Origin of the sequence: Pseudomonas sp. ChxA (genome assembly GCF_030263855.1) — a bacterium.
Classification (GTDB): Bacteria; Pseudomonadota; Gammaproteobacteria; order Pseudomonadales; family Pseudomonadaceae; genus Aquipseudomonas; species Aquipseudomonas fluorescens_CB.
This window is the reverse complement of sequence record NZ_JARPMK010000005.1, coordinates 395,357-448,630: the sequence shown is the minus strand read 5'-3', so window position 1 is coordinate 448,630 and position 53,274 is coordinate 395,357. Positions and strand designations below refer to the sequence as shown.

The following is a 53,274-nucleotide window of genomic DNA, read 5'->3' as shown; positions in this document are numbered from 1 at the left end:
ACAACGACGGTTGCATAATTGCGCTCACTGATGAAGCAAAAGCGCTAGGACTTAGGATGGGTGACCCCTACTTTAAGATCAAAGACTTCTTGAGAGATAACGGAGTTGTAGCATTTTCTAGCAACTACGCTTTGTACGGCGACATCAGCTCAAGAGTTCAGCAAACCATTGAAAGTATGGTCCCGCGGGCGGAAGTTTACTCAATAGATAAGAATAAGTTGCATACTGTGGACGCCCAAACGTAGATCTTGTCCCCATGGACATTGACGCTTGCTCTTACAGAGATTCCACTTGCCTACCGTCGAACACATTCACTTCAGTCCGCATGACCTTTCTGTCAAAGACCGCCTGATTACCTACTCGCTGAATAGCTCCCGTGTAGTGATCGAAGGTCTACCACAAATATTCTGGGAAGACGGCTTGCCTTGGAGAGAAGCCAATCTCTGGGCTATGGAGAGAGTCACCAATGGTGAGGCACTCCTTAAGACCGTTTCTAGCAACCTGAATGGGCTGTTGAACTACGCGAAGTTTTTGGAGAGTCGCGGGCTTCAGTGGTTTGAGTTTCCGTCTCGAAAGGCTGATCGATGTCTTGTTCAGTACCGTGGGGCGCTTATCAAGGCTCGCGATGCTGGTCATATCAGTCCCGCTACGGCCTCCGAATACATGCGTAATTGCATCAGTTTCTACAGGTGGGTTAGGAGGCGTGGCCTTCTAAGCCCGTTATTGCCGCTGTGGAAAGACAAGCGCTATTTCATCAAATACTTTGACCAGGTCGGCTTCGAGCGGACGCTAGCTGGCACCACCACCGATCTTGGTATTCCAAACCGAAAACGCATTTGGGTCACTTTGGAAGGTGGGCTATTTCCAGTCTCTGCGGTTGATCGAGACACCATTCTTGATTTCGCAAAACAGAGCGCCTCACCCGAGCTTTACCTGATGTTGGCTTTAGGTTTCTTCACGGGTATGCGACTGGGAACGATCTGTGACCTTCGTATCGATACGTTGGAGCGTGCCCTACATGATCCGTCTGCTAAAGGTCTGCTTCTGCTATCCGTAGGGCCAGGTGCGTCCCCGCCCGTGCATACCAAATTTGGAGTAACTGGCCAGGTATGGATTCCCGAAGCTTTGTGTTCAGAAGTCTTGGAGTACGCCAAGGGTCTTCGCAGGTTGACTCGCGAGGCACTTGCTGCTGGCGAGCATCAAGACTTGGTGTTCTTGACACGTTTCGGAAACCCTTTTGGACGTCGCAACAGTGATCAATCTTCGGCCATAAACGTTGAGATGTCATCGCTTAGAAAATTAGGCATCGCGTCGGGCATCAAAACGCTCAGGAAGTTTCGCTTCCACCAATCCCGATGCACCTTTGGAACTGAGTTAGCTAGGCTCGCTTTAGCAAATTGCACTGATGTGGCGATAGTGATTGCTACTGTCAGCAATGCATTGCTTCACGGTCGAAATTCGGAGGCTACCACCTTCAAATACATCAAATTTGTGCAAGCCGCACCTGCTAAGCAGGCCATTGCGAACAGCTTCATGACTGCGTTTACAGGGATTTCTTCAATGCAGGGAGCAAGCGATGAATAATCTGACGTTTTCAGACCTGACGTTTCCAATGCTTGAGTACGCGAAAAATCAGACGCCCTGGGATATGGCACCACTTTTATACAACGGTGGTGCTAAGGAAACTCTGAAAAAGACTTTCTGATTTGGCAAAATACCGCGACCCCACCCACCGAGTTTCCCGATGAAGCAGATGACCTTCGCCGACGCCGAGTACGCTGGCAAGCGCAAGCAAACCCGCAAGGAGTTGTTCCTGATCGAGATGGATCGGGTGGTGCCGTGGAAGGGCTTGATTGCTTTGATCGAGCCACATTATCCGAAAGGTGAAGGTGGCCGTCCGGCCTACCCGTTGATGGCGATGCTGCGTGTGCATCTGCTGCAGAACTGGTTCGGCTACAGCGATCCAGCGATGGAGGAAGCGCTGTACGAAACCACGATCCTGCGCCAGTTTGCCGGGCTGAACCTGGAGCGCATCCCCGACGAAACCACCATTCTCAACTTCCGCCGCTTGCTGGAGAAACACGAGCTGGCGGCCGGCATCCTCGCTGTCATCAATGGCTATCTGGGCGACCGCGGCCTGTCGCTGCGCCAGGGCACCATCGTCGATGCAACGCTGATCAATGCGCCCAGTTCGACCAAGAACAAGGACGGCAAGCGCGACCCGGAAATGCACCAGACCAAGAAGGGAAACCAGTATTATTTTGGCATGAAGGCCCACATCGGCGCCGATGACGAATCGGGTCTGGTGCACAGCGTAGTGGGCACGGCGGCCAATGTGGCGGATGTCACCCAGGTGGACAAATTGCTGCATGGCGACGAAAACGTGGTCTGCGCCGATGCAGGCTACACCGGTGTCGAAAAGCGGCCCGAGCATGAAGGACGTGAAGTTATCTGGCAGGTGGCGGCACGCCGCAGCACCTACAAAAAACTCGATAAGCGCAGCGTGCTGTACAAAGCCAAGCGCAAGATTGAAAAGGCCAAGGCTCAGGTGCGCGCCAAGGTCGAGCATCCGTTCCGGGTAATCAAGCGCCAGTTCGGTTACACCAAGGTGCGCTTTCGCGGCTTGGCCAAAAACACGGCGCAACTGGTGACACTGTTCGCTCTGTCGAACCTGTGGATGGCGCGCCGACATTTACTGACGAATGCAGGAGAGGTGCGCCTGTAATGCGGGAAATGGCCACCGGAGTGGGGTCCGGGTGGCGAAAACGTAAGAAATACTCGTCGAATTGATTGTTTTTTGATCATTTGGCGAGTTTAAAAGTTGCGCTAGGTGGTATGCCGGGGAAATACATGGCTACTTCAGACCATCCCTAGAACGGCAGCGATCTTTTTGGCATCAGCTCCCTCAAGAGCATGTTTCCACACAGCGGCTGACGAACAGTCCAGGCCTTCACCAGGCATCACCGGAGAAAGGCGCGTGTGAAGTCGAATGTGAGCTTTCGGACCACACGCCACCGCCTGTTTCATTGGGCGTTGACCATGCAGCAAGCTCACCATGTCAATGCCCAGAGCACCGGCCAATAAAATGTATTTGAGCGGATGGTGGGAGGTTATTGGCGTACGAAGCAGCTTCATGACCCATGAGGCGGGTGTACCTGCACGAACTTCTCCGAGTATAGAAAATTCCCATTCTCGCGGGAGTGCAGCAAAAAAATCGGCCATGTGCTGCGCCAGCATGTGCAGGTGCAAGCGATGGTTATCAGAGGCAAGGTTAAGCTGCGTTGCCCTTTGTAAAAGCGTGTAGCGCACCGCCTCCGCCGACAAAGCACTGACTTCAGACTCGATGACCTGAAGTGATCGCAACGCTATTTCGTGAAGCGGCGGCATGCGCAGCAACGGGGTATCGAGAAGTACCGTGTGTGCTTGCACATTCTCATCACTCGGCAGATTGAGTTGTCGAGAGCTACGGCTGGACCAGCGAGGATCAAGGATCCTAAGTGACGTGCCGTGATGCGGACATACCAGCACGCCTGGAAGCATGTGGACCCTGTGCCAGTAAGCAACTCCCCGTTGGGCCTGATCTTGGGCGATACATTCTGGGCATAACCGCACTCGGGAGGCGAATCCAATACGGCTCGCGTTGACGCCCAGCTTCAACATCAAGCCCTTCCCATCGGCAGTCATCAGCGTCCGAGCGTGTTCTACCTGGCTCATACTCAAAAACGGCGCATAGTAGGGTAATAGCGTGTGACGCATGAGGACCTCGGCTATCGATAGCTCGGTACCGCTGGGTAGCGCGTCGACAAACTCCCCTAAATGACTTGGGAATGCCACATTTTGCGAAAATGCTGCCGCCGATTTCAGTCCGGCAAATGCTTCTTGGCAATTACGAACACCGCAAAGACGGGCATAGCGAGAAATCACGCTGTGCAGCGTCTCGTCGGGAAACGCGGCGGGGAAGAAATGGAGTTTAAGGTGCACTTCGCCACCTCCCGACTCACGCTTTGTGGTACATCGGTGAGAACTCAAACAGGTCCTCGTTGAGCCAGCCCGCAGCGCGCAGAGCATCGAGGGGAGCGTCATGTTCGCTTAGCGCTGTAGCCTCTGAGTTTTCCACTGCAGTAGCAATTGGCGATGGGTGGCCTTTCGCAAGAATGGTTGGAGATGGGTCTACCGGCTTCTCACGGGATACAACACTTCGAAGCAAGGCAAGGCGATCCTCTCGTGCCAAACCATCGAAGACCATCATTTCGCTCAGCTGATCCTCAATCGGCAGCAAATCGTCGAACTGTCGCATCCGCTTCGGATCTCGGCTACGCAGAGCTGAAAGGGCTGGCTTTAGAATCTGCATTTTTGAGTTGCTTACCTTCACCAGGACCTCGGCAGTCAAACACTCCGAGCCACTCTGGACCGCATAACGCTGACTCAATACCAGCAGCTTGACCAGGAAATCTGTGACGCCTTGAGTGTGCTCATACAGCGTGTCGAAAATCTCGTCGGTCAGCTCAGCAGTCTGTTTGCACCACTGATAGCTCCAGAGATTTTCGACTAACAACCGCCACTCCTCATCATCTTTCTCGAATCGTTTGAATTCCAGCGTACCGGCACCACAGACTCGGCGGGCAGTCCGCATGACTTCTGAGAACAGGCTAATCGTAGAGTTCGTGCCACTGAAAACGACCGGGATACCAATGTTGTTAACCAAGTGCAGAAAGAAATTCAGCATGCTCTCCTTACCACCGGTTTTCGCCAAGTGGAGGTTTTGCAGCTCGTCGATTAACAAGGCGCCGATGAAAAACGTGCTGGCCACCTGCTCCATCTGTTGCAGCGCATCATTGATGTTTCGATGCCTGTAGCGCTTGTGATAGTCCTTGTCTCCTAGAGCGTCACCAACTGCATAAAAAAACTGCTGGCAAAATCCAGCCAGCGATCCATCCCGAGGGCAGTCAAGCTTCAGCCAAGTGATTTGGGTATGAACAAACTGCTTTCCCTCATAACGCTCATGACGGATTGTCTGTGGATAAAGGCTCAAAATGGCGTGGAGTGCCGTCGACTTGCCAATGCCGCTCAGGCCGACGACGGTGAACGTTTCTGCAGTGGACTTGAACGCATCGTGGTAACGCTGAGCCCCCGATAAAGAATGCAAATGCCGGACGGTAGCGGGCGACATCGGGTTACGCCCAACATACCCTCGACGGATGAGCAGTGAAAACAGGGCCTCCAGTTCCAGGTGTAACAAAAACGGCTGCACCACGGTTCTCAACCGGTCGATACAGTGAATTCGAGTGGATCCTTCGAGGGTCAGCTCTTTCGGATCCACCGGCTGAGGAAAATTCGAGATCAGCTCAATAGCCGCCGCCTCCGACAATATCGGAGGCAAAGCTTCGATAAGCGGATTGCCCGCATACTCACTTATGTCCTGTTTGACGTAATTGGCAAACGTCTGCGCACCTTTCATTTTGCCTGTCCTGGCCGAATTCTTTTGAGCAAATCGATAACCTGCGCAGTTCGCTCGCCGGCATATGAGTCATGCGCTTTCGGTGTCAATTCAGATTGAAGTGAAGCTGGCTCCGCCCTGACGCCTTCAGGAACAACCGCATTTTCACGCTCACGGAGACGTTCTTCTGCGCGGTTCTCGCGGATGTTCCCAGTGGCCTCTGCCTTGGTGGGCGGAGCAGGTTCCAATTTTCGTTCTGCGAGCGCATGACTGATGATCTGGTGGACCTGATCGCTAAGCTGGACACGGCTTTCCAGCTCGGCTCGCCGGCGAGTAGGCGGTTTTTGGCGATAGGCTTCGAGCAGATCAAAAATCTCGTCCGAGCGGTAATTCGCGTAACCGGCATCCGATCGTCGAAGATCACAGCGGATAAACTGCTTGGCCTCTCCCTGGATCCAGATGTGCGCCGCAGAGTTCGGATCGAACCAACACTCTATTGACCAAACGCCCCCTTTGCGAGCCTTGGCAAACCAATCTTTCTCTATGGCCATATCACACACGTAGTGCATGCCGCGAAACATCACCCCGCCCTTTTGAACGGTCGCGCGCTCGCGCGGCAAGAGATGGAGGTAAACCAGCTCGTCGGGACGTTTGTTGGATTCGATCAGGTCGTTTTCGCAGGCCCAATTCCATATCCCGTTGGGCGTAGGTTCAACGCCGTCATTCATCATCGCCTGAGTCAGTCGGTCAGGCTGTCGATGGTGCCGGTTATAGTGGAGCACGCAATTGATGAGTATCTGGGTGAACTCTTTGAGGTTCAGCGTGGCATCGAGCCGGTAATCTCGCTCGCCTCGCTCTTTGTCTCGCGCAGCTACCCCGCCAGGTAGCCATCTGATACCCGTCAAATCATTCAAAATGCCAAACCGACTTTCTACCATAGGCTTCCAATCAGGCCGATAAGGCGGAGCAGTGCCCATCTCAATTCCCAAGCCTGACGATAGCCCCTCTGCTGCCAGTGACAACATCTCTCCCCTGTCGGCGTAAATCTGGTGGGGCAGGTGGTGACAATTCCAATCATCTGAATTGATTTCAACGCCGTTCTGAGCGCAGAACTCGACTTTGGAGGTAAACGCGTTGAACAGCGCTTGCCTCGCCCCGTTCCAACTGGGACCTTCCAATCCTACATAGAGGCCAACAATCATTCCGGAGAAACTATCCACAACGATATAAACTACGGGCCGGCCAATGAGCATCCGTCTAGAGTAGCTGTTGACCAAATAAATATCGGCAATAGTTGCGTCGATTTCGAACTGATGACACGGTCCACGCAGCCAATCGCGAACGGTACCTGAAAGCGGACGGCAGTCCTTTAACCACTTCCTCAACCCTTTACGGCCACGCTCGGTTTCAATTTCGTCGAAAAAAATCTGTCCCCAATATCTGAACTGCCTCAGGCTGGGCAGCTCTAAGCTAGGCAGCAAACGAAGCTCTTCTTCACTGTTTTTAGAGATGTCTCGAACCGAGTAGAATCTTCTCAACATTTCGTCATATGCGCTCGAAATAGAAGACTTTTTATCTTTTACATAAAGGGAATACCCAACTCGGATGCATCGTTTATCAACCGCACCGAGCATCTTGGAAGGCGCAGTAAGAACGCCTTGAAACTTAGGCTTTCGCCCTGGAGGCCTACTTGGATCATATTTTCTATCGGCAACACCTACCGCCGAGTAATTATTAAGCAATGAGTTTCGAACTTGACCATAAAACCAATATCGGTAAAGAAGCCGATAGATAGTTTTTCGCTGGATTCCGAGCTCTGACGCCCGTTTGCTAACAAGCCGGCCTAACTCCCCCCGTACAAATATTTGTCCTGGATATTCAGGATCTAGGGATGGTCTGAAGTAGCCATGTATTTCCCCGGCATACCACCTAGCGCAACTTTTAAACTCGCCAAATGATCAAAAAACAATCAATTCGACGAGTATTTCTTACGTTTTCGCCACCCGGACCCCACTCCGGTGGCCATTTCCCGCATTACAGGCGCACCTCTCCTGCATTCGTCAGTAAATGTCGGCGCGCCATCCACAGGTTCGACAGAGCGAACAGTGTCACCAGTTGCGCCGTGTTTTTGGCCAAGCCGCGAAAGCGCACCTTGGTGTAACCGAACTGGCGCTTGATTACCCGGAACGGATGCTCGACCTTGGCGCGCACCTGAGCCTTGGCCTTTTCAATCTTGCGCTTGGCTTTGTACAGCACGCTGCGCTTATCGAGTTTTTTGTAGGTGCTGCGGCGTGCCGCCACCTGCCAGATAACTTCACGTCCTTCATGCTCGGGCCGCTTTTCGACACCGGTGTAGCCTGCATCGGCGCAGACCACGTTTTCGTCGCCATGCAGCAATTTGTCCACCTGGGTGACATCCGCCACATTGGCCGCCGTGCCCACTACGCTGTGCACCAGACCCGATTCGTCATCGGCGCCGATGTGGGCCTTCATGCCAAAATAATACTGGTTTCCCTTCTTGGTCTGGTGCATTTCCGGGTCGCGCTTGCCGTCCTTGTTCTTGGTCGAACTGGGCGCATTGATCAGCGTTGCATCGACGATGGTGCCCTGGCGCAGCGACAGGCCGCGGTCGCCCAGATAGCCATTGATGACAGCGAGGATGCCGGCCGCCAGCTCGTGTTTCTCCAGCAAGCGGCGGAAGTTGAGAATGGTGGTTTCGTCGGGGATGCGCTCCAGGTTCAGCCCGGCAAACTGGCGCAGGATCGTGGTTTCGTACAGCGCTTCCTCCATCGCTGGATCGCTGTAGCCGAACCAGTTCTGCAGCAGATGCACACGCAGCATCGCCATCAACGGGTAGGCCGGACGGCCACCTTCACCTTTCGGATAATGTGGCTCGATCAAAGCAATCAAGCCCTTCCACGGCACCACCCGATCCATCTCGATCAGGAACAACTCCTTGCGGGTTTGCTTGCGCTTGCCAGCGTACTCGGCGTCGGCGAAGGTCATCTGCTTCATCGGGAAACTCGGTGGGTGGGGTCGCGGTATTTTGCCAAATCAGAAAGTCTTTTTCAGAGTTTCCCTAGCAGAGGGGCGATGACGGCCCACTTTTCGTCCCGGCCTTGCTTGGCTCTCTCATCCAACTGCTCCTCAAGCACAAGCATAAACTCGGGCGTGGTGATGGCTGCTGGTTTGGTGTGACCAGACGCTAGCGAGCGACGCAGCTCATCAAGACCAACAGCGTACGGCTGCCGGGGAGGGTCAGCTAGATCTATCACAACTGCTAAGTCATGCGTTTCATCCTGGTAAATGAGCCTGGCTATCGTAGAGATGACCGACAGATCGGTAACAGGCTCGAAAACGTCATTAACGAGAACAGTCATGACATTTTCTCCATCAACGATACTTGGGCAGGGATCTGGAAAACTTCGAAGTCAGGAACTAGACCAGTAAGGTGGAGAGGAGTGTTAACCAAATCTATTTTCAGTATCTTGTTCCAAACCAGATGGAAGAAAATTGCTTGAGCATCTATATAGGAAATGGACAGAAGGCATGCTATTTTTCTTAGACAGGTGGCCAAGGTCCACGAATATTCCCGGCTGTTTGCTAGGCAGTCGATAAAATTCGAATGCAACGGGACTTTCATTAAATCGCGATGCAGCTTCGAGTATTTTCTGATTAGTCCAAGATTTTTTATCAAATCTCGTGTAAAAAACTCATCTGTGACGATCTTCCAATCAACACCTTGGCTATGCCAAAAGCGCTTTTCAATCTCAAGTTTTTCAAGCGTGCGGTTACTTCCTTTGCCAACTAGGTCGGATCGATACTTCACAGTTCTAGCTACCGACTTAAAGTTTCCGTTCAAGTCCTTAACAGTTAGCAGGAAATCTGTTGTCATTACATAGGGCAGTGTCGTTCTAGGGTATCTGGGATAACGTACATCTATTGCCGACGCTATCGCTTGCGCACGCTCTGTAGGTAGTAACGGATATTGCTCACGGATATCCACGACGTTTTCAGAAAATTCACACACAAGGAAGTACGAACGCTCGAGATCTGACAGTAGGTGATGAATCCTCTCGATCTTCACACCTTGGATCTTGTGCGAACGACCTATCGACGGGACATCTTGTACCCGCAGCCAAGGCACGTAGCTTGCCCCGGCGCCTTCGCCAAATCCATTTGCAATATGCCGTTCAATGTCTTGCTGTGATGCAAACTTACGACCTCGCAACCCACGCCTCCTCAGTCGATGCGGACCGCTTCACCTCACGCCGAGAAAAAGTCGTAGAAGGACATGACCGCCGTAGCGGCCATATTTCAAAGCGTTTTCTAGACTACACCCGCGGAGAGTTGAAGCGATGAATCCAGACCAAAGGGAAAGCCTGGAAAGGAAAAACCCCCATAGATACGGGGGTTTGGGCCTTGTGTCAATCTATGTTCATGAGTGTCAAACTTTATTGTTTTGTGTCAATCTTTATTGTTCAAAACCACATCTGTCATCATCCGTTTTTAGCGGACGCCAAAAACGGCATCCCTATACTGACGTGGCCCCGGTTTTAGGCCGGGGCTTGGGTACAGCAGAAGACTATTCCTATGATCCGAGTACCACGAAGCCGATGATCGTCACCATCACAACAACAAGAATGAAAATAATCAAAAAACGAAAACTCACGGCGTTCTTTCCCTCGGCATTTTTCAAGGTAGTTGTCGCGTCAACCGTCTAACTATGCCGCCATTTTCTCGTTCTGTTGCTCTCGATCCGGGTTCAACAACACGGTGCCGATCGGTTCCCAGTTACGCGTCCGGCCTGACCACCGCTCCGGTTTGTTTTCCTTGGCTCGTTCGTACAACTCATGTCGCCGGGCCAAGACCTGATGGTCCAGCCCTCGATGCCGCTCAGCCGGTGTGACGAACCGGATGCGGCTATGTCGGTGCTCGTTGTTGTACCACCGCATAAAATTCCTCACCCAAGCCCGAGCAGCATCCAGACTGGCAAAACCATCCAGCGGCCATTGCGGGCAGTATTTCAGCGTTCTAAACAGCGACTCCGAGTAGGGATTGTCGTTGCTCACACGCGGTCGGCCCCGCGAAGGCGTGATGCCCAGGTCGTACATCTTGCTCAGCAGCGTCACCGATTTCATCGGCGCTCCGTTGTCCGAGTGCAGCACCAGCGGTTCGTGTAAACACTGCTCACCGATCACGCTGCGTTGCAGCAGCGCGGCGGCTTTTTCACCGCTTTCCGCGTCGTAGACCTCCCAGCCCACGGCCTTGCGGCTGTAAATATCCTCGATCAGATAGAGGTAGTAATACTTTCCGCGTATCGGCGAGGGCAGATACGTGATGTCCCACGACCACACCTGATTGGGCGCTTTGGCCGCATGCGTTGTCGGTGCTGCGTGCCTTCTGGGCCGCTGGCTGCGGCCTCGATGTTGTTGTTGGCCTGCCGCACGTAGAACGCGATAAAACGTCGCCTCCGACGCCACATAACGCCCTTGATCGGCCAGCCGCGGCACGATCTGGCTCGGCGGCAAGTGGGCGTACTCCGGGCTGTTACACAGCGTCACAATGGTCTGACGCTCGACTTCGCTCAGTGCATTTCGCGGTGTTGGCCGTGTGACAATCGTTCGGGCATCGGCCTGGATAACCTCTGTTTCAGTCCAACGTTGCAAAGTCCGCAGCGATAGACCGATTTCCTGGCACGCCCTGATTTTTCTGGCTCCTGCCGCCACCGCGCTACCCAGCCAGGCAACGATTAACTGGCGCTCTGGCAAAGATGTTAGTTGTCCTCGTTGTCGTTCGTCCCCCAGTAGTCGTTGAGCTTTTTTCGCAGCACCAACAACGCGGCTGTTTCAGCGAGCGCCTTGTCTTTGCGGCGCAGTTCGCGCTCAAGTTCCTGGATGCGTTTCTTGTCCTTGCGAGATTGCTCGCGATCTTCTTTTTGCTGAGCCTTTGTCGATTTCTGGCCGGTGATAAAAGCTTGTCGCCAAGCCGTGATTTGTTCGGGGTAAAGACCTTTGCGGCGGCAATACTCGCCGAGGTCGATCTCGGACAAACCGGCGGCTTCAAGCACGACAGCAAACTTGGTTTCGGCTGACCAGTTCTCGGTCAACGGCTTGTTTTCGGACACTGCATTTCCTTCAGAACTGAGCTGCTTGCGCCAGTTGGACAAAGACATTTCGCTGACCCCTTCGCGCCGGGAAACCTCGGCCATCGACAGGTTCAGCGGGGGAAGCAGCATTTTAAGTAATGCGGCTCTGCGTTCAGGTGAATAGTACGGCACGACCAGTCTCTTTCCGCCCCCGATATGCTTTTTTAGGAAAAATCGGAGAGGCGACAACTATCCTGACACCGGGGGCCCTTAACTCATCCTTGACCATTGGCACGGCGTATAACCGTCCCGTCACAGAGTGTGATTTGGCCCGTACTTACGAGCGCCAGTCGAGCAGAGCGAGCAACCTTTCGCTCGACCTGCCGTGGCAGAAAAGCGACCTTGCGAGCCTTGCGCTCGGCAGATACAGCCATGGAAGAAATTAGGTTGGCGCTACCCTGACCAGCGACCTCCCAGCTTCCATCTGGCTGGCGAACAGCATCAGCAGTATTGGAGCCCACATCCAACAGCATCTTCGTCGAGTCGAAAGTCGGAATCTGGGAACCGGCGAGATACTTCGTAAGCTTGTCGAAAAACTCAGTTTTACCTTTTGCAATTTCATGTTTCATGGCGATTTCCGTGACCAATTACATATTTAGAAAGGGGAGCGTTAAGCCTTCTCCCCTAATACGTTTAGATCCTAGTTCTGACTAGGCTCACCCTTTGGGAGAATGGCGTCTAAAACAGCCTGCGGCCCCTTATCGACCAAACTCTTGACATTGGACTCATCAAAACCATGCTGACGCAATATCAGCTCATGGCGCTCCCTGTTTGATTGAATCTGCATGGCCACATCAGGCCAAACGAGTTCTTGATCAATCGACAAGATCTGACCTTCGGCAATCAGCCCATCAAGAAACACTTCACCTATCCCAAACTGACGTAAGAGCACGCGAAGACGATCTATCCCCGGTTTCCCATGCAATGTTGCCACAACCTTTACGCCTGCTTTCGCCAGTGCCACAACCTCAAATGCAAGCCGTGCAGAACGAATTTCGTCAACCAACACCAGCCTTTGACCTAAAGGGGAATCAAGACAGGTTTCGCTGCCGAGCCCCACATCGACAATCAATGTGGGGTCGTTTGTGTTGATATTTGCACGCAGTAGGTCGTTGATCACAACATTGGCTGTGGTTGATTTCCCCTGTCCCGTGGCTCCGCAAACAAGAACCAGCGCCCCTCGGTTATCCGATTGATCCAACAAACGATGTAATTCCAGAGGGATCGTTTCGCTTTCTTCAAAGATGGTGGCCATGCTTCGCGTTTGATCGCGACGGGCGTTTACCTTGATATTTTGTGTCGGGTAAAGGGTGCGGGGGGATTGGATTTTGTCCGACTGCCCATAGGACACACACGCGGCGTCCCAAGTGGGAAAATTTTCTGCCTTCGCCACAAGCTCCAGGGCCTGAGAGTGCGTGACCGAAACCTTGAACATTTCGGCGACTGCCGGACGCAGTTGTTTGGCGCGAGCTTTAAGAGTTTCTGAAGTCATTGTCGATGGTTTCCATGTGAGCCAGGTTGACGCATAGCGTTGTCGGAGTCCTCGTTCTCGATGCCTGGCAATGGTTGCCAACAAGCTTCGTCTACTCCCCCATTCACCGTACCGTTTCCGGCGAGGACGACAGGCTGGGGTGGCCTTGTTGAAATGATATTTGGAATGGCATCACCATGCCGAATAGCACTTCTTCCGTCGAAGGCCCCTTGAACGGGGCCAGCATAATTTCCGTGATTACTGGGCGTCTTCTTCGCAGCCGGTAGTTTCAGGTTCTGGATACCAACCGAGGGTGACAGCGGCTGCATTTTGCAGCCCTGGTTCATTGGCATCACCCAACACAACACGCACCGACCATTCTTCTAGTTCGGCGAGGGGTACATCGCAAAGGTCTGCAATCTCCACGATCCAGTTCTGATCGTTGAGGGCTTGAGCCGCGATCATCACTAACCGCGCTAAGCCCGCGTCATCGAGAGCTAGTAGTTGTTCACGTAGCGGTTTCATCTGACTTTTCGTGTCAATCCGGCCTCACTGACTGCTACGAGAGCTTCCAAGCGAAAAACCCGCCCCAGCTCAAAGCCATAACTATTACGAAAAAACGATACGTTCCATGCTACTTCTCCCTATTTACCCTATGCATTTGTTGTAGGTTCGGCGTCTACGGGGTGGCGCGCTACCAGGCCGACAGTTCAGTTTCTTGTATTCAAGATAACCACCGCTCTGCGAATTCCAACTCGTTGGGGAATTCTCCCACAAATCTGGAGAATGCAACCCAAGTCAGGGGGCCTAAAAGTCGTTTAACTCAGTAAAGGGCAAGCTCATAAGCTTTTCGAATGGTGGCCTGATCGACGATTAAGTAGGGGTTGCTGCGATCCAGATTTTGACCCGGGATGGTCTGCACCGTCTCCACCTCACCGGTCGCTGCCAGTAAGTGGCGGACTAGGTTGCGCCGGACACTATGCGAGACATCGTGAAGCTGGCCTCCCGGTAGAGTCGGCAGATCGTTTGCTGGAGCGAATCGCACGCCAATCCAATGCTCGATGGCGGCCAGGCACTTTGGGTTGGTCGGGTAGATGTTGCGAGGCCGGCAGCCCTTGGTACTCTCGGTCTAGGTCTCTGGGCGGATGGCGCTGCCGGGCTAAAGCACGTCGCCAGCCTCGAGCAAAGCCAACTCTTTGACATGGATGCTGGTGGTGTTGGTGAGATACAACAGCATCACGCCACGCTCGGGCATGCTTCCTGACGGATGCGAAGCGGCTCAGGTGGCTACTTTGGCGTGGACGAAGACATGCTGCGCGCCGGGAGGCTGTGGCTATTGTTTCTCGCTGTCAGGATTGAACGGGGATCGAGGCCGATCCTGAGAGAGCTGGCGCGGACCCTCCTAATCAGCATACCAACAGGCCAGGCCAAGCGCGGTGTACACGGAAAACTTCATTGCTGCGGATTGTGTGGACTCGACGGCCATTGATGCCGATACCCTTTTGAAACGCGCCAGAGAACGACATGTAGATAAGCGCTTGCAGATACTTGAACGGAAAACGACGTATCGTTTTGGGATGTGTTTGGAATATTCCAACAGTAACCTTACGCTCTTCATGACGCCGGACTATTCCCAATGACAGACCAGATCGACTTCGCAGAGGTGGATTCATTCGCCGATAACCCCGAGCCCCGTTGCCCATGCCTACTCCTCCTGGACGTATCGCGGAGCATGGACGGCCCGGCACTCGATGCCCTAAACGATGGACTCGTACAATTCAAAGACGAGCTGGCAGCGGACGCATTGGCTTTACAACGCGTTGAAATCGGTATCGTTACGTTCGGCCCAGTTGAGATCCACACTCCGTTTATTGAAGCTGGCGCATTTATGCCACCTGTCCTCTTAGCTCGTGGGGATACGCCTCTGGGCGAAGCCATCACCACCGGCCTCAAGATGCTTGAAGACCGTAAGGCGATCATCCGGGAGAACGGGGTAGCACTTTTTCGACCGTGGATTCTGGTAATCACTGACGGGGGTCCGACTGATGCTTGGAAGCACGCTGCTGCATTGGTTCGTGATGGCGAGCAGAACAAGCGTTTCGCCCTCTTCACCGTAGGGGTCGAAGGAGCCAATATGGAGGTGCTCTCCCAGATCAGCGTACGCGCTCCATTGAAACTTGATGGACTGAAGTTCCGCGAGTTGTTCCAGTGGCTTTCCGCCTCAATGAAGGCGGTTTCGCAGTCTTCACCAGGAACCGAGGTTCAACTCGCTCCACCAACCGGGTGGGCAAGTGTGTGATGTGGGAATGCGCTAGCGCGGTGTCGATTGGAACCGCGCACACTGAGCGTGGCGGCCGATGCGAAGATCGCTGTTCCTCTCAGGTTTTTGACCAAGCCGGCTCGCCATGGGTCGCTCTATTTGTTTCCGACGGCGCCGGCAGTGCCGAGTGTGGAGAGCAAGGCGCAGATATTGCCGTGCGTACAGCAAACGAGACCGTCGCACAGCTGATGGAACTAGCCGAGCTACCGCTTGATGAAAGCCTAGCTCTTCAGATCGTAAATGAAATCCGTCAGGCCATCTCGCAAGCTGCTGATCAAAGCCAACTGCCGATCCGAGCGTATTCCTGCACCTTTCTCGGCGCACTCACCTCTTCCGCAGGAACACTAGTATTCCAGATTGGTGACGGCGGAATCGTTCTCGACGGGCAGCATGGACTTGAATTAGCGATTGAGCCCATGAACGGGCACTACGCAAACGAAACTTTATTTATCTGTCAAAAAGACGCAATCGAGAAGTTGGCCGTTCGTGTATACCCAGCGGGCGTAACAGCCCTGGCGCTCTTCTCTGATGGGTTACAGCATCTTGCTCTGGACATGGCCAAGCGCGAACCTCACGGGCCTTTTTTCGAACCAATTTTTCGGAAGATGCAATTCCTCACGGATGTAAGTCGACCACAGATAGGTGCTGCGCTGGAAGGCTTCCTCGGAAGCTCCAGGATCAACGAAAGGACTGATGACGACAAGTCCCTTGCCATTGCCGTATTGAGGGTCTGAGATGGCACGCAGGCTCTATACAGCGGACGGTAACCCGTGTGAACTTGTTGAGGTACTTGGCAAAGGTGGCGAAGGCTCGGTATTCACCCTTCAAGGAACGCGAGATGTTGTAGCCAAGGTGTACCACGCCCCCCTCGATCGAGATAAACAAACCAAGCTCAGTTACATGGTGGGTGTCCACGATGAAAAACTACTGAAGTACGCAGCTTGGCCTCAAGCGACGCTCCATGAATCCCGCGGCGGGCCCGTGGTTGGTTTTACGATGCAAAAGGTCGGCGGGATGAAGCCGATCCAGTCCCTCTATAGCCCGGCACAGCGAAAGCAGGAGTTTCCGCAAAGGGGCTGGGACTTCCTCGTGTACGCTGCTCGAAACACCGCAGCTGCTTTTTCCGTCCTGCACGATCGCGGATTTGTAGCCGGCGATGTAAACCATGGAAATCTCTATGTAGGACAGTCCGCCGTGGTCAAGTTGATTGACTGCGACTCGTACCAGTTAAGCGACGGCGTTAACCAGCACCTCTGCGAAGTCGGCGTCGGGACCTACACACCCCCTGAGCTTCAGGGCAAAAGTTTCCGCGGAGTAGTGCGAACGCCAAACCATGATAACTTCGGTCTTGGTCTGCTCATCTGGCACCTCTTGATGGGCGGTCGGCACCCTTTCGCCGGCGTGCCTCAGAAGGAAGGTGTCGGCGAAACGATTGAAGACAACATCTCAGAATTCAGGTTTGCGTATAGCGCCAGCCAATCCCTTCTACTTCCGCCCCCCAACGCACTACCTCTATCGACGGTGCCAGGCTCAATTGCCGGGATGTTTGAGAATACATTCACGGTGGCAGGCCAACAGGCAGGTCGACCAACTGCCCATCAATGGATGGTCGCACTGGACGAACTCCGGTCCTCGCTCCGGCCATGTGCGAAATCAAAGCTCCACACCTTTCCGTCACATCTGAGCACTTGCCCTTGGTGTTTGATGGATGGCAAGGGTGTCTCCTACTTCACTGTCACACCCATCTACGCACCAGGGGAGGCAAATAACGGTACCCCAGTCAGGATTGGTGAAGTATGGGCAGCGATAACCAAAGTACCAGTTCTTGCCCCAGTGCTAATCCCACAAGCGAGAAATCCTAGCCCGCAGCCAGATCCTTTGCCGCTTGGAGTATTCAGCACAACCGCCAAGCACATCATGAGCTTATCGCTGACGGCTATTACGATCGCGATATGGTCGGCCGTGGGTGGGTATCCGCTCATATACCTAGTGATCGTTGCTATGACCTGGCTGTTCGTGGGGCAATTTGGCACAAAAGCTAAGACGGAAGAGAAGCAGCGTCGAACCCTTGTGAGGGAAGCTGCTCGTAAACGACACGAAGATGCAGTGAAGGAACTGAAGGCAGACTCCGGTGTTGATCAGGTAGCAGCCAAGCGCGAGTTGCTAAACAGGCTCAAGCTTGAGTTTGACACCTTGGCTATCAGGGAGCAGAAAGATCTCGCAGGCCTTCGCAGTAAAGCTGAGCAACGCCAACGCACAGCGTACCTAGAGCGATTTTACATCGAGAAGGCCGTCCTGCCAGGCGTTGGGCCCGCTAAGCGAGCAGCTTTGCAAGCGTTCGGCATTGAAACCGCCGCAGAGATCAATGCGCGCAAGATCATGCAGATAAGAGGATTTGGAGAGCGAATTATCCAGGTACTGTTGGATTGGCGAGACTCTCATGCGCGCAATTTTCGGTTTAACCCTGCAACCGCCATCACGCCTGCGGACACGCAATTAGTTAAGAGTGCTGTGCGGAAGCGTGCAGTCGAGATTTCTGCTCTGATGGTGCAGGGCCTAAAAGATATCAGGCAGGGTCCGGAGGTGCGCGAAGGGGCGCTACACCGACATCTAAAAACGGTGCAACAGGCTGCTGATGAGCTTGCACAAGCTGAGGCTGATTGCAAAGCACTCAACTGATCAGGTTACCAAAAAACGGAGCCCTATTTTGGCTGGTGAATGGATAGGCGAGGACTGATCATAACTTCTCATTCGCTGGCGAGGTCATTATGCAGTTAACTCAAATTCGAGATTTTCTGTTGCAACACCAGTACGAGTCAAAGCTCGTTTTTGTCTCACGATCTATCCGTACTGTGTTCAAAGTCGCAGTCGTCTACCCTGCGATTCTTTCGGCTTGCATGGTCGCGCTGATAGGGATGCAAGGCCGAGGCTTTGCTGAAATTCCATATATGATGTTGTCGACCATGGAGATGTCCCAGCGGCTCGTAGGAACCAACAAGGTCATCCCGGGGCAGGTGCTCATCGAGAGTTGCGATGACAAGCCAATCGAACCAGCGCGCATGCCGGACCATCTTAAGGTATGCGGGTCTCATTCAGTGGAGTCCGTCAGCATCGATCAACTCGCGGCACACCAGGGGGCACTGATTAAGGTGACGTACTTAATTGTCGTTGGCACCTTTGCTTTCTTTGAGCTGTACCGATCATTCAGGAAGTTCAGGCGTCGAGTTTAATCCATAAGCATCAGCGGTCGGAGGGTGGGCACTACTACTCTCCTGCTTGCCCATCCATATAAAACCTTTGGGCTCTTCAGAAGCAGCACAAACTATTGTCCCAATAGCCCCACAAACTATTCCTAGCAATAAGACAGCGGGCACATCGGCCTTATCAAAGGCCGGCAGCAATAGCACGCCCATCAAGAGCGCCACTACACTGCTGAGAAATTAGAACAAGCCTGCACGGTCAGCCACCTGCCTCAACTAACTGCGCTCCCACCAACATAATTCAGGCTTGCTAGAATCTTTCGCACGGGAGCAAATGTCTTCCGGTGTATCGGGGTTACTCCCAATCGGGTAAGGGCCTCCAAGTGTTCCGGGGATGGATAGCCTTTATGCCCTGCGAGCCCATACCCTGGGTAAAGCAGATCTGCCGATTGCATCTCCCTGTCACGGACGACTTTGGCAAGCACTGATGCAGCTGAGATTTCGGCAATCAGCCCGTCCCCTTTGATGATGGCCTCTGCTCGCATCGGTAGGATTGGGCATCGATTACCATCAATCAGCACCAAAGTAGGAGTAACATTCAGGCCGTAGACAGCTCGCTGCATGGCCAGCATGGTGGCTTGCAATATGTTTAGCTGATCGATTTCTTCAACGCTTGCCCGGCCGATCGACCACGCTAGAGCCTTTTCACAAATTTCGTCGTACAGAAGATCACGTTTCTTCTCACTGAGTTTTTTTGAGTCATTCAATCCTTGGATTGGCCGTGATGGATCTAAAATGACTGCAGCCGTAACCACATCCCCACATAAAGGCCCCCGGCCTACCTCATCAACACCCGCAACGACTTCACTGCCGGCGAACTCAAAACTAAATTGAGACATCGTTCTTTCCTGATATCGGGTTGATTTCAGTCTTCCCACTCCGGGAGTACGTCAAACTCAAGCGGGTTTTCAAAAGCCAGGGATTGGATTAGGGTTTCTGCTTGGTCTTGTCCCAACAGAGAAGGCACTTCGAGCAAAGCGGATCTAGGGCCGGCACGGAATGGGCGGACCACTACATCGGCACTTAACAACCCCAAAAGAAGCTCTAGGTGTTCGGGCAGTAGGATGCGCTCCAAGAGACCTAGCTCGCTCTGCAGGCGCTCGCCCCCATCTGCACCAAAGCATCCAATTTCGGCAAGATTGGTGAACGCTCTTATGTATTCGCTCGCAATCCAGTGCGAAATTGATGGGTACTCAAGCTCTGAGGTCTCTTCATCGTGCTTTACTCGAGCGATGCCTTCGTCACCCTCTTCAAACAGGACGTAGCAATAAGCATCCACTCCGCATGACATCGCAAATGGGAGCAATGTGAATCCTGCACCACGCTGCTTGTCACGGCCAAGCCAGTCACCGAGCAGTCGCTCCACATCACCGCAGTCGATGAGTTCTATATCGTGAAGGCTGGCGAACAGCGTGGGTACTCCGCGCTTGAAAGGCTGGGCGCCTAGTTCGATCAGCTGTGCGAGCGCAGCGGGGATTGTCAGGCCAATCTCCTCTGCGATGTCCTCAAAATCCGCAAGCATTATTGCTTCCTGTATGTGTTCATCACTCAGACAGGTTACGGATTTATTGACCATCACCAAGTGAAAAGCAGGGTGGCAAATTCTGGCGTAGGATTCGCAAAATTCCGCATGCGAAAACAACCAGCCCCCACCCTAGGTTCCGGGAAGAAGGATTTAGCGACCCCGTTTCGGGGTGCGCGCGGATGAGATCTCAGTAAAATTATCGGCAACATAGGTGAAGAAATTCCTAACCGCCATAACGCCGGGCATGGCATCTCTTAGCTGTGATCATATTTAAGAAGGTACGAACATGAAGGTACTTCGTTGGGCAGCATTAACCGCTGCTGTGATGATTGCGTCAGGAACTGTGAGCGCCAGCGAGCCACAAGAACATCGCCCTCCTCCGAAGCTGCCGCCGGATGTGGCGTATCAGGCCTGTGACGGCCTTCAGCCTGGCGAAATCGTAGAGTTTTCCCAAGAAGGTGGAAAAGAGTTCGTCGGGGTTTGCCAGCTACTCGATGGGCGCTTAGTAGCAATCCCCGGCCACCCCCAGGGCCGGCCTGGCGGCGAGGGTGCGCCTCCGCCACGTCCAGATGCACCACGAAGCTAACCGAGCCTTTTGAATCGAAAATGCCGCCCTTCGAGGCCGCGGCATTTCTTTTCAGAAGTTGGAGTCGGTTTGGTTAAGCGCTGCGTTCAGCACGGTTAATTAGCCAGCCCGGAGAGCGGTGATCTGAGCTTCAGCAATCAATGCTTGAACTGCGTTCCGCTGCTGGTGGACATACTGATCCACAAGGTGAGTATCAGAGAGGCAAGAAGCTCCACTACGGCTAGTCCAGAGACCTTCTGGAACTTCTACCTCGACGGATGCCAATCGCCTGAGAGCCTGCCAAGCGGTATCACGCTCAATGGAAGATTTGGATTCTGCTACCGCTCGCATATCAGCTTCTGCGAAGTGGAACCAGGCGCCCTCCTCACTCTCGGCCTTTTGGAAGTAACTCCCAACAGGAAAGGCATCCAAGGGTGTTGGACAGGCGACAACTGGTATATTGAGGATCGACACAGCCACACGAACAATCAGGCTCGAATCAGCACTGACTTCGTAGACCTCGCACTCATGCTTTGCAGACTCGATGGCGCTGTAGAGGGATGAAAGGTAATCGCCACAATCTACGTAAGAAGCACCGGTCTCCAACACACGGCCACCGTGCTCAAAAACAACTTGAGCGGTAGCCTCGCGTAGCCAGACAACAGGCTGTTCAAAGCGTATCCATTGAGATGGGCCAACACCAGATAGACTTCCTAGCCTAGCTAGATCGAGGACCTGTCTACGCACAATCGGAAGAGAGCTGCAAAACGGCGCCGGCCTCATAGCTCACACTGCTTCTGCTCGGACATGCTTGCCCAGACGCTCGAAACGAGTCTGAGCTTCAGTGGTACGAGATGCGGTCGGGTTGTTGAGTAGGCGTTTAAGCCCGATAGGCTCTCCAGAGTCATCGCACCAACCGTAAGCATCTTCTTCGATGCGAACCAGCGCAGCCTTGATAGCCATAGCTTCGGCGCGCTCCCCCTTCAGGATGCGCATCAGAAGCCCGCGGTTCTCTTCGATAGTGCCCGCATCTGATGAGTCAGCGACTTTTTCAGTTACAGAAACCGCTTCCTCATGCCCTACGATCCGCGCGGTCAGCTCGCTTTGTTTCGAAAGCAAAAGCTGCTTGAAGAACTGAAGCTGGACAGCGTCCATGTAGTTGTCGGTGGGCTGGGCTAGCAATGCAGCTGCGTCTATAACCATAAGAGGACTCCAATTGTATCGAATTAAAGGAATATCTCAGGGTAACGCCGGGCAACCGGTTTGCAACCCGGAACGCTAGCAGGAAATTCCTCCCTTGTTAGAACCCTCATCAACGTTATGTTGGCATCCACTACCACAGGAGATCACCATGGCAATTGAATCCCGCAAATCCGGATCGGACCACTTCGATGCCACATACGGAGCTGCTTCACACAACCTCAAAGACAAGATGAGCTTCCTGCTCCAGAGCCGGAGTGGTGCTCAAGTCCAAGGCTGGGATACCACTGTTCACGTTGATGGCTTGGTAAGCCTGCTGCCGATAGCAGCGTCGTGCGATGAGCAAGCGATGCTGGACTTGGTTGATTCGATCAGTGCATTCGCCTCGGCCGCGGAACAGGCTTTTGAGGCATTCTCGGTAGATTGCGACCTGGAGGACGCTGGCGCCCTACCAGCACTCCTTCTCAAGTCAGCTGAGTCAGCCCGCCAGTTGGCAGGATCAATGTAATCTGCTTATCTATGCTGAATCTGGAGGTTTTCCATGGCAAACAACACCAAGAATCCAACCGGCGACATTCAGCTTGGACGATTCAGCTACACACACAATCGGTTCTTGCTCACGCTTGCCAGCCTGGCGCTTGCTGCCTTTATTTTTGCAGACATCATCGGCTCGAATGTAGCCCAGGGCTCCAACTGGCTTGAAAAAATGGCTTCCCCTCAGATGTTATGGGCGCTGTTGCTACTGCCGATTGCAACTTTCGGCAGCCTCATGCTTAAGCGCTCAGGCCACCCTGATACGGCCCTGAAGTGCCTGATAGTTGCTGCAGGATTTATCACTGGAGCAGTCGCCAAGATTATTTTCACCCCATGATTTTGGGATGGTGCTTTTGAATTCGTCATGTGCAAGCCCCTCGTTATACTCGTGCTTTCACTGACAACCCACGCTGGAGAATGAAATTGAATAAAAGTGAATTTGTAGACGCCGTCGCTGAGAAGTCGGGTCTTACCAAAGCTGACACTCAGCGCGCCGTTGACGCAGTCCTGGAAACCATCACTGACACGTTGCGCAAGGGTGACGCCGTATCGTTCGTGGGCTTTGGCAATTTCAGCGTCAAACAGACTGCTGAACGTCAAGGTCGTAACCCGTCGACTGGTGCTCCCATTACAATCGCGGCCGCAAAAAAACCTCACTTCGCTGCCGGCAAATCGCTGAAAGACGCGATTGCCTAAATCGAACCCGATGTGAGCAAACGCCCCGTACCCCACGGGGCGTTTTGCTTTCTCAGCCCCGAAATGTGAAGCGATGAAATGTACACAATAGACACCCTTCGAAATGGGTCTATCGATCCGAACTCGCATCTTGCTGACACCAGCCCTGAGGGCAAAGACTGGATGTTAGGGCAGGCAGCTCTTGCAGCGGAATACATGGAGCAGCAGGGTCTAAAAAGCATCGACTATATAGGGCCTTTCCTTCGGCACCCGGTACCCATACTGGAGAAAGAGGGCCCACTTAGCCTGCTTGTCCTACCTAAGGGATCAATCATCCATCGGGTTGACCTGCGCCCAGTTCGGGGATTTCCAGCGGTACCATTTGCAATGTTCATGGTCACATCAGTTGGTCAAACATTCGAGCTTCAAGCTGATCTCCTGGTCCAGTGCAATGACGTAAGGCCTGGGCGAATCTTTAAGGACGGTTCACCACGTCTGTCTTTGGTCGAGACACGAATTGCAATCGTGAACCCGTCACATGACTACGCCTTCTACGTGTCCCTGGACAGCTGGGCCGAACTCAACGGCGCAGAGCTCAGTGCGCGGCTCCAGGCTGCATGGCGCCGATCAGAAGGCAAGTCCTCATCGCGCAAGATGTCTGTAACAGATGTCATCCTCTCCGCCGGCGTAGACACTGCTGGCTTGGATTACGACGAGAAGGTAGAGGACGCATGTCGCCACCCATTTTTCGGGCCGCCTGATTCCTATAGTCGAGTGGTACACATCAGCGACAAAATCCTAAATGAGTTCCCTGACGAAACCGACCCGACACAGTTTCGAGCGTGCAGCTGTTCGATTACTCGACCTTGCGTGTGCGGGAAGCGAAGTGGGAATTAGCCATAGGAAGAGCTAGTTCAGGCCTCGGAATCGTATGCGTGGCGATTAGATTTAAGATTTTTTGCATTGAAAGGCCGAAAATGGAGCACTCCATTGCCACTATTGGTTTAAGACCTTGAGGCCTTCAATGCAACCAATTCATACCCAAGAAGCTAAATCCCTGATTTCCGAGACGTACCCGGTTGTATACGGCACTCTCAAGCGGGGAACGCTCCGCAAATTTCTCCACGACGGATCGAGCACTGTTTTCTCGTGCAAATCGATTCGACAACGTAAGTCGGCAGCCACACTGTTCACCAGTGGTGTCGATGCCGCCCTCAAGAAAGTACAGGCGATCGCTGATAAATACGCCGGCTTGCCCACTGACGGGCTTTTTGACGGGTATGAACCTGAGCCCGCTTACCCGGACGGGATGATCTACTGGGACGACTTATTGCGAGCAGTCGATCTTGTTGCCCTCTATGACCATCTGGTCGCCCTCACCTATAAATATCCAAGCCATCTCGACGAGTCGCCAAAAGCCATCCGAAAGGCAGCAATGATTGTGACCATGCGGCCCTTATGTCGTGTCCGTCGCGCCTCTCGCATCGCTAACAGCGGCCGGGCTTTCGAACAGGGATGAATATGGAACGTGTACCCGAAGCAGTCGAAGGGCTGGTGCGTGAGCAAGCAATTCTAAGTTCAATTCAATATCGTGACCCACACGGCCCTTGGGGGATCGGTACCTTCCGCAGAGAGGACGGGACGACCTTCCAGGCGACAGGAAGCTTCGGGCAACCCATCCTGTATGAGGAGTTCATCCTCTACGGGAAATGGAGCCCAGACATTCCGGGCGGGGATTTCGATACTGCATCGTTTTCGTCTATGCCACCGAAAGCTCTAGAAACCCTTCCGCGGTACTTGACGAGCCTGACTCAGAACAGGGTTGCTATTGCTGCAACTAACAAGGCTGTTCAGCACTTCGGCGAGAATCTCATCGACATTCTCGAGCGAGCACCCTCTCGGCTGACGGAAGCGGGCGTTTCAGAAAGCGATGCTGAGCTTCTCGGGACGACGTGGGCAACAGAGCGTTCCCATCAGTTAGCTTTGGCGCAGATAGACCTTGAAGGCATTCCTCCAGAGAAGCTGGCCACCCTGCAGCGCCGCCTGGGGTACATGACTGACTTGAACCTTGTGCTGCGTGAAGACCCATACCTCCTGTATGTCCACTTTGACGACATGCTGTTCTCGACAGCCCAATCTCTCGCTAAGCGCTTCCGAGTCACTAACGACACTGTGTCCGCAGTCAAGGGCGCAATCGTTGCCGTGCTTCGCAAGGAAGCTTGGTTGGGCCATAGCTACATCGAGGGCGTCCCCCTAGTCGACGCCGTGTCCAAATTACTCAAGCTCGACCGCGCAGTGCTCTATCCACTAATCAAAGAGGGTGTGACCGAATTGAGGCGGGCAAAGGTAGCTCGCGCAGAAGAACGCAGACTACAGCTGTACAACCTATATGAGATCGAAAAGTCTCTAGTTGAAAAGGCGATCGGCTGGACAAGGCTGACCGCGGCCGAGCTAGAGGATCTGGTTCCGAGCGAGGAAATGGGCATCAAACTGCTCCGCCCTCTGAAACTTGGTGCCCCCGCCACGAAGACTCTTTCAATGGGTCTATGCCACTTGATGGCTGAGCGCTTAGCTCTTGTCCAGTGCGAGACCCTTCACGATCAATTGACCATCGTCCAGGGCATACAGCTATTCCTGAATGCTTTCGGAACAGACGCACTCATCACTGCATCTTCCAAGGAAATGGTGACCGAGCTTCAACTGACTCTGGGGGATGAGGCCCCGGTAGTCAGCTATGCGGAGTTGATTGGGCTCGACCCGGTGACAGGTGTCCCACAACAGAACCGGGCCAGCCCTATACCAACCGACGTGGTCGTAGTGGTTGGCACTGATTCTATGGGGGTAGAAGAAATTCACTATCTGCTCGAAGCCATGCCTGAAGCTGGCCGAGTTTTCATGCTTGGGGCCCCCAAGGATCTCCCGTCGCAAACAATCGGCCAACCCTTTGATGAGATGGCCAAAGTGCCAGAAATTCGAACATTCATCGCCAGTTTCTGGCTGCCGGCCCGTACTGAACAGCGAAAAGCAGCAAAGGACGTGTGGTCGGGATCGATTAAGCCTGATGACAGTTTTGATCCTAGCAAGCCCATCAGTTGGCTCAATACGCCACGAGAGAGCATTCCTGATGTGGTGAATGTGCTGCTCCGTGAGCTGTCTGGCTCATGCCAAATATCCCCATTGCACGACATCAAACCTGTCGTGGCGCGCCAGCACGCAGAGGTCCCAGGTACTGATGCAGTTTCCTGGCTTACTCGTTCGATCGCCCATGAATTCGTTGGTAAGGATGACCCGGTCGACTTTCATGGACGAGCATTGTTTAAGGGCATGCCTGTGTTAGTGCACCAGGCTCTCTCTTTGGAACACCCTGCCTTCTCTATTTTCGAGGCCACTGAACTTTCTGGCGAAAGAATGCTTGCCACGCCCCGCTCGGGAAACTCAGCGGTGATCGACCTCAAGCGGAATCTCAACATCTTTCACGGCGGTGTACTGACACCAAAATTTGCGCGCGGTCGAGTTTACGAGTTTGTAATCCTGATCGTGCTCAAGGAGCACATGGGGCTGTTCAATGCCGAACTTCTCTCGACCCTCCTGAACAGTGCAAAAAGATCATTGATTTTGGTAGGCGAGCTAGACGGTATTGCAGATTCATTTCCTGGCGATGAGCCCACACGGGTGAGGTCATCACTCTCGAAATGGATGGCCACCGATGGCGATCAAATTGACCCGCCGCAGAAGTAATGCGACCTCCTACTGGCCGGGTCCCCTCATGCATGGGGTGAGTACAACTCAGCCTGAGCTCATTCCACAATTCACACTCCAGCACGCGGGATAACAGTACATGGCGATCAGATCTGCACGACTCGAGGCACAGGAACGGGCGAAGCTGAAAACACAGCAGGCCCGCAATGTTGCGTTGAGTCTCCCGCTTGTAGGAGCTGCAATCCCTTTTGTGCCTCTGCCACTCGCAATCGGCATTGCTGTGGGCTGTGCTGTATGGACTCTGTACCTTGATCGGAAGGACAAGGAGGCAGTGACTCCGTTGGTTTGGGACCGTAGCTACACACAGACTGACATACCCGATTGCGACTTCCAGCGCTCAACCTTCTTAGGCAAAACCATGCCATGGGTGGAATGGAAGGAACGTGTAGATGCGGTCTCAAACGCGAAGGGTATCGCAAGCGCCGACGATGTGCGTCAGTCGCTAATCGAGGCATACCCCGGAATGATCCCCTTCATGCTGTCAGACGACATCATGACAAGGCATATGGCGCTGCTCGCCGCGACCGGGACCGGGAAGACCGAACTCATCCTCGCAATCGCCCAACAACAAATCAAAAAAGGGGCAGGCCTACTGCTGGTCGAGGCCAAGGCTGATTCTGATTTGTCGGGTGCAATCTACGCAATGATGGAAGCCGCTGGCAGGCTGGACCAGTTCAAGCTCATATCCTTCGAGTTCCCAGAGATCAGCCACACTTACAACCCATTCTTCGCCGGCGGCGTTCGCGCCACCCTATCGACAGCGATGAAGATGCAAGCCGCGTCAAAAGAGGAGTTCTGGACTGACGTAAACCGCTACTCACTGTCTGCAGCAATCCTATGCATGAAGCTTCAACCTGGTGAGCCTGCATTCCACATTAAGGATCTAATCGCAGTCCTCTCTGATTTCAATATCCTCCTGCGATACGTGAAATCGATTCGAGAGTCTGACTCAGATGCTCACAAGGACGGGAAAGAGTTCCTATTTTCCTACCTCCGCTACTGGTACGACGAAGAAAAACAGGAGTGGAATCGTAAAAGCTTCAAGACCATGCTGCAGGGCGCTATCTCAAAACTTTCTGCCTTCGCGCATTCAGAATACTCACGCATTGTTAACACCTATAGCCCTGATGTTGACCTGAAAGACGCCATCCTCAATGGCGAGGTGGTTGTGCTGTCCATGTCGGCTCTCGCCGACAAAGACGGTGTTGAGCTGATGGGCAAGCTATTCATCTCCGACCTGGCCCGTGCTATCGGTGAGATCCAGCTTCTTAAGCTGAAACCTTTAATGATCTGCCCAGCGATCTTTGACGAATATGGTTCGTTCGCGGAGGAAGGTCAGATCACCCTTTTCCAGCTTGCTCGAAGTGCAAACGTACCAATCATCATTGCTTTCCAGGGTGTCGGCTTCCTTCAGCAAAAATCTGCACCATTCGTGGAGATGGTGCTGGGTAACTGTTGGACTCACGTCTACTGCGACATCAGGGATGCTGAAACAAGAGCCTTCGCTTGCAAACTTGCCGGCACAACCCTCAGGAAATTTGAGCAGGAGACTTCCGCCACTAGCTCCGGTGCCAGCCATAGCACAGAGCAGTCAGGCCTCATCTCAAATGAAAACACGGGAGCGAGTTCCAGTGTAGGTGCTAAGGCGACCCGTGAAGACCTACTTCAGCCTGATGACTTCCAAACCCTCGACCAGGGCGACGGAATTATCATCGCAAAATCTGGTACCTACAGGGTTCGAATGCCAATGGTCCGCAGCAGTTTCCCGAACGTACATTTCCGAGATATGAAACTGACGCGACGACATTCCCGCGGGCGGGCAGGCATCAATGCCTGGAAAGACTTTACCGATTTCAACCGCAGGCTTCTGGGCGACGTCTGACAAAACATTTCGCATGCAGAATCTTTTAAGGGGGTTTCTATGACATGGCTTGAACGGATCAAGAACTGGGACTACAGCCTGGAGGGGATTGTAGAGTGGGTCTTGAACCTTATGGAATTCCACATCCAGCGCGCAGGGATCTGGGGCTACATCGGAATTGTGCTGTTCATTATCGGGCTGGGTCTTGCCTTCCCGGCGACACGAGGAGTGACAAGCCTGGTTGTGAGTGGTGTTTTCCGCATGGTGTTCACCTTTGTACAGAACGTCCTGACGTTGCTCACAGCCGACCTCTTCAAATTCTTCGGCAGACTCCTGCTAGCGATGTTTCACCGTTCTCGCCGCTGGATCATTGCCCTTGCCGGCCGTACACGTCGCGACTGATTGAAAAAACCCGGGCAATCCGGGTTTTTTTTTGGAAAACATCCCGAAATGGGGCACTCCCTTTCCACTATTTAGTGAAAGGAGAACCCTCATGAAAGCCGTCTTTCTAGCCATCTGCATTTCAGTCTCTGCGTTTAACGCTGTGGCTTCTGAGTATGCGAGCGATTCATACGTCATCGACCAGCGCGATCCGAAGTATCAGATCGCAATTGAGCACCTCGCGAGCGCTGCTCAGGCACTGCGCCTTGCTCAAGATGAACTGAAAAAAGCCGAGGCCTCCCACCCCCTTCCTGGACTGGATCTGGTTCGAATGTTGAGCCAGGTCAGGCCCGTGGAAGAAACCATCAACGTTGTCCTGCGCCCGGAGAAGAAACGCCTTCGGTATCAGGAGCTAACACCTGATGGGCAGTTCTTTACTACCCCACCTCGACTCGGAGATTGAGACGATGACCGTCACTGGAATCACCCATAACGTACGCATGGAGGAAATGAGGCGGTTCATGGCCAGCTTGTTTCTGCTGCTCGCTGTTGCTGCTCTATTTCTGATACCTGAGATGGCTCATGCAGCCGACGGTACAGCCTGGAACGGTCAATTTGGCCCAGATGCGTCCCTGACAAAAAACACGAACACCAGCCTTCAAGGCTGGTGGAAATCCGCAGCAGGGTGGGGGCTGTGGCTCTCAATCGGCTGCCTATTGTTCTCCATCTTTTTCCTTGGTGGTAAGTGGTGGTGGATCCCTGTCTGCGTGTTCCTCATTTGCCTATTCGGCGAAAAAGCGATCACCCAAGTAGCTACATGGGCTGGTTTCACCAACTTCGCTACGACCTAGGTAACGAGATAAGCCATGCACCTTAGAACCACAACAGAAAGCGACACTTACGCGTACGCAACTTCCCCGCTGAATTTTGGCGGAGTAGAGAAAGAGGACCTCTTGTTTTGGATGATCCCGATGGCGATCGCGAACAACATCATGGACGACCCCTTTTATGCGTTTGCTGTGGGCTGCTTCTGTTTGTGGCTCTACAAACGGCTTACTGCAAATACACCTCCAGGTCACATGGTTTTGCGACTGAGCATTGTTATGGGTCAACTTGAAAGCGGCGACCTGGCGACGATGTACCCAGCTGTCAGAAAGGTTGCTCGGGCACTCAACAGATTCCTAACCAACCTTTGGTTAGAGGTTGGCCTGCTCCCCTCCCCTACCTATTGCAACCGATACGAGCCTTAAGAATGAGCGACAAATACGGCGTACCGCTTGGATACTTCAACCTGCTCGGTCGGGGTGAGTTGAGGGCAAGCAGAATCAACGTTGCATTCATTGCAGTCACTGTGATCCTGACAGGGGTCATTGTGTACCTTATTAACTGGAACAATCATCTTCAGGATGTGAACGTTGAACTACAGGGCCAGCGGGTCATGTACGGATACCCGAACGCAGAGGGTGTATTCGTAAGCGAAAATGAAGTTCCTGAGCGGCACATCATCGCTTTTACTTCTGTCTTTCTTGACAATTTTTATAACTTCACGCCGGACTCTTCGTTTAGCAATGCAAATGAAGCCTTGCGTCTAATGTCGCCTCGGTTCCGCGCTGTTCAGGAAGAGACTCTTAAGTTGGTTGCAAAGCAATCATCTGAGCAACAGATTACCCAGGTTTTTGTTCGAACTTCGCCGTATAAAATTGAAACTACACCCCAAGGTTATATTGTGACCTTCCAGGCGCTGCGCTACCGCGCGACGCTAAATACTGTCTTCGGCAAGGCCAAGTTCAACGTCCGAATTCTGATGAAACCTGTCAAACAGTCGAAATACTTCGAGTGGGCCATCGTCGCTGACGATCTGCAAACTCAGGAGATTGCTCAGTGAAAAAAACAATTCTGGCTGCGATGGTTGCCGTAGCCTTTGCTTCACCCGTTTTTGCTGATGAGGAATGCAACCGTTCCCCACGTTCAGTTATTTATGAAAATTCACCAATTGATGTTTATATTTCGAACGACAACCAACGGGCCGAGGTAGTTTTTCCCGAAACATATCTTTTGGGTGTGAACCGTGAACAACCTGTTGGCCTTGAGCTGTTCCCAACGCCGATAAAAAACAAATTAGCCTTCAATACTACAGACGGGCAATACGTTGGCCTAGTAACTGTAGATGGTCCTTCTGGTCAATCCTATCAAGTCAATTTGATAGCCCGCCCTGGCTGCGCAGATAGCTTGGTGACGATTTCGCATCAAGCACCAGTTGATCGCTCCCAGCTGGCAAAGGATGGTAAAGGTCGCGTCAAGGGACTAATGAACTACCTGTTCGATGGAACAGTTCCAAATGGGTACCGTAAAAATAACTTTTCAAAGCTCACTAAAGAGCAACGTGTTGTTTTCCGCCAGGGTTCTGTCGAGTTTTCACTCCAATCCCAAGTTATCGGACCAACATATGTCGGCACCACCTACGAGGTGGTTAATCGTGGCCGCACTGCATTCAAGCTTGCAATCGACCAGATCGACTACTCAAACAAGGCAGTGGTGGACTCAATCGGAACGGCTCGCCAGGTAGCGATGCTACCGACTTCTCACATTTTAGGTCCATCCCCCGAATATATATCTGAAGTCTACGGTGATTCACATCGTGGATTGCTCTTCATCGTATCGGAGAAGAGCAAATGAGTGATTCGAATCCGAGACCATCAGGACCTAACAAAAAGCTTCTTTGGATCTTCGCTGCCGTTGGTGGCGCCATGTTCCTCTTCGGCAAGTGGTCGGACAGTTCAAGCACTGCGCCTGTTACTGGTAAGTCGACGCCGGTAGCAATTGAGGCGGGCCCTGCAGGCGTCAATCAAATCACTGCCCAAGACAAAGATGCGGCACTCACACAGTTCCGCAAGCAACTTGAGGCCATGCAAGCCGACGCTAATCGCGGGGAAGCTGAGCGGATCAAAGCGGATAAAGTCCGCGATCAGCAATTGCGTGAGATGCAACAGCAAAACAATGCCCAAACGAGGGCGTTGAGCGAGAAGATCGCCGACCTTCAAAAGAAAGGCGTTGACGACCTGTACGCCGCTATTAATGCAAAGGACAAAACCACAAATACGATTCCTGACATGCCGGGTGTTCAGGGTCTAAAAGTTCCATCGGGTGGCTTATCGTTCGACGGAGACCTTGATTTGGGTCCTGCCGCACTGCCGTCGACAATGACAACACCGGTAACAAGCCAATACGGTCCTAACTACATTCTGCTTGCCCCGCCAGTTCAAACTCAGGCGCAGACTCAATCGAGCTTCCAGGGTAAGAGTGGTGGTGGCCCAGGCACGCAGTCAGAAACATCCCTTTTCAATGACATGTCTGCGCCGACCCCAAGCAACCAAACAGGACAGACCAACAACGAAAACCTGAACGCTCAGTTCAATGACGTATATGGCAAACCCAACACTGCCCAGCAGAACAACCAAGCGTTTCAAAGCTCAGGCCAACCTGCTGCTCAGCCAGCCGGGTTAACTGCGGAAGAGGCTGCCGCGAAGAAGAAAGCTCAAGATACCTACACCGTCGAGGCTTTTTCCTTTGTTGAGGTCACAACTTTGCACGGCGTCAGCTGCCCTATCGGCGCTAACGCCCCGGGCGCTTCAGACTCTTCAAAGATCCCAGCCCGCCCAGTTGTTCTTCCAGTTCACGGGATATTTCACGGACCGAATGGCGTAGAGCGCGACATTGGTACTGCCCACCTTATGGGTCTTTGCTCGGGCCGGAGAACCTCTTCGTCTTCTACTGGCCGAGCACTTATCCGCATTGAGCAATTGAGCTACTGGGATGCTTCGGGCGGAGCGCAGATGGTAGCGGCAACTGGGTACGTCGTAGACATGCGGGACAACGAACAAGACGTGTATGGACGGCTCGACAAAGCTTCAGGTCGAACCCTGGCTCTGCAAGCCGCATCCGCAGCCGCAGCCGCTTATGCAACAACTTTGAGTTCAGCGGAATTCACCAACACCAGCTCTACACAAAACGGCACTTCGAGTGCTACGAGCCAACTGACAGGCGACGCAACAAAAGCAGCAGTTGCCCAGGGTATTGGTTCGATGTTCCAGAAGATCAGCGAGCGATTTGAAGCTGAAGCAGATGCTGCTGTCGACACCATTCAAGTCGAGCCGGGCATCAGACTGCGCTTTGTGACTGACCAGCCAATCCGTGTTGTGAAACCCCTCGAACCATTCGACATCGACGCCTCGATGTACGACACCCTGATCTAAGGCGGCCAGCACTATGACTTCAATCCAAATCCGCCTTCCAGCTACACGGCGTGCAAATCTCGTACGTGACAAGAGTGAGCCAAAGACCATGCAGAAGCTGATTCTTCTTTCCTTCTTGGCAATGGCCCTCACCGGCTGCGCAACTGATGAAGAACCGTTCCGGAACAGTGCAACCATGGATCAGATCTACGACACGGTTAACTCCTCTGGTGGCGCTGACACTGTCCGGTTGCTGCGTGAAGGGTTGCGCGCCAGGCCTGAACTTGGTTCAAGCGATCCCTACTATCCAATCCGAAATCCAGATGTCGTTGCACCTGTATGGGTAGTGCCATATGCCGACAAGCGCACAGGCGTGAAGCATGGCGGTCGCTGGGACTACGTGATCATGGAGGAAGCGGGATGGGCAAACTAATCCTGAGCCTACTGTTTTTACTTGCCCCAATTGCTCAAGCCGAAGGGATCACGCAATACCACAAAGATGCCATTCGTGAGTATTACGAGAAGCAGATCCTAGGGAGAGGCCAGGACCTCACCGTTCGCCAACCCGACGTTGATCTTTATCGAAGAATCTTTACGAAACCCAACGAAGTTGACACCCGGCCGCTACCCCCACCGGATCAAATTCCTTGGCCTCAGATCTTCAAAAAACAAAATCTGACTCTAGGTGAAATTCTTAACTTGGCCTCGGCCGCAAGTGGTTATGAAACGGAATTTGACCCGGCGATAAACCAGAACGAAATCGTGCTGATCAACACATCACCGAATTCGCTTCGTGACATTGCTGAATACGTTTCCCGGGTCAGTTCAGCACGCATCACTGTTTACCCCGAATCGCGACTGATTACTGCAACACAGAAGGTATCAACGAATGGCTAAAAAGTCTGATCTGCACCTATACGACTCTGAGCTAGCTGGCCTGGGTCGTCGCAACTATCAAGGCGGCATGCCAATTCAACTGCTGTCCGATGCCTTCCTATACGAGCAGCAAGGTCGCTATTTCCATACGCTGGATGGTCGGTTCGCAAAGATTTGGAAGATTTCCGGTGTGGATGCGTCCATGTTCAACAACGACATGTTGTTTGATGTGACCGGCAGTTTCTCGGACGTTCTGAACAAGTATCCAGCGGGAAGCACCGGGCAGTTTCTGCGACATACACATCGCGACATCCGCCAGATCATGGGGCTCTATCAAGATCAGATTGACCCTGAAGCCGGTGAGTTCGCCGCCGCAATCGCCCACTCCATAATGGACCGGCAGTTTTCGGCTGCGACATCGGCCAATGGATTCTTCGGCGATGCCACTGCGGCCACTCTGAAAAAGATGCAGGACGATGCTCTTGCGGATCTTGAGCAGGACGAGACTGATGAAGATGTCCGGGCAACTGCGTCTGAAGCAATCAAGCGCGAGGTACGGGAAGGCCGCTTCCCCTTCGTAAACGATTTCTACATCGTGTTCATGTGGCAGCCTGAATACATTTTCGGGAAGTTTTTTGACACTACCGTCAAAGCAGCGCTAGCTTCGGTAGGGCTAGCAGACGCAAACAAAATGGCTGAGCGTGCCTATAACGGGCACGCTAAGATTTTTGGTCAGTATTGCACTGAGATCGAACAAGCACTGGCTACCTATGGCTTCCAACCTGAGGTTTTGACTGGTCAAGGCTACATCAACCTTCACTATGGGCTGATGAACCCTGTCCGGAGCTTTGAAATCGAGCCACCGAAGTACAGGGCTGACATACCAATACTTGATGCGCTGGATAATCCAGACATCGTTGAAACCCGGGATAACCTTGCTGCGACAGCTACCTTTGCGCATGTAGAAACGGAGCCTAACGGCTGGACAATTCACGACCGCGGCGTCCCGTACTACATCCGTCCTGTGTCCGTTATGGGCAAGCCGATTCGCAGCGCACCTGGCATGCTCCAGGTAGCCATGGCTGGGATTGAATCCGAAAGTCTAATCACAATGAACTGGAGCGTTCCACGCGCTGTTGTCGTGACCAGCCGGCTAGCTATCCGCGGTCGAATGATCGCGGCTAAGGAGTCGATGCGCGTAGGGGACAAAGAAACCCGTGAACGGCAGCGTAGCGACCTTGATGCTGTAAGGAGCAAGGTGTCCTCAGAGAACGCGAGCAACCGGGAGCAGTTTTTCGACCTGTCTGTTCACATCAATCTGATGGGATTCAACAAAGAGATCATTGACGACCAAGCCATGTCGCTTGAGCGTCGGCTGTGGCGTATCGGTCACAAAGAAGTATTGCGTGGGGATGCTGTGGTCCGTAACAGCATGCCATTTAATTTCCGCCAGACCAGCATGAAACTGCTGAAGCGAAGCATTCCTCACCTGACGGAGAGCGTTTCGCACATGGCCCCAATGTTTGTTGAGTACCAAGGAGTACCCGACCCTGCGATCCTGATGAACAATCGTGCTGGTCAGCCGATCTTCTTGGACCTTTGGGGTAACAGCGTCAACACAGCTCACTCGTTGATCTGCGGGACCACAGGCTCAGGTAAGTCATTTACTTTCAACAATTTGTTGATGGCCCTGAGGGTGAAATACAGACCGAAGGTCTGGATCATTGACAAAGGTGATTCGTACGAAAGCCTTTGTCTGGTGTTGAATGGTAATTACGTCCGCCTCACGACCGAGCGGTTTGTTGAGCCCGTCTCCGGCCGCACAATTGACCCAATCTGTATTAATCCATTTGCCCTCAAGCGTGATGAGAATAATCGCAATGTGAAGCCCGAGCTTGACGAGATTTTCTTCGTCGCACGGATGCTGATCATGATGATGGAGGCCGGGGACGGCTCAGGGTCCACCAAGTCCAATCTAACCAAGGTGACTTCATCTCTCCTATACCAAGCACTTGAGGAGTTTTATCGTGACTGGGTTGAGACGCGGCCTATGGATGAGCCGCGCTTCAGGGACTTCATCCCTCACCTGATCAAGACAAATTTCCATGAGCAGAAAGGTGAGGTTCTCGCACAGAACCTGACGCTGTACTACGGCACTGGTCCGTTCGCCGCCATTTTCGATGGCTACTTGGATGTTGATTGGGAAAACGATTTTACGGTACTTGAAACACAGCGCATGTCGAAGTCCCCTGCGCTTGGCATTGTGACATTGGCTCTATTCCGCCAAATCGACTTGTACTGCAAGTTCAAGCTCGATCGCAGCCGTAAAAAGGTGGTTGCTGTCGATGAGGCCTGGGCAACACTGTCCGATCCGAACGCCGCAAAAGCCTTGTCCAGTTTTTATCGTGAGTTGCGCCGTTATGGTGCTGGTTGCTTGCTGATAAGCCAGACGGTTAAAGACTTTGTGAACCTGATCAAAGCAGAGACGAGCGGTGGTGGCGACTCGCAAGACGGAATTCTCGAGAACACTAGTCATTACTTTTTCCTTGCCTGCTCGGAGTCTGACTACAGAGTTGCCAAAGAAGAACTCGCATTCACCGACGAAGAAATCGATCTGTGGCGCTCTCTAGCCTCGCTGCCTCCGATGTATTCAGAGGTGTTCTACAGGATGCGGACCAGCCAGAGCCTCTATTACTCAGGTGTATTTAGACTCTTTTCAGCCCCGATGACTTTGTGGATTGCAAGCTCGCACCCTGATGATTACCGGATGCGAGAGCTTAGGACTGAAGCAATCGTAAACGAGCAAAGAATTGAATCGTCGGTCGCCCGCCAGCAAGCAATCATCGACCTATCAAAAACTCACCCATACGGAGCACGTTATGGCCAAGTTGTTTAAGGCTGCCGCCCTTCTATGCATCGCCGTCACGGCTGGGTGCACTGATAAATACGAACCTCGCGAAACGATCGTTGACACCGAAACCAAGCCAGTCAAAGAAATGTACGCACCGAATACTGAACTCGAGCGCCGCGCTTACTCCGAAGGAGTGAGCCAGGTACTAACGGACATGAAAGGAAAGATGCGGGCTCGCGAGCGCTTCACTTGGGATGCCCCACTAGTTCAATGCGGAGTGAAAATCCCCGCACGTGTCGTCAATGGGATGTTGTCACCCGAACACGAAGAATGCGTACAAATTGCCCCAGGCCGCTTCTCCGAAGAGGCGCCTACTTACCTTCCCCTGCTCGGATCAGAAAAATGAGTGAACAAAACAAACCAGGCGGTCTCGGCGATCTGATCGGCAAGATCAAAAGCGGTGCAGCAACTATTGCGGCAAGCACGAAGAAGCCTCGACGAGACGCAGGCACCGACGCAGACGCTGATAACGTTGAGGTCATTGAATCTCAGGACGCCCCACGCCCGCACATCGACGATTACAACGATCCGCTCCTCATTGACCCACAGGACCAGGCTGTACCAGCAAAGCCAGATCCAAAGAAGATGTCGTTAAAGAAAAAGCTCGTGCTTGGGGCCGTGGTTGTCGCCCTTGGTGTTATGGCTAAAAACGGTATTTTCACACCGGTTGCGATTCATCAATCACCTCCAGAAACACATCCGTCCACGGCCGATGCGAGTGCGCATGAAGACAAGCCATCGCTGCCACAAATGCATGATGGTGGTTTGACTGCCGGGTTACCTACCGCACTTGGCGAGCAAGCAGTTGTTGATCCGGCGATTGGAAAAACACTGGACGAATTGCAGCTGGACGGACAATTGCAGAAGCCGTTGGTTGCTAGCGGCAAGACTGTTTCAGCGCAAGATTCAGGGTCAATACCTGCTGACGGTTTTGGCTTTCCTGCCCAGCTAGCCAATGAGCCACCACCTCTTGAAATTGGAGCAACAGCCTCACAGCCGAAGGAACAGCTTCCTTTGCCAAGCGGAGCAAACAGCCCATTCGCCGCTGCTCCAGAGGTAGCGCCGGAACCAATCACTGCTGGTTCGGGCTCACCATTTGGTGAGATGCCTGTGGGGGGAGAAACACCCCCTAAACTAGCCTCACTTTCAGCTGAAAAACATGACCCTGTTTTGGGTAGCACTTCACTCCAAAACCCGGATAGTAGTCAGAAACCGAGTCTGCAGAAAGACGCGGCTGATGTGACGAAGATGAAAGCTCAGCTTGCTCAGAAGGACAATGAAATCAAGTCCCTCAAAGATCAATTGGCAAAGAAACCAGGTAGCAACATCAAGCCTGCCCAAGCCAAACCTGCTGTAGCTCACAACCCTAAGCACTCGGCCCGCGTTGCACAACGATCGCCCACCAAGGCTGTACCGCCAGTGGCGAAGGTTGTCTCGAGACCAAAACTCTGCGTGAAAGCAGTAGCACCACCAGCGCGTAATTGCACCACGTGCGTAGCTCATGCGTTCGTAGTCGATGCCGGCGCGGAGAATATGGTGGGCCAAGGCGATTTCCTCGATGGATATCGCGTTGCAATCACCGGTGATCGTCTCGATTTGCAGAACTCGGATGGCCAAGTAGTCCATAAGTTCTGGAGTTCTCCAAATGGGTGCCCGTCGATTTAACATTCATGAGCAGATCAGCAGCGCTGACGAGCTGTTTTTGGCGCGACTAGCTGCTGAGGTCTCAGAGTGTCATTTCCGTGCACCTAACCATGTCCCCGTGCGCTGGGGAATTCCCAGCGCAAGCGAGGCAGACGAACCCAAGCTACATCCAGGCGATCTAACTCAGGCCCAGCTATGTGCCCTGGAGGCCGCAGTAGTTCTGTTCGTAAAGCAGGACTATGTAGCTGCCAAGAGCGCGCTTGAGCCGTTCGTTGCTATAAATCATGAAGAAGCATCCAAGCTCTACATCAAGGTCCTTCAAAAGCTACGTGTAGCTGACTGGGACAAAATTGCCCGACGCATCAACCGCGTTAGCACCGACACTCTGTTCGTACCAGCCGGAAGTACGGAAGTGATTGATGGCCAGAAGGTCATCCTGATTCATCAAGGCTTGAGTAAGTCCTTAGGTCATGATGCCCCCAGGTGCGTTGTCAAATATGTGACCCATCACGAAATGCTCCACGAGCAATTGGGTACAAGCCCTGAAGACCCCCATCCTCCCCTTTTCAGGCGTCTTGATCGAAGCTTTCCGGAGCGCGCCAGAACCATCGCTTGGTTGCAGAAACACAGTTTCCATACCATCGACGGAGTACGGGTGTGATTCGATCCATTGTCGCGCTTGCACTGGCACTTAACGCTGCTAATGCAATCTGCTCACCTTATGACTCGATGATTGATCGTGCAGCTCGAAACCACGGCGTTGATCCAATCGTGCTGCGTGCGATAGCAGCGCATGAGTCAAACAAAAACCCATGGACTTTCAACGCTGATGGAGAACCTTTCCGCTACCAAGATAAAGAAACCGCAGTAAGAGTGCTCTGGTCACTAACCAAAGCACCTTGGATGGTCAAAGCCATCTCCTTGAAAGGAGAGCGGTTCCGCCGGTTCTTCACCTCTCAGGCTAGTGCGAATTCTTATGCGAAAAGCATTCGAGATTCAGGTCGACTGATTTTGCGGGTAGATGACAGCAAAGTGGTCAACAAAGGAGAGGTGCGGGTTCGAGCACTAAGACTAATAAATACAGATATAGGGATTGCTCAAGTTAATTACCGTTGGAACGGTCAAGGAATTGCGACTGTTCAGACATGGTTTGATCCGCATTACAACCTTGAATTCGCAGCGACTCGTATTGCAGAACTTAAAAAGAAGCACAAGAAAGAGATCGAGGCCGTTGGCTATTACCACTCAGCAACCCCGGTTTACCGCAAGAAATATCTCGAATATTTCATACCAAAGTACAACGAGGAGAAACGACTTGCGACCGTATCTATGGCTGCTGCTCGCTAGCTTCATTTCAACCAATGTAATGGCCAGCGTTATTGAGCCCACTACCGACCAAAGAGTCGGCGAAGGCATCATGGCTATTCTAAAAGGCGAAAAACAGAAAGCATGGGACATCCTTTTTCCTGAGGCCAAGAAAGGCAACATTATTGCCATGTATCACCTTGGTGATCTAATGCTGAGATCTCCCGAATATCCGAATAATCTGGAGCGAGCAGCTACTTTTTTTAAAGCTGCAGCTGATCGAGGACATAAGGGTAGTGCTGCAATGCTATCTCAGGTCCAGGGAATGCTTGGCCAGCGTGGTCAAACACCAACAATTGGCGGTGCAAGCGGTGTTCCAGTACCGAAAGATATTGAGGGCGCAAAACAAGCATACGCGCGCATGCAGTCACAAATCGGTCGGTTTGTTGGCGACCAACGATTGGTTGAACCGGTTGCAACCATAAAGATGTTCATCACCGAAAATGCAAGCAATGTTGCAGAGTTAGTGAAGATATCAAACGATGCTAAAGCCCGATTTGGGGAAAAGGTTGACTTTCAATATTATGTATTAATTGATCAAGCTAACTGGAATCCTCGACGTGTTTTTACTCCAGCATCGGGAAATCTTCCGTTGACCGGATTCCGACCTGATATGAACGGCTCTGAAGCACTGAAATATGGTGTCCGCTCAACTCCAGCTATCGTGCTAGTCCCTCAAAATGGACAACCAAAAATATTGAGCAATGCTCAGTCTGTAATCACCGAACTGTCTGCTGTTCTTAGGTAAGGAAAGTATGAAAACTTCAATTAAGATCTCTCTCGCCTTTCTGGTTGGATGTTTTGTCTCCAATGCACCTTTCGTACTTTCCGACGCATCAAGTCCAAATGAAGCGTTGTCAAACGCTATCGCAGTAGCGATGGCAAAAGTTGACAAGTACAACGATGATCGTCAGAACGCTGAAATCGACAAGCTTCCAAATATTCTCGACTGCCAGAATATGGACTGGATGAAAAATTGCTCTGAGTTGAACCGGAACGCGAAGAAGAACCCACAAGCGCCTATGCGAATGATTGGCAAAAATGGTGTGGAGTTTAACTTTCAACCGGGAACGCCAAGCGCCGTAATCAACCTTCAGCTCAACCAAACCCCTGAGGCGGCATCAGAGCTTGTCTCTTATATGGATAAAACCTGGGGTGAGTACCACAAGTCCGCCGAACTCTACAAAATGGCAATGTGGCAAAACGGAGACCTGAAAAACATTAAAGGACTTGATGCTGCTACTGAGAAGGCTAAGGAAGTAAAATACATAGATACCGACAACGTGAGTATGTCTGTGTTCGTAGAGTCAACCTGCCCTGTCTGTGAAAAACAGCTACAAATCCTTTCCACTGTCCAACAAAAATATCCAAAGCTTAAAATAAAGATATTTCAACTTGACGGTGATCGTGATGCCTTCACAAAGCATGTAACTCAACGAGGATTGTCTGGACGCGTACTTTCTCGCGAAGAACGTATTAGTTTGCAAAAGCTGGGAGTGACATCATGGCCAATTTCATGGATCGACAACACTAAGGTCAACAGACGCAAAAGTATTGTCGGTAACAGAACACTTCGCCAGCTTGAAGATCACTTTCAGGCTATGACATATATCCAGCCAGAGAAGAAAGGCGCATGAAAATGAAATCACGCTATATCAAATCGATCCTCGCGCTGACAGTCTCTGCTGTGATGTCAACAAATACTTTCGCAGCGTCAATTGATTTTGGGGCTGACGGGTCGGACTCTCCCTGGACACGCCGCATGGACGACGTTACAGGCCTGTTTGGTGAATCCGTGAAAGGGAGCGCGGTGAACGACGCGAACAAAGGAGGCAGCTTTTCCTTCGATACCTTCACCCCATTCCAAGACCAGCGGACTTCAGTAGTAAATGGCTACGGCGCTACTGAAGTTGGCGTGGGTTGTAATGGGCTCAATCTTAGCACTGTACTAGATGGTCAACTGGGCCAGTACCAGGAGATGGTTGAACAGTTCATCCAAAATGCTCCGGCGCTTGCCATCATGTATTTAGCCTACAGCCAGCCGACCATCAAGTCTGTGATCGACCAGCTTAATAGCGTTGGTCAGTTTGGCTTGGACCTCTCAAACATGACCTGCTCGGGCGTACGGTCTCTGGCCGACAAGGCATATGACGAGAAAAAGCAAACCCTAGCTGAAGCCGACTGTACTGTGGACGAGGGCTATAAAAGCTCAAAATGCATGGCAGGTGAGGGTTTAACCGGATCTCTTCTCAACCAAATGGGGGAGTTCAAGCAGAAAACCTCCGATCGCGCCAACGCAATGATGGGAAAGGTGTCGAGCGCTACTGGCGGGCTGGTTGGTTGGAATTCCTCTGTCTCGGGCGGAACAAATAAAGGCGCTGGCACTGGGTCTGGAACAGGAACCGGCGGCACTGGCTCAGTTAAAGCTTCTGTTAGCGGTAAATCATGCAGCAATGACCCACAAGATGGTAGCGCCGGCCTGGTGCTCGCGGCATCGGAACTTGGTTGTGATGACATCAAGAAATATGGTGGCCTCGTACCTTCGTATGGTTTCAACAATGATGCTGCCTCGGTAACCCCGCGCACTGAAAACATTGAGAACCTTTCGAAAACCCTGACCACTGAATACATGGACCTGTACAAAGCTGTTTACTCTGCAGATGCCGCATCCTTCAAAAATACACAGGCATATAAAGATCTGATCTCTCGAGCTGACATCGTTGTCAGCGAGAACGAACATCAATACATGCGAAACCTTGCCAGATCGAGCCCGGCCATGTTCATTTCAACAGAGCGCCAATTATCAACGCTCGGAATGATGAAAGAGCTGGACGACGTAATTTCCAAGATTGAAATTGGCGTTTCAAGCGGTATCGCCAATCAACCTGATAACGTAATCCTGAGTGATGAGGTTATCAGCCGCACTAAAACCTCTGTTGCTGGCCTTCGCCAACAATACATCGCCCTTCAGGCACGAATCAAACACGATCAAGAACGCAACAAAGTATTCGCGAGTGTCCAACAGGTAACGAACTAATGTCAGACTCGACTGATATTGAAAATTTTGACTACCTACAGATCGTCAATTCCAATTTTGGCGATCTTGTTAGTCATTACATCAACATGTGGCAGGCTTATAACCAGTCCTTCACTGTGGCGGCGATGAACCTCTGTCTGTGGGGAGGACTTGCCTGGGTAAGTATTTTGACCCTGAAAGCACCTGCAGATAAGCTCAAGACAGCTGCGAGCGCTATAGGTGTTGTACTTTTGGTTGCCATGCTCCTACAGCCAGGTAACTATAAAATTGGGCCCGCTGGTGGAAGCGTAGGACTATCGGCGGGTGCTGGCTGGTCAGTTTCAATTATTGGCAATATTTATCAGCTTTTCAAATCAGCTCTGGATAATGTAAATAAAGAAACGGCAATGAGCCTGGCATTTGAAAATGCTTATCATGTGACAAACGAGGGGACACTCAAGAAATTCGCCAATAGCCCTGTAAAGGATATGTACCAAGACTATATAGATAAATGTCAAGGTGCGCTGTCTGCTACGGCTGGTAGCACCCCAGATACCCGGCTCGTAGGACAATCAGTTGGTCTCTACGGTTCAACAATGATAAACCCTGTTGAAGTGAGTCAACTTAGCAAGGAGCAGTATGAAGAAATGGAGGCTGGCAACAAGGTTGGAAGTGCATCGCCGATGAACGTTCTTGGCCTTGGGTTATCAATCAATTCATGGAGAAGGTATTTCGCAGACAGCGAGGTAGCCGATAAGGTGGACGCCGGCAGAACCGCACTACTCAATATACCTGAAGATCAGAATCCGTTCCGAGGCAATAATGTCAAACCCGGGGGCTATCTTTTACCTTCAAAAGAGTATTGGGTAAGACAGTATTTCCCATCCAAAGCAAATGAAGGCGCCTCGGAGTTCGATAAAATTACTGACAATGCCGATAGCTCAATGTATAGCAACCCACAGCTAACTGAGGGCTCATCGGTCGCCGCGGGACAAGAAGTTAGGTTCTACCCTAAAAACTGCCTCCAAATGTATGGCATGGTGACAAAGGCCGTTCAGAATTGGACTGATGCAATCAGAGAAGAGGTTCCAATGGCTCAAAGATCCTCATATATGAGAGATCAGACTGAAGCCCAGACCCTCATGATCAAAAACATAAACAATATGATTGAGCAGCGAGATAAGTTTTCAGATAGTTCGCTTCCTATTATTGGCTCTGAACGCCGTAATGGTCAGGACATGAACTGGGGGATCAGCGATGCAGCTGACAGCATAATGACCAAGATCCAGGACGTCGGCAAAGCATTTAAAGAATGGATGCTTACCTTCAAGGTACCTGCAATGATCAATGGCTGCGCCATGCTCGCAGGGATGATGGTTGTGCTCTTCCCGGTGATATGTGTATTTGCGGTTTTTGTTAATCCGAGCATTCTGATTAGCTTTGTTAAAATTCTTAGCTTTGCTTTCATGATCCCATTCGTCAACAACCTTTGTTTAACAATGGCTGCTACATTGCTTGCAATGAATGGGGAGCTGATGACAGGGCTAACTTCGGGCAACATTTATGAGAACTATCCCCTGCTCATTTCAGCAGGCTCTGCACAATATATTATCTTCATGGCTTTGACTGCTGTAGAGATAGTTATTGCTAAAATGCTGATTTGGGATGATGTCAAAGGTCTTTCAGGATTTAACCCAGCCGGCGCAGCTTCTGGAATGGCCGCAACCGGTGGTGCTGTGATTGGTGCAGCAGTCAAACTCGGCAGTGCTGCATTGAGTCTCGTTGGTGGACCGGCCAAGCTTGCTGGCGCCCTCGGGCGAGTTGTCTCGGGAGCAGGTTCGGCAGCTAACGGTGCAGCAGGCGCAACAACTGGGGCTTACCGAGCTACAAATATTGTCCAATCGCTCCCGAAAGCTTCTGCTGGATCAGCCTCCCAAGCCAGCAAAAGGCTCGCTAAGCCAAGCTCACCGCCTCCAAAACCTAATCTCCCCGCGTTGCCGCCCCCGACCCCACCGGGTCCAGATACTCCAAAGGGGCCAAACAAGCCCTAATCAAAGCCCGCGCGAGCGGGCTTTTCTTTGCCCGAGCCGTTCACGTTTGGTACTGATCAAGGAAGCCCTTCATAATCCCATCCCATTATACCTGCGCTGAGACTTGGAATCCTGGGCTGACCTGTTAAAACAGTTCGTGTCCAGATCACGGAGATGAATTATGAAAAAATTAATGGTTGTGGCACTGATTGCAGTGGCGATCGCAGGTTGCGGGGACTCATCGAATCCGACCTCCACGAAATGGATCGGCGGAAGCGTCGTCGACCAACCAGAATTCCGGTTGCCAGGCTCGACCTTCGGTTTGAAGAGCGTACAGGATTCCAACGCTCAATCCGGACAAGCTTGGTTTTTCGAGAAAGCCAATTGGAAACCGAAGGGTTGGTCACTGTGGGTCGCTTCCAACGTGTATTCGGACTACAAGGCGCCGAAAAATGATTTGAGCATGCTGCAACATGGGTTTGCTCGAGCAGATTCGGCAGCCGAGCGGTCTAAGAAGGAAAGCTTTTTTATCGGTGGGGTGAGCAAGTGGCTCAAGGAAAATCACGTAGACGTTGAGCTCAACTTCCTGGGCTACGATGGTCTCCCGCAATCCCTGATGCAGAGCAACGATGCATACAGAGGTTTTTGGTTGACCTGGAACAACGAGCCCTGTGAAAAAGCTTTTCGTATGTGCGTGGACAATTACTTTGTCTCGCCTGTATCCCGCCTGTCTGGAGGTGAGCGCTTGGGCTACAAGGACTGGATCAAGCCATACCTGAACCTTGGGGAAGGCGACACGGCTGTAGGCCGCAAGTTTGTGATCGATTCGTGGGGCGGGATGGAAGACGAAAAAAGTCCCTTTTATGACATCTGGCCTACTATGGTCTTCCTAGTGAATCCTGAAGGTGTTGTTACACGTGCCTGGCTTCCTCAAAAAAATGACGCGGCCACGGTTCAGCGCGTTCAGGCTGCCATTGTTGCTGATGTTGGTGGGCCTTACGCCAAGGTGGCCGTCAGTGAGAAAGCGGACTCAGCACGACCACCAACCCAAGGCTACTATGGACAGCACTACATCGAGACCGGCGTGGGCAAGGTCCTAGAAACCTTCCAAGAGATTATGAACTCGAAATGATAGGCGCAGTGATTTTCACGGTTAATGACAATGTGTATCCCTCTTACTGCCTAGACTCACTTGGGAATTTGATTCGCTGTGACGAATCTGGACCAGAGCTGGGTCTGGTCCCATTCGGCGTTCAACTAGTTTCCACCGCTGACGAGTTAGTGAATCCTTTTCCATGGACAATCACAATAGGTGCCGTGCTTGAACGTCTGACCTTTGTAGCGCGCATCCAGGGTGAAGTTAAACGCGCGTACCGAGATTTCGAATTGGTCTCGGCCACAGCCCCCTTCGTACCACACATACCTGTCTCAGAGGGCGAAGATGTTGTGATCCAGGCTATCGACTTGCTGCCAAGTCTTTCAGCTGCTGACGCAGTGGCGGTCCGTGAGCAACTAGCTGCAAACGGGATTTTCGAAATTCCGTTTATCTCGAATTTCGATGCTGGATTCCATGAGGCAGCAGGCGCTGGGCTGAGCGTTCCGCCTATTGAGTATGTGACAGCTGGTTGGATGTCGAGCATGAAGGTATACCGTAAAGCTCTAGTTCGATCTGCCTAATTTGCCCCGATCCAGACCGTGCCACCACCTAGAAATCAAAATATGTTGATCCAGATTCGGAGCAAGAAAGAGATGCAAACCTATAACGTTGATGTCGGCTATCTTCAGGAGGCGGACGCATTCGATGTCAACCATCTGCTGCCTAACTGGCTCCCAAGTGCGAATATCTTTCTCGCGCGCTCGGCTTCACAGGCGAAGGTCGGTGTATTCGGGTCGCTGTCGCAGCTGGACTTCAATCTCTGGCTTTCAGATCTCGCACTGAGCCTTCCCGAGCATACAGGCGTTTCTCTTGATCTCGTTCTGTCCGAATCTCAGGGTGTGGCTCACGTTAACTACAGCCTGGTTGACCGTATCCCCAACATAGACCCCCCTATCGAAGCTGATAATCCAGGCTTTCTCAACTATGCGCTGACCTGGTTCAGATCTCGGCGTCCGAATGTTCGAATCTATGCAACTGAAGGTCTATTTTGGGTGGAAGGGTTTTGATGATGTCTACTGCAGCAGCTCCAATTCACACTATGGTGACCACCCTGCTCAACAACTTTGTAGAGGGCGTGACCGTTTTATCGGTCACCCAGGAGGCGGTCAAGGTTCTCCCCCATACTCAAGCATTACCACCACTTCTCACATGCGACGGTACACCGCGACAGTTGGCCCGTGTTCTTGATTGTTTCGTTCGTTGGGATGGCGAGGTGAGAGTTGCAGCCCTCCTGGACGAAGGGCTGCTGGACGTATGGGTTATCTAGGAGAAATCCATAGGTGGCAAATCAGCCAATGGATCATCCACTTCCACCTGAATTACCAACGCTTCAACCGGTGGCTTCGTTCCAGTTGTGAAGTTGCCCGGAGCAGGTTCAATGCTGGCCTGATCTACGCTGGACACGACCATAGCAACTGGTCTCGCCACAACCTCCCTTTCGATTTCTGCACTTACACCCATCTTCGTGTTGGCCAGGTCGGTCGATGATCCGTCTGTGACCTTTCTACCGAGCAGCGCCTCATTCAGAGCATCGTTAACCTTACCCGGATCAGCTTGCCTAAATAGTTGATGACGGTTCAGTAAGTTGATGATCGCTTGCCCCTTGACCCCCCTCGGAAGTGCCCGATACAACGCATATAACTTCGGATACTTCTCTGCCGACAGTGTAAATTTTACGTTCTGAAATTCACCGCCGTCGGCTACGTTGTAGTCGGCCTCAGAAATGGGGCAAAAGCTCAAGCACGCTTCTGACATAGCCAGCACAACCTGATTACCAGCTTGTCGGGGGTATTTTGCTAGGACCTCGACAAGGGCTTCATGCATCTCTGGATAAAGCCTTTCCCGGATCACAACGCTCTGGGTCTCAGCCACGCTGAGCTACCTTCATCCGGGCCTGCTCCTTGAAGTTCTGCGTTACGTAAAAACGATGATAGCCACGCACGATCGAGTTCTCAGGATCCTTGGCCATGTAGATCACCGTGTTGATATACGTTTGGAGGAGTTTCCTCCCCAGAACAATTGCACCACCACCAGCCACCACCATACCGGCCATGAAGTCAGTCTTCCCCCAGACGGTGTTGATACACCGTACGACCACGTCATCTGCGAACTCTTGCCGTGCAGGTAGGCTGATGGGATCAATATCGATCCTGGATCCGCGCCACGGGATGAAGCCTTTCCTCAGCCAGGTATCCATCGTGTACTCAGTAGTCTGAGCGTCGAGAGAGAAATCCTTAGGCAGTCGGGACTTTGCCGGCAGGATAGTATTTAGTGCATCCACCTGCTTTAGCTGTGTAAACAGTTTCTTGTGGATGTCAGAAACCCCGCTAGATTCACCCCAACGTAGCTTATCGTCAGAACTCACCTTGCCGTCGACGAATTGTCCGGCATCTGTGGTGCCCTGGCCGATATCAATAATTCCAAGTTTCCCCTCCATCACAACACGGGGATCAATGACTTTCCCTTCCGGATCCAACAGTTCAGGGTCGAACCATGGGCCAACGTATTGTGGTAGCACATTGACGCTTGCTGGTTGGTAACCTTCTTCGATAGCCCATTTTTTGAGATCGGAGGCAAACTCGTTGCGGCGAAGCTTGAAAAACTCAGTCGGCAGCCCCGTCACGATGATCGGATTTTTCTGACCAACCTCTTTCAAGACCTTGAGGAACAGAACCTTAATGCTTTCTGAACTGTAATAGCTCGAGTCAGTGCTACGGGGGGCAGCACCATCTTCCCGGCAGTCATCGCCGATGTAGAAAGATCCGAACTTTGTCTTGAAAGACTCACGGGTGAAGCCACCACCCAGGCCTTGGTTCGATTGAGCAGGTGCAACAAGTGACGCAAAAGACCCTCGAATTTCGCCAGCACCTGCGATGTAACTGGTGGTGCCGTTACCAAGGTCGATCGCAATCAGCTGTTCGATAGAATGAGACATTATTTTTCCTTCTACTCAGAGTAGCGCTCGGATAAGGACTCTCAACGAGCCCCACTCTTCCAGAATCGTCACCATATTTTTTTGGTGTCTGTTGATGCTTCCCGAATGCTTGCCTAGATGACAGTGAGAAATCAGCTCGGCTGTCAGCCATGGCGTTGGCTTTCGGCTTGGTCTAGTTGATATGACAGCAGACAAATCGGCCTCAGTTGGAGGGCGACCCAGTGAGAGCGCAAGACGCTCTCGTACCTTCTGCTGGTTTAGCCTTTGCTTGTAGCTGCTGACATCTCGGCTACTTCGCTTACCTGTCCGGCGGTCGAAGTATTCAACCACCCTGTATCGCGGCTCCGCAGGGGACAGCGGATCGAGAGCAGGGCATTCACGCCTGCAAATGATCGACCTGAATCTTACCGGTTGTCGCGCTTCATTGAACTCAAAAGCTAGCTGATTTAATTCACTATCCAACTCAAGGTACTTCTCGATCAAACCGGCAGCCTTAGCGCTTCGGGTCTCGCAGGACACTGCCAATGCCGAGATCCACTCATCTAGCCCGGAAGCCTTTGATTTCGGAACAAGGATCCCGAGATCATTACCAGGAAATGCATTCACCCAACGTACCGCTCGCCTCGCTGCATTGAGGAACAATTCAAGGTCTCTGGAAAACGATTTAGTCCTTTTGGCACCGAGGATCGGAGTCATGTGAGCAAGACGTGCCTCCACTGTCCTCAATGAAACGCGGTGGAAATCGCCATCTTTCTTTGTTCCCTTCGACAGGTACACCTCTACACACGAAACCCGCCCAACCTTCTCGCTTGCTCGCCACATCCACATTAATGACCAGCCATCCTGAGAGCGTCTCTGTGCCCAGCCTCCTTCGTAGGACCTAACCTTGTCAGCAAGTTGCTGAAGTGTAGTTTGGACAAAAGCCATCTGGTCGACGATCCCCATCAAGAGGTGCTCTCGCCTCTCTGTCATCTCGGCGAGCTTTTGAAGGAACGGACCTGCCAGCTCAACATCACGAACATTTCTACGCACAGATCAACCTCAAAACTGTGGTTATTGCTGTTTACGACCAATACGGTGTCTTAGAGAGCACTGCAAAATCCCTTTAGGCACTCGTAGCGCACCTCCAAAGCCCGGCAGCACCTTCTGACACACCTAAGCAACACTACTGACTGCCCACTGATGCCCCAATCACATAGGTATAAGCATTCGAACGCAAACGTCATACGCCCTCGTAACGCCTGACTAAAACCCACTGGCACACGACAATTATCCCCTTATTGCCCAGCAACGCACCTCAAAAGCACCATACGAAATCCATTAGTCAATTCCGGTTGTTTTTGGACTCATTTAGTGTCGGAATGCACATTACGGATATGCCGATGGTGCTCCCGGCCGGCTGCATCCGACAACATAGAGTAGGCGGGAAATTAGTTAAATCCCCGTCTAATGTAATAATACGGGCCCTTCTGCGATTCTGATAAATCCGATTCTATTTCAACGGGTTATCACAAATGTTCGAAAATGAGTTCTTGAATGCCAAAACGCTCTAGCCAAAAGCACCACGCTCCACAACCAACTGATCAGCTGAGGGGGTCTGAGGTCAGCTCAATCCTCGGAATCCACCGCAACACACTCCAACGCATGGTTGCTCTAAAAACTCTTGAACATGACGGAGAGACAGGGGGTGGTCGGCGGTATTGGCTTAGGTCCTCTGTTGATGCTTACCGCCTCGGAACTCTGACGACTGCAACTGTGTGGTACATCCAAAGCAGTCTTCTACAGGAGCTCGTGGTTAAGGTTCAGGCAGGTCACCGAATCCTCGGTCAGACGGCAGCTAGCATTCCGCTTGCCGCGACGAGCCGAGCTGGATGCCTATCTCTGCTTCTTACGTTCATTGAGAAGAGCGAACCTCATGCCATTGCGCTTCCCGCAAATGCTGCCGGCCTACCAACTGCAGCAGTAATCACTGAGATATGTCGCACTCACGGCGTGCCCGTCATTTTGTTCCCTTGTTAGGCGGCAGCACTTCGATTGCAAGCAAGAGGTTTGGAGAACAACGATCCCATAAGAGGCGGGGGGCGCACTCAAGGGGTCTTAACTGATTGGGTCGATGGGGTGCACATCATTGCTACTGGTGGTTACAGCCCTGCTTTTCTCGCTGGAGAGCCCGTGATCATTGCTAAGGGCTGTAACGGTAAAGACATGAGCATCGTGCATTGCCTGAACTCCCTGAAGACAGGGGAGGCAAAACGCTTTCTTTGCCGCCAGGGTAGGGCCGGGCGTTGGAATACCCTTGAGCGCGTTTACGACCTTACGTACCAAGGTAGACCCAGCCGGCCTGCGGCACTCCTCCGTTCCCAGCAGACAAAAGATGTCAGTGATGCTCTACACGATGGAAAATCGCATCAGCCAAGAATGACCTTAGCTCGCCAACCGACACCTCATAGAGTCAGTACCAGACAGCCAGGTTTCATCATCACAACGCTCACACTAGGTGATGCATGGGTCTTTAGCTTTTAGCTCGCGCTCGGCGAAAGAAGGCCCATTTCACGAATGACCTAATAGGGCAACCTGTTCAGCGGCTGTGACCATCTACCGATCACTCAGTATCAGCCACCATAAGATTTGGCTCATGGCATAGGCTGCGCCGTAGGGCTCGAGCCCTCCCCCATAACTAGATCGGTCTGCGACCCCTCAAAGAAGGCAGGCTGCGGCGCGCACTCAGTTGGTGTTAGGAATATTCGGGATTCGTCAGATCCGATTAGTGACAACCGTGACCTGCAAGAAAGATCCAGCAGCCCGTGACAAGCTCCAAACCCTCAAGCTGAGATCCCTGGCTATCCAGGTAGGCTATTAAGTTCGGAAATCGGAACACACTAGAGAGGCAACTCAAGCACCTTGAGCCGATACGGCCACTCTCGGACTACTCGCACCCACCAAATGGCCAGAGACAGCCGAGCCGGTGTCGGTATAAGTCCCCGCAGCCCACGTCACTTGTTTGCGCTGTGGAATCAGGCCGCCGGCTGATATCGGAGCCGCTAGTGAAGAACGGCACCTTTGGGACATGGCTTCATCGGGAGGAGCGTATCGCTGTCACCACTTGCCCGATAAACATCAATCAACATTTGAACGAGTTCGCTCCCAGCACCAGCCTGGCCATTGAGGTGATGCGCTACCAGGTCCATCGAGTCGCGCGGATCGGGCCCACTCCAAACAATCTGAGCACTGACCTGGCCGCCTTCGATATAGAAGAAGCTAACGAGAACAGTATCAATGCCCTCTTTGATAGCTGCCCAGCCATGCAGTCGATTCTGCAAAGCAAATCCCGCTTGACGAGCCGAGCTAATGGCTTGGTGATACGCGTTGATCATGGTTACTCCTACAGGTGATGAGCGCACCTTAACGTCACGTTCGTGAATTCCAAGAGCAGCGACGAACGGTAGTACATTGCCACCATTGAGCATCTTGTGGCCATTGGTGTGCCATCAACGCCGGGTTTCAGGCGTCAACTTCCTTACGGGACAGGGTCTGTAGCGATTTACAAGCTGAACGTCATTGCACACAGTTGGGTACCTGATGTCTCACTTTGCCTCCAGCTCAACGCTTTTGACTGAAAAATCACGCCCTTTTTAGAGTTGCCTGTCCCATCCGCGCCCAATAGAATCGCGCTCAATTACTTCGGTACACACCTACGGGGCGTCCGAGGAGCCAAGCGGTTGAGCATTGCTCACCGTATGTAGAAGGGGGTCGGTGGCTGTCGTGGCTACCGGACAAAGCAAATTCCAGGGGACTGGATTTGCGCTTAGGAGCCGATCGTATGATCGGAGGAGGGAGGCATGCGCCTCGTTAGGAGCAACTGGCTCGCCGGGCTTACCAGCGACCAGTTCTTAAGTCTTGACCCGTGGGAGTTCGTCATTCATGTCGAATCCCAACAACAGTGGGTAGCTGAAATCCGCTCGAAGCTTTCTGT

At 52.4% G+C, this 53,274-nt stretch carries 51 protein-coding genes and 3 pseudogenes (1 of these 54 running past the window's edge); 37 read left to right on the top strand and 17 right to left on the bottom strand.

Annotation, left to right across the window (positions count from 1 at the left end; translation table 11 throughout):
- The 4 genes and pseudogenes from P5706_RS36990 to P5706_RS36975 form a co-directional block, all read left to right on the top strand.
- A pseudogene (locus tag P5706_RS36990) lies at positions 1–212 on the top strand (Y-family DNA polymerase); the annotation flags it as partial.
- A gap of 58 nt (positions 213–270) precedes the next feature.
- A complete protein-coding gene (locus tag P5706_RS36985; protein ID WP_285685609.1) occupies positions 271–1,584 on the top strand; it encodes a site-specific integrase in 1,314 nt (437 codons plus the stop codon).
- Entirely contained in the window at positions 1,577–1,705 is a 129-nt protein-coding gene (locus tag P5706_RS36980) for a hypothetical protein (protein WP_285685607.1), read from the top strand. The genes P5706_RS36985 and P5706_RS36980 overlap by 8 nt, the downstream gene beginning before the upstream one ends.
- A 39-nt stretch (positions 1,706–1,744) precedes the next feature.
- Positions 1,745–2,725, top strand: a complete 981-nt coding sequence (locus P5706_RS36975; protein WP_010466230.1) for an IS5-like element IS1384 family transposase — start codon at positions 1,745–1,747, stop codon at positions 2,723–2,725.
- A 134-nt stretch (positions 2,726–2,859) separates the two neighbouring features.
- Here the strand turns inward: P5706_RS36975 and P5706_RS36970 are convergent, their stop codons facing one another.
- The 10 genes and pseudogenes from P5706_RS36970 to P5706_RS36925 form a co-directional block, all read right to left on the bottom strand.
- Positions 2,860–3,981, bottom strand: coding sequence for a TnsD family Tn7-like transposition protein (locus tag P5706_RS36970; RefSeq protein ID WP_238597270.1), 1,122 nt, complete (start codon positions 3,979–3,981; stop codon positions 2,860–2,862).
- A gap of 16 nt (positions 3,982–3,997) precedes the next feature.
- Positions 3,998–5,458 carry an ATP-binding protein gene (locus P5706_RS36965; RefSeq protein ID WP_019821342.1) on the bottom strand — a complete coding sequence of 487 codons (1,461 nt, stop codon included), beginning with the start codon at positions 5,456–5,458 and terminating at the stop codon, positions 3,998–4,000.
- Positions 5,455–7,332: pseudogene (locus P5706_RS36960) on the bottom strand (TnsB C-terminal domain-containing protein); the annotation flags it as partial. The gene P5706_RS36965 and the pseudogene P5706_RS36960, both read right to left, overlap by 4 nt.
- A gap of 139 nt (positions 7,333–7,471) precedes the next feature.
- Positions 7,472–8,452 (bottom strand): IS5-like element IS1384 family transposase, encoded by a 981-nt coding sequence (locus P5706_RS36955; protein WP_010466230.1) that lies wholly within the window; start codon positions 8,450–8,452, stop codon positions 7,472–7,474.
- 65 nt (positions 8,453–8,517) lie between these two features.
- A pseudogene (locus P5706_RS36950) lies at positions 8,518–8,817 on the bottom strand (transposase); the annotation flags it as partial.
- On the bottom strand, positions 8,814–9,668 hold the full coding sequence (locus tag P5706_RS36945) for a TnsA endonuclease N-terminal domain-containing protein (protein WP_019821338.1): 855 nt from the start codon (positions 9,666–9,668) through the stop codon (positions 8,814–8,816). The gene P5706_RS36945 and the pseudogene P5706_RS36950, both read right to left, overlap by 4 nt.
- Positions 9,669–10,161: 493 nt before the next feature.
- A protein-coding gene (locus P5706_RS36940; protein WP_087149576.1) for an IS3 family transposase occupies positions 10,162–11,717 on the bottom strand; the annotation gives its coding sequence in 2 pieces (ribosomal slippage) (positions 10,162–11,255 and positions 11,255–11,717; 1,557 coding nt in all).
- A gap of 83 nt (positions 11,718–11,800) precedes the next feature.
- Complete coding sequence (locus P5706_RS36935) at positions 11,801–12,154, bottom strand: hypothetical protein (protein WP_078466134.1); 354 nt, start codon at positions 12,152–12,154, stop codon at positions 11,801–11,803.
- Between the two features lie 71 nt (positions 12,155–12,225).
- Positions 12,226–13,077 (bottom strand): glyoxalase superfamily protein, encoded by an 852-nt coding sequence (locus P5706_RS36930; protein ID WP_078466133.1) that lies wholly within the window; start codon positions 13,075–13,077, stop codon positions 12,226–12,228.
- A gap of 237 nt (positions 13,078–13,314) precedes the next feature.
- A complete protein-coding gene (locus P5706_RS36925; RefSeq protein ID WP_153045998.1) occupies positions 13,315–13,581 on the bottom strand; it encodes a hypothetical protein in 267 nt (88 codons plus the stop codon).
- Between the two features lie 1,111 nt (positions 13,582–14,692).
- Between P5706_RS36925 and P5706_RS36920 the strand changes: the two genes are divergently transcribed.
- The 4 genes from P5706_RS36920 (at position 14,693) to P5706_RS36905 (ending at position 18,606) form a co-directional block, all read left to right on the top strand.
- Positions 14,693–15,355: a vWA domain-containing protein gene (locus P5706_RS36920; protein ID WP_078466131.1), complete on the top strand. Its 663-nt coding sequence runs from the start codon at positions 14,693–14,695 to the stop codon at positions 15,353–15,355.
- A gap of 20 nt (positions 15,356–15,375) precedes the next feature.
- Positions 15,376–16,110, top strand: coding sequence for a PP2C family serine/threonine-protein phosphatase (locus tag P5706_RS36915; protein WP_161952153.1), 735 nt, complete (start codon positions 15,376–15,378; stop codon positions 16,108–16,110).
- 1 nt (position 16,111) lies between these two features.
- Complete coding sequence (locus P5706_RS36910) at positions 16,112–18,055, top strand: helix-hairpin-helix domain-containing protein (protein ID WP_078466129.1); 1,944 nt, start codon at positions 16,112–16,114, stop codon at positions 18,053–18,055.
- A gap of 89 nt (positions 18,056–18,144) precedes the next feature.
- A complete protein-coding gene (locus tag P5706_RS36905) occupies positions 18,145–18,606 on the top strand; it encodes a hypothetical protein (protein ID WP_078466128.1) in 462 nt (153 codons plus the stop codon).
- Between the two features lie 242 nt (positions 18,607–18,848).
- Here P5706_RS36905 and rnhB read toward each other — a convergent pair whose 3' ends face one another.
- The 4 genes from rnhB to P5706_RS36885 all read right to left on the bottom strand — a co-directional run bounded on the left by rnhB (position 18,849) and on the right by P5706_RS36885 (position 21,929).
- The gene (rnhB, locus tag P5706_RS36900) at positions 18,849–19,475 is read right to left on the bottom strand and encodes a ribonuclease HII (RefSeq protein ID WP_011922979.1); all 627 of its coding nucleotides are present in this window, start codon (positions 19,473–19,475) and stop codon (positions 18,849–18,851) included.
- Positions 19,476–19,501: 26 nt separating this feature from the next.
- Positions 19,502–20,158: an SMI1/KNR4 family protein gene (locus P5706_RS36895; RefSeq protein ID WP_078466127.1), complete on the bottom strand. Its 657-nt coding sequence runs from the start codon at positions 20,156–20,158 to the stop codon at positions 19,502–19,504.
- Positions 20,159–20,846: 688 nt separating this feature from the next.
- On the bottom strand, positions 20,847–21,335 hold the full coding sequence (locus P5706_RS36890; protein WP_078466126.1) for a hypothetical protein: 489 nt from the start codon (positions 21,333–21,335) through the stop codon (positions 20,847–20,849).
- 177 nt (positions 21,336–21,512) lie between these two features.
- The gene (locus P5706_RS36885; protein WP_078466125.1) at positions 21,513–21,929 is read right to left on the bottom strand and encodes a TraR/DksA family transcriptional regulator; all 417 of its coding nucleotides are present in this window, start codon (positions 21,927–21,929) and stop codon (positions 21,513–21,515) included.
- 148 nt (positions 21,930–22,077) lie between these two features.
- Here P5706_RS36885 and P5706_RS36880 point away from each other — a divergent pair, with 148 nt between their 5' ends.
- The 27 genes from P5706_RS36880 (at position 22,078) to P5706_RS36750 (ending at position 47,373) form a co-directional block, all read left to right on the top strand.
- A complete protein-coding gene (locus P5706_RS36880) occupies positions 22,078–22,434 on the top strand; it encodes a hypothetical protein (protein ID WP_078466124.1) in 357 nt (118 codons plus the stop codon).
- 33 nt (positions 22,435–22,467) lie between these two features.
- Positions 22,468–22,797: a hypothetical protein gene (locus tag P5706_RS36875; protein WP_011922985.1), complete on the top strand. Its 330-nt coding sequence runs from the start codon at positions 22,468–22,470 to the stop codon at positions 22,795–22,797.
- 86 nt (positions 22,798–22,883) lie between these two features.
- Positions 22,884–23,156 carry an HU family DNA-binding protein gene (locus P5706_RS36870; RefSeq protein ID WP_078466164.1) on the top strand — a complete coding sequence of 91 codons (273 nt, stop codon included), beginning with the start codon at positions 22,884–22,886 and terminating at the stop codon, positions 23,154–23,156.
- Positions 23,157–24,159: 1,003 nt separating this feature from the next.
- Positions 24,160–24,654 (top strand): hypothetical protein, encoded by a 495-nt coding sequence (locus tag P5706_RS36865; RefSeq protein ID WP_078466122.1) that lies wholly within the window; start codon positions 24,160–24,162, stop codon positions 24,652–24,654.
- Between the two features lie 2 nt (positions 24,655–24,656).
- Entirely contained in the window at positions 24,657–26,873 is a 2,217-nt protein-coding gene (locus P5706_RS36860) for a helix-hairpin-helix domain-containing protein (protein WP_228759038.1), read from the top strand.
- 100 nt (positions 26,874–26,973) lie between these two features.
- Positions 26,974–28,776 (top strand): type IV secretory system conjugative DNA transfer family protein, encoded by a 1,803-nt coding sequence (locus P5706_RS36855; RefSeq protein ID WP_078466120.1) that lies wholly within the window; start codon positions 26,974–26,976, stop codon positions 28,774–28,776.
- Positions 28,777–28,815: 39 nt separating this feature from the next.
- Positions 28,816–29,157, top strand: coding sequence for a hypothetical protein (locus tag P5706_RS36850; RefSeq protein ID WP_011922991.1), 342 nt, complete (start codon positions 28,816–28,818; stop codon positions 29,155–29,157).
- Between the two features lie 91 nt (positions 29,158–29,248).
- The gene (locus tag P5706_RS36845; RefSeq protein WP_078466119.1) at positions 29,249–29,599 is read left to right on the top strand and encodes a hypothetical protein; all 351 of its coding nucleotides are present in this window, start codon (positions 29,249–29,251) and stop codon (positions 29,597–29,599) included.
- Positions 29,600–29,657: 58 nt separating this feature from the next.
- Positions 29,658–29,987, top strand: coding sequence for a hypothetical protein (locus P5706_RS36840; protein ID WP_153045996.1), 330 nt, complete (start codon positions 29,658–29,660; stop codon positions 29,985–29,987).
- A gap of 15 nt (positions 29,988–30,002) precedes the next feature.
- On the top strand, positions 30,003–30,386 hold the full coding sequence (locus P5706_RS36835; RefSeq protein WP_078466117.1) for a hypothetical protein: 384 nt from the start codon (positions 30,003–30,005) through the stop codon (positions 30,384–30,386).
- A 2-nt stretch (positions 30,387–30,388) separates the two neighbouring features.
- Positions 30,389–31,021, top strand: coding sequence for a hypothetical protein (locus tag P5706_RS36830; RefSeq protein WP_011922994.1), 633 nt, complete (start codon positions 30,389–30,391; stop codon positions 31,019–31,021).
- The gene (locus P5706_RS36825; RefSeq protein WP_078466116.1) at positions 31,018–31,812 is read left to right on the top strand and encodes a hypothetical protein; all 795 of its coding nucleotides are present in this window, start codon (positions 31,018–31,020) and stop codon (positions 31,810–31,812) included. The genes P5706_RS36830 and P5706_RS36825 overlap by 4 nt, the downstream gene beginning before the upstream one ends.
- A complete protein-coding gene (locus P5706_RS36820; protein WP_078466115.1) occupies positions 31,809–33,389 on the top strand; it encodes a conjugal transfer protein TraB in 1,581 nt (526 codons plus the stop codon). The genes P5706_RS36825 and P5706_RS36820 overlap by 4 nt, the downstream gene beginning before the upstream one ends.
- A gap of 88 nt (positions 33,390–33,477) precedes the next feature.
- Positions 33,478–33,801, top strand: coding sequence for a TraV family lipoprotein (locus tag P5706_RS36815; RefSeq protein ID WP_078466163.1), 324 nt, complete (start codon positions 33,478–33,480; stop codon positions 33,799–33,801).
- On the top strand, positions 33,789–34,265 hold the full coding sequence (locus P5706_RS36810; RefSeq protein WP_078466114.1) for a hypothetical protein: 477 nt from the start codon (positions 33,789–33,791) through the stop codon (positions 34,263–34,265). Before P5706_RS36815 ends, P5706_RS36810 begins: the two co-directional genes overlap by 13 nt.
- A complete protein-coding gene (locus P5706_RS36805) occupies positions 34,258–37,140 on the top strand; it encodes a VirB4 family type IV secretion system protein (protein WP_078466113.1) in 2,883 nt (960 codons plus the stop codon). The genes P5706_RS36810 and P5706_RS36805 overlap by 8 nt, the downstream gene beginning before the upstream one ends.
- A complete protein-coding gene (locus P5706_RS36800; protein ID WP_078466112.1) occupies positions 37,124–37,501 on the top strand; it encodes a hypothetical protein in 378 nt (125 codons plus the stop codon). Before P5706_RS36805 ends, P5706_RS36800 begins: the two co-directional genes overlap by 17 nt.
- Entirely contained in the window at positions 37,498–38,820 is a 1,323-nt protein-coding gene (locus P5706_RS36795; protein WP_153045995.1) for a hypothetical protein, read from the top strand. Before P5706_RS36800 ends, P5706_RS36795 begins: the two co-directional genes overlap by 4 nt.
- Positions 38,801–39,460 carry a hypothetical protein gene (locus tag P5706_RS36790; protein WP_011923001.1) on the top strand — a complete coding sequence of 220 codons (660 nt, stop codon included), beginning with the start codon at positions 38,801–38,803 and terminating at the stop codon, positions 39,458–39,460. The genes P5706_RS36795 and P5706_RS36790 overlap by 20 nt, the downstream gene beginning before the upstream one ends.
- A complete protein-coding gene (locus P5706_RS36785; RefSeq protein WP_285685582.1) occupies positions 39,457–40,146 on the top strand; it encodes a lysozyme family protein in 690 nt (229 codons plus the stop codon). The genes P5706_RS36790 and P5706_RS36785 overlap by 4 nt, the downstream gene beginning before the upstream one ends.
- A complete protein-coding gene (locus tag P5706_RS36780) occupies positions 40,115–40,912 on the top strand; it encodes an SEL1-like repeat protein (protein WP_078466109.1) in 798 nt (265 codons plus the stop codon). The genes P5706_RS36785 and P5706_RS36780 overlap by 32 nt, the downstream gene beginning before the upstream one ends.
- 7 nt (positions 40,913–40,919) lie before the next feature.
- Entirely contained in the window at positions 40,920–41,801 is an 882-nt protein-coding gene (gene traF, locus P5706_RS36775; protein WP_078466108.1) for a conjugal transfer protein TraF, read from the top strand.
- A gap of 2 nt (positions 41,802–41,803) precedes the next feature.
- Complete coding sequence (locus P5706_RS36770; protein WP_078466107.1) at positions 41,804–43,201, top strand: hypothetical protein; 1,398 nt, start codon at positions 41,804–41,806, stop codon at positions 43,199–43,201.
- The gene (locus tag P5706_RS36765) at positions 43,201–45,231 is read left to right on the top strand and encodes a hypothetical protein (protein WP_285685579.1); all 2,031 of its coding nucleotides are present in this window, start codon (positions 43,201–43,203) and stop codon (positions 45,229–45,231) included. Before P5706_RS36770 ends, P5706_RS36765 begins: the two co-directional genes overlap by 1 nt.
- A gap of 160 nt (positions 45,232–45,391) precedes the next feature.
- Positions 45,392–46,342, top strand: a complete 951-nt coding sequence (locus tag P5706_RS36760; RefSeq protein WP_078466105.1) for a hypothetical protein — start codon at positions 45,392–45,394, stop codon at positions 46,340–46,342.
- 8 nt (positions 46,343–46,350) lie between these two features.
- Positions 46,351–46,887 carry a hypothetical protein gene (locus P5706_RS36755; RefSeq protein WP_153045994.1) on the top strand — a complete coding sequence of 179 codons (537 nt, stop codon included), beginning with the start codon at positions 46,351–46,353 and terminating at the stop codon, positions 46,885–46,887.
- A 42-nt stretch (positions 46,888–46,929) separates the two neighbouring features.
- Positions 46,930–47,373 (top strand): hypothetical protein, encoded by a 444-nt coding sequence (locus tag P5706_RS36750; RefSeq protein ID WP_078466103.1) that lies wholly within the window; start codon positions 46,930–46,932, stop codon positions 47,371–47,373.
- Between the two features lie 256 nt (positions 47,374–47,629).
- Here P5706_RS36750 and P5706_RS36745 read toward each other — a convergent pair whose 3' ends face one another.
- Both P5706_RS36745 and P5706_RS36740 read right to left on the bottom strand, forming a co-directional pair.
- Positions 47,630–48,238 (bottom strand): hypothetical protein, encoded by a 609-nt coding sequence (locus P5706_RS36745; protein WP_078466101.1) that lies wholly within the window; start codon positions 48,236–48,238, stop codon positions 47,630–47,632.
- Positions 48,231–49,301 carry a ParM/StbA family protein gene (locus P5706_RS36740; protein WP_011923011.1) on the bottom strand — a complete coding sequence of 357 codons (1,071 nt, stop codon included), beginning with the start codon at positions 49,299–49,301 and terminating at the stop codon, positions 48,231–48,233. The genes P5706_RS36745 and P5706_RS36740 overlap by 8 nt, the downstream gene beginning before the upstream one ends.
- A gap of 1,536 nt (positions 49,302–50,837) precedes the next feature.
- On the opposite strand from P5706_RS36740, the gene P5706_RS37080 reads away from it, so the two are divergent.
- Positions 50,838–51,320, top strand: a complete 483-nt coding sequence (locus P5706_RS37080) for a helix-turn-helix domain-containing protein (RefSeq protein WP_352231495.1) — start codon at positions 50,838–50,840, stop codon at positions 51,318–51,320.
- A 1,022-nt stretch (positions 51,321–52,342) separates the two neighbouring features.
- Here the strand turns inward: P5706_RS37080 and P5706_RS36735 are convergent.
- Positions 52,343–52,675: a hypothetical protein gene (locus tag P5706_RS36735; protein WP_078466099.1), complete on the bottom strand. Its 333-nt coding sequence runs from the start codon at positions 52,673–52,675 to the stop codon at positions 52,343–52,345.
- Positions 52,676–53,140: 465 nt separating this feature from the next.
- On the opposite strand from P5706_RS36735, the gene P5706_RS36730 reads away from it, so the two are divergent.
- On the top strand, positions 53,141–53,274 hold the start of the coding sequence (locus tag P5706_RS36730; RefSeq protein ID WP_011923016.1) for a helix-turn-helix domain-containing protein. Its footprint extends 598 nt past the window's final position; the window shows 134 of its 732 coding nt (coding positions 1–134); it begins with the start codon at positions 53,141–53,143; the stop codon falls past the right edge of the window.

Excerpts from the sequence above, each read along its gene's own strand:
- P5706_RS36980 (WP_285685607.1), top strand. The coding sequence starts at position 1,577 with ATGAATAATCTGACGTTTTCAGACCTGACGTTTCCAATGCTTGAGTAC.
- P5706_RS36975 (WP_010466230.1), top strand. The coding sequence starts at position 1,745 with ATGAAGCAGATGACCTTCGCCGACGCCGAGTACGCTGGCAAGCGCAAG.
- P5706_RS36965 (WP_019821342.1), bottom strand. The coding sequence starts at position 5,458 with ATGAAAGGTGCGCAGACGTTTGCCAATTACGTCAAACAGGACATAAGT.
- P5706_RS36955 (WP_010466230.1), bottom strand. The coding sequence starts at position 8,452 with ATGAAGCAGATGACCTTCGCCGACGCCGAGTACGCTGGCAAGCGCAAG.
- P5706_RS36935 (WP_078466134.1), bottom strand. The coding sequence starts at position 12,154 with ATGAAACATGAAATTGCAAAAGGTAAAACTGAGTTTTTCGACAAGCTT.
- P5706_RS36930 (WP_078466133.1), bottom strand. The coding sequence starts at position 13,077 with ATGACTTCAGAAACTCTTAAAGCTCGCGCCAAACAACTGCGTCCGGCA.
- P5706_RS36925 (WP_153045998.1), bottom strand. The coding sequence starts at position 13,581 with ATGAAACCGCTACGTGAACAACTACTAGCTCTCGATGACGCGGGCTTA.
- P5706_RS36920 (WP_078466131.1), top strand. The coding sequence starts at position 14,693 with ATGACAGACCAGATCGACTTCGCAGAGGTGGATTCATTCGCCGATAAC.
- P5706_RS36910 (WP_078466129.1), top strand. The coding sequence starts at position 16,112 with ATGGCACGCAGGCTCTATACAGCGGACGGTAACCCGTGTGAACTTGTT.
- P5706_RS36905 (WP_078466128.1), top strand. The coding sequence starts at position 18,145 with ATGCAGTTAACTCAAATTCGAGATTTTCTGTTGCAACACCAGTACGAG.
- rnhB (WP_011922979.1), bottom strand. The coding sequence starts at position 19,475 with ATGTCTCAATTTAGTTTTGAGTTCGCCGGCAGTGAAGTCGTTGCGGGT.
- P5706_RS36895 (WP_078466127.1), bottom strand. The coding sequence starts at position 20,158 with ATGCTTGCGGATTTTGAGGACATCGCAGAGGAGATTGGCCTGACAATC.
- P5706_RS36885 (WP_078466125.1), bottom strand. The coding sequence starts at position 21,929 with ATGGTTATAGACGCAGCTGCATTGCTAGCCCAGCCCACCGACAACTAC.
- P5706_RS36880 (WP_078466124.1), top strand. The coding sequence starts at position 22,078 with ATGGCAATTGAATCCCGCAAATCCGGATCGGACCACTTCGATGCCACA.
- P5706_RS36875 (WP_011922985.1), top strand. The coding sequence starts at position 22,468 with ATGGCAAACAACACCAAGAATCCAACCGGCGACATTCAGCTTGGACGA.
- P5706_RS36865 (WP_078466122.1), top strand. The coding sequence starts at position 24,160 with ATGCAACCAATTCATACCCAAGAAGCTAAATCCCTGATTTCCGAGACG.
- P5706_RS36860 (WP_228759038.1), top strand. The coding sequence starts at position 24,657 with ATGGAACGTGTACCCGAAGCAGTCGAAGGGCTGGTGCGTGAGCAAGCA.
- P5706_RS36855 (WP_078466120.1), top strand. The coding sequence starts at position 26,974 with ATGGCGATCAGATCTGCACGACTCGAGGCACAGGAACGGGCGAAGCTG.
- P5706_RS36850 (WP_011922991.1), top strand. The coding sequence starts at position 28,816 with ATGACATGGCTTGAACGGATCAAGAACTGGGACTACAGCCTGGAGGGG.
- P5706_RS36845 (WP_078466119.1), top strand. The coding sequence starts at position 29,249 with ATGAAAGCCGTCTTTCTAGCCATCTGCATTTCAGTCTCTGCGTTTAAC.
- P5706_RS36840 (WP_153045996.1), top strand. The coding sequence starts at position 29,658 with ATGGCCAGCTTGTTTCTGCTGCTCGCTGTTGCTGCTCTATTTCTGATA.
- P5706_RS36835 (WP_078466117.1), top strand. The coding sequence starts at position 30,003 with ATGCACCTTAGAACCACAACAGAAAGCGACACTTACGCGTACGCAACT.
- P5706_RS36830 (WP_011922994.1), top strand. The coding sequence starts at position 30,389 with ATGAGCGACAAATACGGCGTACCGCTTGGATACTTCAACCTGCTCGGT.
- P5706_RS36820 (WP_078466115.1), top strand. The coding sequence starts at position 31,809 with ATGAGTGATTCGAATCCGAGACCATCAGGACCTAACAAAAAGCTTCTT.
- P5706_RS36815 (WP_078466163.1), top strand. The coding sequence starts at position 33,478 with ATGCAGAAGCTGATTCTTCTTTCCTTCTTGGCAATGGCCCTCACCGGC.
- P5706_RS36810 (WP_078466114.1), top strand. The coding sequence starts at position 33,789 with ATGGGCAAACTAATCCTGAGCCTACTGTTTTTACTTGCCCCAATTGCT.
- P5706_RS36805 (WP_078466113.1), top strand. The coding sequence starts at position 34,258 with ATGGCTAAAAAGTCTGATCTGCACCTATACGACTCTGAGCTAGCTGGC.
- P5706_RS36800 (WP_078466112.1), top strand. The coding sequence starts at position 37,124 with ATGGCCAAGTTGTTTAAGGCTGCCGCCCTTCTATGCATCGCCGTCACG.
- P5706_RS36795 (WP_153045995.1), top strand. The coding sequence starts at position 37,498 with ATGAGTGAACAAAACAAACCAGGCGGTCTCGGCGATCTGATCGGCAAG.
- P5706_RS36790 (WP_011923001.1), top strand. The coding sequence starts at position 38,801 with ATGGGTGCCCGTCGATTTAACATTCATGAGCAGATCAGCAGCGCTGAC.
- traF (WP_078466108.1), top strand. The coding sequence starts at position 40,920 with ATGAAAACTTCAATTAAGATCTCTCTCGCCTTTCTGGTTGGATGTTTT.
- P5706_RS36770 (WP_078466107.1), top strand. The coding sequence starts at position 41,804 with ATGAAATCACGCTATATCAAATCGATCCTCGCGCTGACAGTCTCTGCT.
- P5706_RS36765 (WP_285685579.1), top strand. The coding sequence starts at position 43,201 with ATGTCAGACTCGACTGATATTGAAAATTTTGACTACCTACAGATCGTC.
- P5706_RS36760 (WP_078466105.1), top strand. The coding sequence starts at position 45,392 with ATGAAAAAATTAATGGTTGTGGCACTGATTGCAGTGGCGATCGCAGGT.
- P5706_RS36750 (WP_078466103.1), top strand. The coding sequence starts at position 46,930 with ATGTTGATCCAGATTCGGAGCAAGAAAGAGATGCAAACCTATAACGTT.
- P5706_RS36740 (WP_011923011.1), bottom strand. The coding sequence starts at position 49,301 with ATGTCTCATTCTATCGAACAGCTGATTGCGATCGACCTTGGTAACGGC.
- P5706_RS37080 (WP_352231495.1), top strand. The coding sequence starts at position 50,838 with ATGCCAAAACGCTCTAGCCAAAAGCACCACGCTCCACAACCAACTGAT.
- P5706_RS36735 (WP_078466099.1), bottom strand. The coding sequence starts at position 52,675 with ATGATCAACGCGTATCACCAAGCCATTAGCTCGGCTCGTCAAGCGGGA.